The organism is Kitasatospora sp. P5_F3 (assembly GCF_054049135.1).
The window spans coordinates 57,429-110,798 of the sequence record NZ_JBFUMY010000032.1 but is presented as its reverse complement, the minus strand read 5'-3'; the positions used below and the strand labels follow the sequence as shown (position 1 = coordinate 110,798).

At 71.9% G+C, this 53,370-nt stretch carries 61 protein-coding genes and 2 pseudogenes (1 of these 63 cut by a window edge); 31 read left to right on the top strand and 32 right to left on the bottom strand.

Annotated elements, in window-relative coordinates; all coding sequences use genetic code 11:
- A protein-coding gene (locus ACXJMZ_RS20700; protein WP_457031541.1) for a multidrug effflux MFS transporter crosses the window boundary here: on the top strand, positions 1-735 show its 3' portion. It extends 528 nt beyond the left edge of the window; only the last 735 of its 1,263 coding nucleotides appear in the window; the start codon falls outside the window, past its left edge; its stop codon occupies positions 733-735.
- A 7-nt stretch (positions 736-742) separates the two neighbouring features.
- Here ACXJMZ_RS20700 and yidD read toward each other — a convergent pair whose 3' ends face one another.
- Positions 743-1,267: a membrane protein insertion efficiency factor YidD gene (gene yidD, locus ACXJMZ_RS20695; RefSeq protein WP_457031540.1), complete on the bottom strand. Its 525-nt coding sequence runs from the start codon at positions 1,265-1,267 to the stop codon at positions 743-745.
- A 463-nt stretch (positions 1,268-1,730) separates the two neighbouring features.
- Positions 1,731-2,015 carry a hypothetical protein gene (locus ACXJMZ_RS20690; RefSeq protein ID WP_457031593.1) on the bottom strand — a complete coding sequence of 95 codons (285 nt, stop codon included), beginning with the start codon at positions 2,013-2,015 and terminating at the stop codon, positions 1,731-1,733.
- Between ACXJMZ_RS20690 and ACXJMZ_RS20685 the strand changes: the two are divergent.
- Positions 1,897-2,166 (top strand): annotated as a pseudogene (locus tag ACXJMZ_RS20685) (aggregation-promoting factor C-terminal-like domain-containing protein); the annotation flags it as partial. The gene ACXJMZ_RS20690 and the pseudogene ACXJMZ_RS20685 overlap by 119 nt on opposite strands.
- Positions 2,167-2,272: 106 nt before the next feature.
- Here the strand turns inward: ACXJMZ_RS20685 and ACXJMZ_RS20680 are convergent.
- The 6 genes from ACXJMZ_RS20680 to ACXJMZ_RS20655 form a co-directional block, all read right to left on the bottom strand.
- Positions 2,273-3,190, bottom strand: coding sequence for an ABC transporter substrate-binding protein (locus ACXJMZ_RS20680; protein ID WP_457031539.1), 918 nt, complete (start codon positions 3,188-3,190; stop codon positions 2,273-2,275).
- Positions 3,191-3,245: 55 nt separating this feature from the next.
- Positions 3,246-3,920 carry an ABC transporter permease gene (locus tag ACXJMZ_RS20675; protein ID WP_457031538.1) on the bottom strand — a complete coding sequence of 225 codons (675 nt, stop codon included), beginning with the start codon at positions 3,918-3,920 and terminating at the stop codon, positions 3,246-3,248.
- Positions 3,917-4,588, bottom strand: a complete 672-nt coding sequence (locus ACXJMZ_RS20670; RefSeq protein WP_457031537.1) for an ABC transporter permease — start codon at positions 4,586-4,588, stop codon at positions 3,917-3,919. The genes ACXJMZ_RS20675 and ACXJMZ_RS20670 overlap by 4 nt, the downstream gene beginning before the upstream one ends.
- Positions 4,581-5,636: an ABC transporter ATP-binding protein gene (locus ACXJMZ_RS20665; RefSeq protein WP_457031536.1), complete on the bottom strand. Its 1,056-nt coding sequence runs from the start codon at positions 5,634-5,636 to the stop codon at positions 4,581-4,583. Before ACXJMZ_RS20665 ends, ACXJMZ_RS20670 begins: the two co-directional genes overlap by 8 nt.
- Before the next feature lie 129 nt (positions 5,637-5,765).
- On the bottom strand, positions 5,766-6,215 hold the full coding sequence (locus ACXJMZ_RS20660; RefSeq protein WP_457031535.1) for a rhodanese-like domain-containing protein: 450 nt from the start codon (positions 6,213-6,215) through the stop codon (positions 5,766-5,768).
- Positions 6,212-6,709 carry a cysteine dioxygenase gene (locus ACXJMZ_RS20655; RefSeq protein ID WP_457031534.1) on the bottom strand — a complete coding sequence of 166 codons (498 nt, stop codon included), beginning with the start codon at positions 6,707-6,709 and terminating at the stop codon, positions 6,212-6,214. Before ACXJMZ_RS20655 ends, ACXJMZ_RS20660 begins: the two co-directional genes overlap by 4 nt.
- Positions 6,710-7,080: 371 nt before the next feature.
- Here ACXJMZ_RS20655 and ACXJMZ_RS20650 point away from each other — a divergent pair, with 371 nt between their 5' ends.
- Complete coding sequence (locus ACXJMZ_RS20650) at positions 7,081-7,347, top strand: GlsB/YeaQ/YmgE family stress response membrane protein (RefSeq protein WP_457031533.1); 267 nt, start codon at positions 7,081-7,083, stop codon at positions 7,345-7,347.
- Here ACXJMZ_RS20650 and ACXJMZ_RS20645 read toward each other — a convergent pair.
- Positions 7,314-7,448: a hypothetical protein gene (locus tag ACXJMZ_RS20645; protein WP_457031532.1), complete on the bottom strand. Its 135-nt coding sequence runs from the start codon at positions 7,446-7,448 to the stop codon at positions 7,314-7,316. The two genes, ACXJMZ_RS20650 and ACXJMZ_RS20645, sit on opposite strands and share 34 nt — an antisense overlap.
- A 177-nt stretch (positions 7,449-7,625) precedes the next feature.
- Between ACXJMZ_RS20645 and ACXJMZ_RS20640 the strand changes: the two genes are divergently transcribed.
- Positions 7,626-8,825 carry an RNA-guided endonuclease InsQ/TnpB family protein gene (locus ACXJMZ_RS20640; RefSeq protein WP_457031531.1) on the top strand — a complete coding sequence of 400 codons (1,200 nt, stop codon included), beginning with the start codon at positions 7,626-7,628 and terminating at the stop codon, positions 8,823-8,825.
- A gap of 18 nt (positions 8,826-8,843) precedes the next feature.
- Entirely contained in the window at positions 8,844-9,128 is a 285-nt protein-coding gene (locus ACXJMZ_RS20635; RefSeq protein WP_457031530.1) for a GlsB/YeaQ/YmgE family stress response membrane protein, read from the top strand.
- Here ACXJMZ_RS20635 and ACXJMZ_RS20630 read toward each other — a convergent pair.
- From ACXJMZ_RS20630 to ACXJMZ_RS20620, 3 genes are all read right to left on the bottom strand, one after another.
- On the bottom strand, positions 9,095-10,006 hold the full coding sequence (locus tag ACXJMZ_RS20630; RefSeq protein ID WP_457031529.1) for an ADP-ribosylglycohydrolase family protein: 912 nt from the start codon (positions 10,004-10,006) through the stop codon (positions 9,095-9,097). The genes ACXJMZ_RS20635 and ACXJMZ_RS20630 overlap by 34 nt on opposite strands.
- A 75-nt stretch (positions 10,007-10,081) precedes the next feature.
- Complete coding sequence (locus ACXJMZ_RS20625) at positions 10,082-10,672, bottom strand: TetR family transcriptional regulator (protein WP_457031528.1); 591 nt, start codon at positions 10,670-10,672, stop codon at positions 10,082-10,084.
- Between the two features lie 41 nt (positions 10,673-10,713).
- Positions 10,714-11,721, bottom strand: coding sequence for an aldo/keto reductase (locus tag ACXJMZ_RS20620; protein ID WP_457031527.1), 1,008 nt, complete (start codon positions 11,719-11,721; stop codon positions 10,714-10,716).
- A 721-nt stretch (positions 11,722-12,442) separates the two neighbouring features.
- On the opposite strand from ACXJMZ_RS20620, the gene ACXJMZ_RS20615 reads away from it, so the two are divergent.
- A complete protein-coding gene (locus tag ACXJMZ_RS20615; protein ID WP_457031526.1) occupies positions 12,443-13,711 on the top strand; it encodes a M20 family metallopeptidase in 1,269 nt (422 codons plus the stop codon).
- 57 nt (positions 13,712-13,768) lie between these two features.
- Here ACXJMZ_RS20615 and ACXJMZ_RS20610 read toward each other — a convergent pair whose 3' ends face one another.
- Positions 13,769-14,230: a hypothetical protein gene (locus ACXJMZ_RS20610; protein WP_457031525.1), complete on the bottom strand. Its 462-nt coding sequence runs from the start codon at positions 14,228-14,230 to the stop codon at positions 13,769-13,771.
- A 315-nt stretch (positions 14,231-14,545) separates the two neighbouring features.
- On the opposite strand from ACXJMZ_RS20610, the gene paaA reads away from it, so the two are divergent.
- The 5 genes from paaA to paaE are packed head-to-tail and all read left to right on the top strand — an operon-like array spanning position 14,546 to position 18,214.
- Entirely contained in the window at positions 14,546-15,487 is a 942-nt protein-coding gene (gene paaA, locus ACXJMZ_RS20605) for a 1,2-phenylacetyl-CoA epoxidase subunit PaaA (RefSeq protein ID WP_457031524.1), read from the top strand.
- Positions 15,484-15,771 carry a 1,2-phenylacetyl-CoA epoxidase subunit PaaB gene (paaB, locus tag ACXJMZ_RS20600; RefSeq protein ID WP_057239508.1) on the top strand — a complete coding sequence of 96 codons (288 nt, stop codon included), beginning with the start codon at positions 15,484-15,486 and terminating at the stop codon, positions 15,769-15,771. Before paaA ends, paaB begins: the two co-directional genes overlap by 4 nt.
- 15 nt (positions 15,772-15,786) lie before the next feature.
- The gene (gene paaC, locus ACXJMZ_RS20595) at positions 15,787-16,668 is read left to right on the top strand and encodes a 1,2-phenylacetyl-CoA epoxidase subunit PaaC (protein WP_457031523.1); all 882 of its coding nucleotides are present in this window, start codon (positions 15,787-15,789) and stop codon (positions 16,666-16,668) included.
- Positions 16,662-17,144 (top strand): 1,2-phenylacetyl-CoA epoxidase subunit PaaD, encoded by a 483-nt coding sequence (gene paaD / locus ACXJMZ_RS20590; protein ID WP_457031522.1) that lies wholly within the window; start codon positions 16,662-16,664, stop codon positions 17,142-17,144. The genes paaC and paaD overlap by 7 nt, the downstream gene beginning before the upstream one ends.
- Positions 17,144-18,214 carry a 1,2-phenylacetyl-CoA epoxidase subunit PaaE gene (gene paaE, locus ACXJMZ_RS20585; protein ID WP_457031521.1) on the top strand — a complete coding sequence of 357 codons (1,071 nt, stop codon included), beginning with the start codon at positions 17,144-17,146 and terminating at the stop codon, positions 18,212-18,214. The genes paaD and paaE overlap by 1 nt, the downstream gene beginning before the upstream one ends.
- Here the strand turns inward: paaE and ACXJMZ_RS20580 are convergent.
- The 3 genes from ACXJMZ_RS20580 to ACXJMZ_RS20570 form a co-directional block, all read right to left on the bottom strand.
- Positions 18,211-19,281 (bottom strand): FAD-dependent oxidoreductase, encoded by a 1,071-nt coding sequence (locus tag ACXJMZ_RS20580; RefSeq protein ID WP_457031520.1) that lies wholly within the window; start codon positions 19,279-19,281, stop codon positions 18,211-18,213. The two genes, paaE and ACXJMZ_RS20580, sit on opposite strands and share 4 nt — an antisense overlap.
- A 34-nt stretch (positions 19,282-19,315) precedes the next feature.
- On the bottom strand, positions 19,316-19,687 hold the full coding sequence (locus ACXJMZ_RS20575; RefSeq protein ID WP_457031519.1) for a YbjQ family protein: 372 nt from the start codon (positions 19,685-19,687) through the stop codon (positions 19,316-19,318).
- A 108-nt stretch (positions 19,688-19,795) separates the two neighbouring features.
- Positions 19,796-20,995: an RNA-guided endonuclease InsQ/TnpB family protein gene (locus tag ACXJMZ_RS20570; RefSeq protein ID WP_457031518.1), complete on the bottom strand. Its 1,200-nt coding sequence runs from the start codon at positions 20,993-20,995 to the stop codon at positions 19,796-19,798.
- A 141-nt stretch (positions 20,996-21,136) separates the two neighbouring features.
- Here ACXJMZ_RS20570 and ACXJMZ_RS20565 point away from each other — a divergent pair, with 141 nt between their 5' ends.
- The 4 genes from ACXJMZ_RS20565 (at position 21,137) to ACXJMZ_RS20550 (ending at position 23,701) form a co-directional block, all read left to right on the top strand.
- Complete coding sequence (locus tag ACXJMZ_RS20565) at positions 21,137-22,075, top strand: hypothetical protein (RefSeq protein WP_457031517.1); 939 nt, start codon at positions 21,137-21,139, stop codon at positions 22,073-22,075.
- Between the two features lie 44 nt (positions 22,076-22,119).
- Entirely contained in the window at positions 22,120-22,860 is a 741-nt protein-coding gene (locus ACXJMZ_RS20560; RefSeq protein WP_457031516.1) for a peptidyl-tRNA hydrolase, read from the top strand.
- A gap of 177 nt (positions 22,861-23,037) precedes the next feature.
- Entirely contained in the window at positions 23,038-23,445 is a 408-nt protein-coding gene (locus tag ACXJMZ_RS20555; protein WP_457031515.1) for a hypothetical protein, read from the top strand.
- Complete coding sequence (locus ACXJMZ_RS20550) at positions 23,420-23,701, top strand: hypothetical protein (protein WP_457031514.1); 282 nt, start codon at positions 23,420-23,422, stop codon at positions 23,699-23,701. The genes ACXJMZ_RS20555 and ACXJMZ_RS20550 overlap by 26 nt, the downstream gene beginning before the upstream one ends.
- 6 nt (positions 23,702-23,707) lie before the next feature.
- Here ACXJMZ_RS20550 and ACXJMZ_RS20545 read toward each other — a convergent pair whose 3' ends face one another.
- The gene (locus ACXJMZ_RS20545; RefSeq protein WP_457031513.1) at positions 23,708-23,935 is read right to left on the bottom strand and encodes a hypothetical protein; all 228 of its coding nucleotides are present in this window, start codon (positions 23,933-23,935) and stop codon (positions 23,708-23,710) included.
- Positions 23,936-24,968: 1,033 nt separating this feature from the next.
- On the opposite strand from ACXJMZ_RS20545, the gene ACXJMZ_RS20540 reads away from it, so the two are divergent.
- Both ACXJMZ_RS20540 and ACXJMZ_RS20535 read left to right on the top strand, forming a co-directional pair.
- Entirely contained in the window at positions 24,969-25,310 is a 342-nt protein-coding gene (locus ACXJMZ_RS20540; RefSeq protein WP_457031591.1) for a MerR family transcriptional regulator, read from the top strand.
- A gap of 1,309 nt (positions 25,311-26,619) precedes the next feature.
- Positions 26,620-26,904, top strand: coding sequence for a helix-turn-helix domain-containing protein (locus ACXJMZ_RS20535; protein WP_457031590.1), 285 nt, complete (start codon positions 26,620-26,622; stop codon positions 26,902-26,904).
- Positions 26,905-27,439: 535 nt separating this feature from the next.
- Here the strand turns inward: ACXJMZ_RS20535 and ACXJMZ_RS20530 are convergent.
- The 4 genes from ACXJMZ_RS20530 to ACXJMZ_RS20515 form a co-directional block, all read right to left on the bottom strand.
- The gene (locus ACXJMZ_RS20530) at positions 27,440-27,712 is read right to left on the bottom strand and encodes a hypothetical protein (protein WP_457031512.1); all 273 of its coding nucleotides are present in this window, start codon (positions 27,710-27,712) and stop codon (positions 27,440-27,442) included.
- A gap of 295 nt (positions 27,713-28,007) precedes the next feature.
- The gene (locus ACXJMZ_RS20525) at positions 28,008-28,394 is read right to left on the bottom strand and encodes a CBS domain-containing protein (protein ID WP_457031511.1); all 387 of its coding nucleotides are present in this window, start codon (positions 28,392-28,394) and stop codon (positions 28,008-28,010) included.
- 185 nt (positions 28,395-28,579) lie between these two features.
- Entirely contained in the window at positions 28,580-30,118 is a 1,539-nt protein-coding gene (locus ACXJMZ_RS20520; RefSeq protein ID WP_457031510.1) for a DEAD/DEAH box helicase, read from the bottom strand.
- Positions 30,119-30,490: 372 nt separating this feature from the next.
- A complete protein-coding gene (locus ACXJMZ_RS20515; RefSeq protein ID WP_030918248.1) occupies positions 30,491-30,694 on the bottom strand; it encodes a cold-shock protein in 204 nt (67 codons plus the stop codon).
- Positions 30,695-31,181: 487 nt separating this feature from the next.
- On the opposite strand from ACXJMZ_RS20515, the gene ACXJMZ_RS20510 reads away from it, so the two are divergent.
- Positions 31,182-31,406: a hypothetical protein gene (locus tag ACXJMZ_RS20510; protein WP_457031509.1), complete on the top strand. Its 225-nt coding sequence runs from the start codon at positions 31,182-31,184 to the stop codon at positions 31,404-31,406.
- A 44-nt stretch (positions 31,407-31,450) separates the two neighbouring features.
- Here the strand turns inward: ACXJMZ_RS20510 and ACXJMZ_RS20505 are convergent, their stop codons facing one another.
- Positions 31,451-31,999 carry a hypothetical protein gene (locus ACXJMZ_RS20505; protein WP_457031508.1) on the bottom strand — a complete coding sequence of 183 codons (549 nt, stop codon included), beginning with the start codon at positions 31,997-31,999 and terminating at the stop codon, positions 31,451-31,453.
- A gap of 172 nt (positions 32,000-32,171) precedes the next feature.
- Between ACXJMZ_RS20505 and ACXJMZ_RS20500 the strand changes: the two genes are divergently transcribed.
- The gene (locus ACXJMZ_RS20500; protein WP_405021554.1) at positions 32,172-32,534 is read left to right on the top strand and encodes a hypothetical protein; all 363 of its coding nucleotides are present in this window, start codon (positions 32,172-32,174) and stop codon (positions 32,532-32,534) included.
- A gap of 376 nt (positions 32,535-32,910) precedes the next feature.
- Here the strand turns inward: ACXJMZ_RS20500 and ACXJMZ_RS20495 are convergent, their stop codons facing one another.
- Positions 32,911-33,063 (bottom strand): hypothetical protein, encoded by a 153-nt coding sequence (locus tag ACXJMZ_RS20495; protein WP_457031507.1) that lies wholly within the window; start codon positions 33,061-33,063, stop codon positions 32,911-32,913.
- 245 nt (positions 33,064-33,308) lie between these two features.
- On the opposite strand from ACXJMZ_RS20495, the pseudogene ACXJMZ_RS20490 reads away from it, so the two are divergent.
- A pseudogene (locus tag ACXJMZ_RS20490) lies at positions 33,309-33,837 on the top strand (PP2C family protein-serine/threonine phosphatase); the annotation flags it as partial.
- 95 nt (positions 33,838-33,932) lie between these two features.
- On the opposite strand, the gene ACXJMZ_RS20485 reads toward ACXJMZ_RS20490, so the two are convergent.
- Both ACXJMZ_RS20485 and ACXJMZ_RS20480 read right to left on the bottom strand, forming a co-directional pair.
- Positions 33,933-35,051 carry a fatty acid desaturase family protein gene (locus tag ACXJMZ_RS20485; RefSeq protein ID WP_457031506.1) on the bottom strand — a complete coding sequence of 373 codons (1,119 nt, stop codon included), beginning with the start codon at positions 35,049-35,051 and terminating at the stop codon, positions 33,933-33,935.
- A gap of 7 nt (positions 35,052-35,058) precedes the next feature.
- Complete coding sequence (locus tag ACXJMZ_RS20480; protein WP_457031505.1) at positions 35,059-36,114, bottom strand: ferredoxin reductase; 1,056 nt, start codon at positions 36,112-36,114, stop codon at positions 35,059-35,061.
- Positions 36,115-36,201: 87 nt separating this feature from the next.
- Here ACXJMZ_RS20480 and ACXJMZ_RS20475 point away from each other — a divergent pair, with 87 nt between their 5' ends.
- Positions 36,202-37,341, top strand: a complete 1,140-nt coding sequence (locus ACXJMZ_RS20475; protein WP_457031504.1) for a PucR family transcriptional regulator — start codon at positions 36,202-36,204, stop codon at positions 37,339-37,341.
- 21 nt (positions 37,342-37,362) lie between these two features.
- Here ACXJMZ_RS20475 and ACXJMZ_RS20470 read toward each other — a convergent pair whose 3' ends face one another.
- On the bottom strand, positions 37,363-38,100 hold the full coding sequence (locus tag ACXJMZ_RS20470) for an ABC transporter permease (RefSeq protein ID WP_457031503.1): 738 nt from the start codon (positions 38,098-38,100) through the stop codon (positions 37,363-37,365).
- Entirely contained in the window at positions 38,097-39,005 is a 909-nt protein-coding gene (locus ACXJMZ_RS20465) for an ABC transporter ATP-binding protein (protein ID WP_457031502.1), read from the bottom strand. The genes ACXJMZ_RS20470 and ACXJMZ_RS20465 overlap by 4 nt, the downstream gene beginning before the upstream one ends.
- A 134-nt stretch (positions 39,006-39,139) precedes the next feature.
- Here ACXJMZ_RS20465 and ACXJMZ_RS20460 point away from each other — a divergent pair, with 134 nt between their 5' ends.
- The 3 genes from ACXJMZ_RS20460 to ACXJMZ_RS20450 all read left to right on the top strand — a co-directional run bounded on the left by ACXJMZ_RS20460 (position 39,140) and on the right by ACXJMZ_RS20450 (position 42,120).
- Positions 39,140-40,348 (top strand): histidine kinase, encoded by a 1,209-nt coding sequence (locus tag ACXJMZ_RS20460; protein WP_457031501.1) that lies wholly within the window; start codon positions 39,140-39,142, stop codon positions 40,346-40,348.
- A complete protein-coding gene (locus tag ACXJMZ_RS20455) occupies positions 40,345-40,989 on the top strand; it encodes a response regulator (protein WP_457031500.1) in 645 nt (214 codons plus the stop codon). Before ACXJMZ_RS20460 ends, ACXJMZ_RS20455 begins: the two co-directional genes overlap by 4 nt.
- A gap of 81 nt (positions 40,990-41,070) precedes the next feature.
- Entirely contained in the window at positions 41,071-42,120 is a 1,050-nt protein-coding gene (locus ACXJMZ_RS20450; RefSeq protein WP_457031499.1) for a hypothetical protein, read from the top strand.
- A gap of 17 nt (positions 42,121-42,137) precedes the next feature.
- Here the strand turns inward: ACXJMZ_RS20450 and ACXJMZ_RS20445 are convergent, their stop codons facing one another.
- Genes ACXJMZ_RS20445 through modA form a run of 3 tightly spaced genes read right to left on the bottom strand, consistent with a single transcriptional unit; the run spans position 42,138 to position 44,816 of the window.
- Positions 42,138-43,196, bottom strand: coding sequence for an ABC transporter ATP-binding protein (locus tag ACXJMZ_RS20445; protein WP_457031498.1), 1,059 nt, complete (start codon positions 43,194-43,196; stop codon positions 42,138-42,140).
- A 25-nt stretch (positions 43,197-43,221) separates the two neighbouring features.
- Positions 43,222-44,022, bottom strand: coding sequence for an ABC transporter permease (locus tag ACXJMZ_RS20440; RefSeq protein WP_457031497.1), 801 nt, complete (start codon positions 44,020-44,022; stop codon positions 43,222-43,224).
- Complete coding sequence (gene modA / locus ACXJMZ_RS20435; protein ID WP_457031496.1) at positions 44,019-44,816, bottom strand: molybdate ABC transporter substrate-binding protein; 798 nt, start codon at positions 44,814-44,816, stop codon at positions 44,019-44,021. The genes ACXJMZ_RS20440 and modA overlap by 4 nt, the downstream gene beginning before the upstream one ends.
- Before the next feature lie 211 nt (positions 44,817-45,027).
- Between modA and ACXJMZ_RS20430 the strand changes: the two genes are divergently transcribed.
- The 7 genes from ACXJMZ_RS20430 (at position 45,028) to ACXJMZ_RS20400 (ending at position 52,384) form a co-directional block, all read left to right on the top strand.
- Positions 45,028-46,383, top strand: a complete 1,356-nt coding sequence (locus tag ACXJMZ_RS20430) for a cytochrome P450 (RefSeq protein ID WP_457031495.1) — start codon at positions 45,028-45,030, stop codon at positions 46,381-46,383.
- 295 nt (positions 46,384-46,678) lie between these two features.
- Entirely contained in the window at positions 46,679-47,461 is a 783-nt protein-coding gene (locus ACXJMZ_RS20425) for an MHYT domain-containing protein (RefSeq protein WP_457031589.1), read from the top strand.
- A gap of 45 nt (positions 47,462-47,506) precedes the next feature.
- On the top strand, positions 47,507-49,906 hold the full coding sequence (locus ACXJMZ_RS20420) for a sensor histidine kinase (RefSeq protein WP_457031494.1): 2,400 nt from the start codon (positions 47,507-47,509) through the stop codon (positions 49,904-49,906).
- On the top strand, positions 49,903-50,313 hold the full coding sequence (locus ACXJMZ_RS20415) for a roadblock/LC7 domain-containing protein (protein WP_457031493.1): 411 nt from the start codon (positions 49,903-49,905) through the stop codon (positions 50,311-50,313). The genes ACXJMZ_RS20420 and ACXJMZ_RS20415 overlap by 4 nt, the downstream gene beginning before the upstream one ends.
- A gap of 5 nt (positions 50,314-50,318) precedes the next feature.
- On the top strand, positions 50,319-50,747 hold the full coding sequence (locus ACXJMZ_RS20410) for a DUF742 domain-containing protein (protein WP_457031492.1): 429 nt from the start codon (positions 50,319-50,321) through the stop codon (positions 50,745-50,747).
- Positions 50,728-51,360: a GTP-binding protein gene (locus ACXJMZ_RS20405; RefSeq protein ID WP_457031491.1), complete on the top strand. Its 633-nt coding sequence runs from the start codon at positions 50,728-50,730 to the stop codon at positions 51,358-51,360. Before ACXJMZ_RS20410 ends, ACXJMZ_RS20405 begins: the two co-directional genes overlap by 20 nt.
- A gap of 67 nt (positions 51,361-51,427) precedes the next feature.
- Positions 51,428-52,384: a hypothetical protein gene (locus ACXJMZ_RS20400; protein WP_457031490.1), complete on the top strand. Its 957-nt coding sequence runs from the start codon at positions 51,428-51,430 to the stop codon at positions 52,382-52,384.
- Between the two features lie 51 nt (positions 52,385-52,435).
- On the opposite strand, the gene ACXJMZ_RS20395 is transcribed toward ACXJMZ_RS20400, so the two are convergent.
- Positions 52,436-52,786 carry a hypothetical protein gene (locus tag ACXJMZ_RS20395; RefSeq protein ID WP_457031489.1) on the bottom strand — a complete coding sequence of 117 codons (351 nt, stop codon included), beginning with the start codon at positions 52,784-52,786 and terminating at the stop codon, positions 52,436-52,438.
- Positions 52,783-53,250, bottom strand: a complete 468-nt coding sequence (locus ACXJMZ_RS20390) for a hypothetical protein (protein WP_457031488.1) — start codon at positions 53,248-53,250, stop codon at positions 52,783-52,785. Before ACXJMZ_RS20390 ends, ACXJMZ_RS20395 begins: the two co-directional genes overlap by 4 nt.
- Positions 53,251-53,370 lie beyond the last annotated feature (120 nt).

The following is a 53,370-nucleotide window of genomic DNA, read 5'->3' as shown; positions in this document are numbered from 1 at the left end:
CAGCTGCTCCGGTTCACCGACTGGCGGGGCTCGTTCCTGGCCCTGGTGCTGTTCGGTGCGGTGCTGACCGCCTGGGTCCTGCTGGCCCTGGACGAGTCGCTGCCACCGGAGCGGCGGCACAGCGGCGGCCTGGGCACCACGCTGCGGGCGATCGGCGGGCTGATCCGGGACCGGCGTTTCACCGGGTACGTGCTGACCAGCGCGTTCAGCTTCGGGGCGCTGTTCGCGTACGTGGGCGGGTCCTCGGTGGTGCTGCAGAGCGAGTACCAGATCTCGCCGCAGACCTACAGCCTGATCTTCGCGGTCAACTCCGTGGCCGTGGTGGGCTTCAGCCAGCTGAACGGCCGGGTGCTGGTGCAGCGGCTGCCGATGAACCGGCTGATGCCGATCGGCCTGGTCGCGCCGCTGCTGTCCGGTCTGGCGCTGGTGCTCTTCACCACCGTCTGGGATCTCGGGCTGGCCGGGGTGTGGCCCGCGCTCTTCCTACTGATGGCGGGCATGGGCATGGTGCTGCCCAACTCCTCGGCCCAGGCCCTCACCATGGCTCCGCACGCGGCCGGTTCGGCCTCGGCGCTGATCGGCGTCTCCACCTTCACCTGCGGCGCACTGGTGGCCCCGCTCAGCAGTCTCGGCGAACGCCCCTCGGTCGCGCTGCTCGGCGTCGTGGTGGCCGGCTGCGGGGCGGTCGCGCTGACCGCCTTCGTCGTACTCTGCCGCCCCTGGGCGAAGAACTGACGCCTGGTCAGCGCCCCGGCACCGGATCCTGGCCACCCCGGGTGCCCGGCCGGCAGCGCAGCAGCCGACCCGCGGTGAGCCGGGCGCCGCGTACCGCACCGTGGCGGTGCAGCGCCTGCACGGCATAGGTCGAGCAGGTCGGGGTGTACGGGCAGCAGGCCCGCCGGGTCGGGCTGATCCGGGTGCGGTAGTGGTGCACGGCGCCGTACAGCGCGGCTGCCGCCACCCCGTCCGGGACCGGCGCGGCCGGGTCCGCCCCGGCGCCGGCCCGCGGTCCGCGGACGGCGAAGCGGACGGCCGAGGTCAGCACCAGCGGGATCAGCGCGATCAGACAGGGGTCGCCGCAGCCGTCGCCCACGCAGTCGCAGCCGTCGCAGTTGTCGCTCTGCTTCTGCTGCCGGGCCTTCCAGCGCTGGTACGCCCGGCGGCGTTCGGCCCTGGCCCGCCGCTCGTGCTCGGGCAGCCACCACCACGCGCGGCGCCGCTCGCGCGGCGGTGGCGGGTCCACGGGACTGCCGAGGTGCGGGTGCATCGTCTGTCTCCCCCCGAAGGCAACCGGCCAGGACGCCGGCAGCGGTAGCGTACGCGCCTGCCCGGGACGCTGTCTGCGGAGGTTCGTTCCGGTGGTGGCCCGGTGGCGGAGCGTGCTGCGGGGGGTGAGCCCGGCCACAGTGGATTCGAAGGTGCGGGGTGGCCGTGTGGGAGGGTTCGTCGGTATTCGGGCGGCCGAGCTTCGAAGGCGAAGGCATGGCTACGACGCGGCGTCGTAGCGGGCGACCTTGTCGGCCGGTAGGGAACGCGTTAACACTGGTGGAGTCGCAAGGCGCTCCCGCCTGTCGCACCGGCCACCACTCGGTCGGACCGGTCCGGGGGAGCGCGCCGCCAGGCGCCCGAGGCAGAACGGGGCGCTCACGGCCGGTGGTGCGGCTGCCCCTGGTCACGGCCCTCGGCCGACCGGGCAGCGGTGCGCCCCGAGCCGGTCCACACGATTGAGGTCATCCTCTCGCCTGTGCCGCCTCGGCGGTGGCGGTCGCACTGCCCGGGGAGAACGCCGTCGCCGCCCCGGTCGCGGTCGCCGCGAGCAACCCGGCCCCGGCCTCGGCCCCGGCGGTCGAGCAGCCGCAGACCGCCGTGCAGCCTGTCGTGCAGCCGGCGCCCGCCGTGCAGTCGCAGCCTGTCGAGCAGCCGAAGAAGCAGGAGAACCCGGCCGTCGCCTCCCGCTCCGAGCAGCGCTCCGAGCTGTCCGCCGCCACCGTCGGGACCAGCCCGAGTGCGGTCAAGGAGCTGGCTCGGAGCATCGTCCCGGCCGCTCAGTACGCCGCGTTCAGCAACATCATCAGCCACGAGAGCGGCTGGAACATCAAGGCCACCAACGCCTCCTCCGGCGCGTACGGGCTGGCCCAGGCGCTGCCGGGCAGCAAGATGGCCTCGGTCGGCTCCGACTGGCGCACCAACCCGGCCACCCAGATCAAGTGGGCGCTCGGCTACATGCCCCCCCCCCCCCCCCCCCCGGCCCGTGCTGTGGGTGGACGGTGCGTCAGATCAGGCTGTTGGCCTTCAGCCAGTCCTTGGCGACGGCCGACGGGTCGGCCTTGTCGACCGCCACGCGCTTCATCAGCTCGGCCAGGCCGGCCGTGTCCAGCTTGGCGGAGACCTTGTTCAGAACGGCGGTTGCGTTGGCGTCCACGCCCGCCTTGTTCACCAGCGGGGTGATGTTCTGGGTGCTGAAGGCGTTCTTCGGGTCGGCCAGCGAGACCAGCTTGAGCGTGACGATCTTCGGGTCGGTGGTGAAGACGTTGCCGACCTGGATGCTGCCGTCCTTGATCGCGTTGGCGGTGGTCTCGCCGGTCGGCTTCCACTCCTTGAAGGTGAGGCCGTAGGTGTCCTTCAGCAGCGGCTCGCTGCGGTTCTTGAACTCCGGCGGGCCGCCGATCACGAACTCGGAGGACTTGCCGGCCAGGTCGGCGATGCTCTTCAGGTTGTACTTGGCGGCGGTCTCCGCGGAGACCGTCAGCGAGTCGTTGTCCTGGGCGGCCGAGGAGTCCAGCAGCGCCAGCTCGGCCGGCAGCTTGAGGACGAGCGCGGCGTTGACGGCCTCGGTGCCGCCGGTCAGCGCCGGGTTCTTGGCGTCCAGGTAGGTCAGCAGCGCGCCGTTGTACTCCGGCAGCACGGTCAGGCCGCCGCTCTTGAGCTGCCCGTAGAGCACCTCGCGGCTGCCGATGTTGAACTTCTCCTCGACCTTGACGCCCTTGGCCTTGAGGGCCTGCGAGTAGATCGAGGCGAGCAGCTCGTTCTCGGGGAAGTTGGCCGAACCGATCACCACGGTCTTGCCCGCGCCGCCGGCGGACGAGGCGGTCGGGGCGGCCAGCGGGTCGCCGCCGGAGGAGGAGCTGCACGCCGCGGCACCGAGCAGGAGGGCGGCGGCCGTGGCAGTTCTGATCAGACGGGCGGTCATGAAAGTTCCTTCGCAGTCGGAATGAGCAGTCGTAACGAGCAGGGGCCGGACGTGGTCAGACGGTCCGGCCGGGCCGGATGCCGGGTGGCAGCGCGTACCGGATCAGCCCCGCGAACAGCAGTTGGGTGAGCAGGGCGAGCACCACCACCAGCAGCGCCCCGCCGGCCACGGCAGGGAAGTCGCGCAGGGCCAGGCCGTCGATCACGTAGCGGCCGAGGCCGCCGAGACCGACGTACGCGGCCACCGTGGCGGTGGCGATCACCTGGATGGTGGCGCTGCGCAGCCCGGCCAGCAGGGTGGGCAGGGCAGCGGGCAGACAGACCTGGAACAGCACCTGAGGATGGGTCAGGCCGATCCCCCGGGCGGCGTCCCGCAGATCGGGGTCGGTGCCCCGGACCCCTTCCACCGCACCCACCAGCAGCGGCGGGATGGCCAGCACCACCAGCGGGATCAGCACGGCGCCGTCGCCGACGCCCGCCAGCAGGACGACCAGGGTGACCAGCCCGAGTGTGGGCAGGGCCCGCGCGGTGCCGGTCAGTACGGTGACCAGCGCGGCGCCCCGGCCGGTGTAGCCGAGCAGCAGCCCGGCCGGCACGGCCAGCAGGCCCGCGTACAGCAGGGCCTCGCCGGTGAAGGCCAGGTGCTCGGCGAGGCGGTGCACGACCGAGTCCGGACCGCTCTGCCGGGCGGGGGCGGTGAAGAAGGTGTGCAGCCAGTCGATCCAGTTCACCGCGCGGCCCCCTGCTCCCGGATCGCCCACGGTGCGAGGAGCCGTCTGGCCAGCACCAGCGTCAGGTCGACCGCCAGGGCCAGCGCCACGATCAGCACGATCCCGACCAGGATCGGGGTGGTGAAGACGAGTTGGAACCCGTTGACGAACAGGTAGCCCAGCCCGCCCCGGCCGATCAGTGCGCCGACTGCAGCCATCGAAATGCTGGAGACCGCGGCGACCCGCAGTCCGCCCACCAAGTAGGGGACGGACGACGGGAGTTCGACGGCGACCAGCCGCCGCCAGGGGCCGTAGCCGAGGGCGACGGCGGCCAGCCGGACGGCCTCCGGGGTGGACCGGATTCCCTCCACGGTGGTGGGCAGCAGCAGAGCCAGCGCGTAGAAGGTCAGCGGGATCATCACAGTGGGCAGGTTGGCCAGCCCGGTGTACGGGATCAGCAGCATGAACAGCGCCACCGCGGGCAGCGCGTACAGCGTGTTGAAGACCACCGCGAACGGCTGGTAGAGCCGGGGGAAGCGGGCACAGACCAGTCCGAGCGGGACCGCCAGCAGCAGGCCGATCAGCACCGGGACCAGTGACATCACCGCGTGGTCCACGGTGAGCCCGCCCAGGTAGCCGAGGCGGTCGCCGATCCAGTCCCAGCGGACCAGTGGTTCGTCGTCAGGCACGGCCGGCCACCTGCTGCTCGGAGTCCGGGGCGGCCAGGGCCGCCAGGACGGCGGCCCGGTCGGCGGTGCCGGTGGCCAGGCCCTGGGCATCCAGCACCACGGCGGCGCCCGCCGGGGAGAGCACGGCGGCGTCCAGTGCGGTCCGCAGGGTGTCCGCCTCCGGCCTGAACCCCGGTGCGGGGCAGGAGGGTTGGTCCGGGTGCCGCCACTCGACCGGGCGGCCCGCCGGGTCCACGGCCAGCTGCCAGCCGCCGTGCTCGGTGCCGTCCGCGAGCTGGCGGACCGCGATGCCGGTGGCGGGTCGCAGGCCCAGGCCGCGCAGGCCGCGGTCCCGGCCCAGGAAGGCGGCCACGCCTTCGTCGACCGGGGCGGTCAACAGGGTGTGCGGGTCGGCCTGTTGGGCGATCCGGCCGTGCTCGCGGAGCACCACCACCTGGTCGCCGAGCCGGACCGCCTCCTCGATGTCGTGCGTGACGAAGAGCACCGTCTTGTTCAACTCGCCCTGCAGCCTGAGCAGTTCCTCCTGCAGACCGGCCCGGACCACCGGGTCGACCGCGCTGAACGGCTCGTCCATCAGCAGCACCGGCGGGTCGGCCGCGAGCGCCCTGGCCACCCCGACCCGCTGCTGCTGGCCGCCGGACAGCTGGAACGGGTAACGCTTGGCGGTCTCCGGCGCGAGGCCGACCAGCTCGAGCAGCTCGGAAGCCCTGGCCCGGGCCCGCTTCTTGTCCCAGCCGAGCAGGTACGGCACGGTGGCGATGTTGTCGATCACCCGGCGGTGCGGGAACAGACCGGCCTGCTGGATCACGTAGCCGATGCCCCGGCGGAGCTTGGCCGCGTCCAGTTCGGCGACGTCGGTGCCATCCAGCAGCACCCGGCCGCCGGTCGGCTCGACCATCCGGTTGACCATCCGCAGCAGGGTGGTCTTACCGCACCCGGACGGGCCGACCAGCACGGTTATCTGGCCGGCGGGCACATCCAGGTCCAGCCCTTCGACGGCAACCGTGCCGTCGGGGTGGCGCTTGGCTGCGCCGTCGAATCTGATCACGTCAGGGTCCTCGGTCGGGTCGTCCGGCCCCSGGGCGCCGGTGGCGTCCGGTGCCGCTGGGTCAGACAGGTCGGTCGGTACGGATCTTGAAGACGTTATGGCCTGCCCGGGTCAGGATGGCGGCAAACCTCACCGGTCGGTCGGATCTTCACCAATCCCGTCACTTCGGGTCAGCTGCACCTCGTCGTAGGACGGTTGGCCACCCGGCCGGGTCGGCAGACCGGCGGCCGCCCAGGCCACGAAGCCGCCGTCCAGGTCGGTGGCCCGGAGCAGTCCGATCTCCCGCAGGGCGGCCGCCGCCAGGCTGGAGGCGTAGCCGCCGGAGCAGAGCACGATCACTGCCAGGTCCGGTCCGGTGGCCTGCGGGATGCGGTGACTGCCCGTCGGGTCCAGCCGCCACTCCAGCACGTTCCGCTCGATCAGCAGCGCGCCGGGGATCTCGCCCTCCCTGGCCCGCTGCCCGACCGGCCGGATGTCCACCAACAGCGCGCCTTCCGCCGCCGCCCGGTACGCCTCCGCCGGGCCCGGCCGGTGCACGCCCTCGCGGGAACGCTCCACCAGTTCGTCGATGCCGCTCATGTCCACTGCTCCGCTCGCTCCGAGGCGGTCTGGATCAGACCGCCGGCCCGCAGTTCGTACCTGGCCATCTCGCTCAGGGGCGGCGAGTACGCGTGGATGGTGACGGCGGGTCCGGTCGTGGTGTTCCGTACGTCGTGCAGGTACTCGGGGCCGAAGGATCGCACCGAGCCCGGTGCCAACCTCCGTACCAGCAGGCCCTGTTCGGGCCCGCCGAGGGAGAGCTCCTCCAGCTCGCCGAGTGCCACCGTGAAGGCGCCCCGGGAGCCCCCGTGGTCGTGGAAGCCGGTCGACTGGCCGGGCAGCCAGCTGATCAGCCAGACCTCGTGGTCCTCGGTCAGGCTCAGCCGCTCGTACCAGCGTTCCTCGGCGGAGAGCCGGACCCGAGGCAGCCAGTCGCCCGGGTGGTCGGCCGCCGCCTGGACGATCTCCCGCAGCGCGGCGGGGGAGAGAGCGGCAGGCGCGGTGCTCGAAGGGGTGGCGAGGTCAAGGCTCATGACGGGTCCTCGGGTGGCCGAAGCGGACCGGCAGACGTGCGGCAGCACGTGACGGCCGAGCGAAAGGGATGGCGGTGGAGCGGAGCCGACGCTGCGGCTCAGGCCCTGGCAGTGGTCACAGGGAACGAGGTGGAACCGTCAGCAGGCACACATGTCGCTCGCCTGGCGTCGCAGATCGACGTGCAGGCGGCAGACGAGAGTGGTGCCGGTGTCCATGGGGTGATCCTGACGGTGCGGGGCGGTCGCGTCAAGCGTGTCCCAACACGTGATCGCCCACCCGGCGCAGTGCAACCGGGTGGGCGACGACCTGCGTCCTGCTCTCCGAGACCGCACACGCATGGGCGGCGGAGGGGAAGGGCAGGAACACCATCATGGGTATCGTCAGCTGGATCATCCTCGGCCTGGTCGCCGGGGGCATCGCCAAGTTCATCCTCCCGGGCCGGGACCCGGGCGGACTGATCGTCACCACCCTGATCGGGATAGCGGGCTCGTTCGTCGGAGGCTGGCTCTCCTCGGCGGTGCTCGACCGCCCGGTTTCCACCAGCTTCTATGATCCCGCCACCTGGATCGCCGCCGTCGCGGGCGCCTTCGTCCTGCTGGTCGGTTACCGGATCGTGTTCGGCAACTCCCGGGACTGACCCGGCAGTTCCTCCACCGCTCCCCACCCGTCGGCCGGGACCTGGCCGAGCCCGGTCCTGGCCGCCACCACGCCGGCGGCGATCGCGCAGGTGCTGTCCACCCCTTGATCTTCGCGGGGATCCCGGCGTTCAGGCCGGGCGGGACTGCGATCCTCAGCCCGCAGGCGCGGAGCGCCCGGAGCCTCGGTCGGCTTTGTCAGTGACGCCAGCTATGTTGCTGGCCTCGACTGAGAGGGGTGGGCCGGGTGACTTCGCGGATACGCGCGTACAAGTTCCTCATGCGACCCACCGCAGGCCAGGTGCAGGCTCTCGGGGAGATGTTGCTCGATCACTGCTCGCTGTACAACGGGGCGTTGCAGGAACGCCGTGACGCCTACCGGCACGTCTCGAAGACGAGCGTGAAGTACGGGATGCAGTCCGCGCAGCTCAAGGACATCCGGGCGTTCGATCCCGAGCATCAGGGCCGCTGGTCGTTCTCCTCGCAGCAGGCGACTCTGCGGCGGCTGGACAAGGCGATGCAGGCGTTCTTCCGACGGGTCAAGGCCGGTCGAACTCCCGGCTACCCGCGCTTTCGCGGGGCGAGCCGGTTCGACACGGTGGAGTTCCCGAAGGACGGGGATGGCTGCCGGTGGGACTCCACCCCGCACAACCCGGCCACCCGCGTCCGTCTCCAGGGCGTTGGGCACGTCAAGGTTAACCGGCACCGTCCCGTGGTCGGAAAGGTCAAGACGGTCTCGGTCAAGCGCGAGGGCAAGCGCTGGTATGTCGTCCTGACTGCCGAGCAGGTCAAGCCGGAGCCACTCCCGCCGACCGGTTCCGTCGTTGGCATCGACGTTGGGATCGCCAACTTCCTCGCCGACTCGAACGGCGAGTTCGTCCCCAACCCGAGGTTCGGGAGGAACAACGCCGACGCCCTCGCGGACGCTCAGCGTGCCCTCGCTGCCTTCCCTCGCGTTCGCAAGGACCGGCGCACCCGCAGGCACCGCACGGCCGTTGAGAAGGTCGCCCGGCTGCACGGCAAGGTCCGCCGTCAACGCCTCGACCACGCCCACAAGACCGCCCTTCGCCTGGTGCGCCGCCACGACGTCATCGCGCACGAGAAGCTGTCGATCTCTAACATGGTCCGCAGTCCCAATTCGAAGCCCGACCCCGGGCGGCCGGGCGCCTTCCTCCCCAACGGGGCCGCCGCAAAGGCCGGGCTGAACAAGAGCATCCACGACGCGGGTTGGGGGGTATTCCTCGCGATCCTCACCGGCAAGGCTGAAAGCGCCGGCCGGACGATGATTTCCGTGGATCCCCGCAACACCTCCCGCACCTGCCCCCTCCCCGAGTGCGGGCACGTGTCGGCGGAAAACCGCATTATCCAGGCAAAGTTCCACTGCGTACGCTGCGGCCACATGGACCATGCCGACACAGTGGGAGCCGTCAACGTTCTTCAACGGGCCGGGCTGGCCCGTCGCGACGCTAACCCGGCGTAACGAGAAGCCCCGCCATTTTTGTGGTGGGGAGGAGTCACGGGAATTCTCAGCTGGATCATCCTCGGCCTGGTTGCCGGGGGCATCGCCAAGTTCATCCTGCCCGGCCGCGACCCGGGCGGACTGATCGTCACCACTCTGATCGGGATAGCGGGCTCGTTCGTCGGGGGCTGGCTCTCCTCGTCCCTGCTGGACCGCCCGGTGACCACGAGCTTCTACGACCCGGCCACCTGGATCGCCGCCGTTGCGGGCGCCTTCGTGCTGCTGGTCGGCTACCGGATCGTGTTCGGCAACTCCCGGGACTGACCCGGTAGTTGCTCCACCGCCTGCCACCACTCGGCCGGGACCTGGGTCAGCCCGGTCCTGGCCGCCACCACGCCGGCGGCGATCGCGCAGGTGGTGTCCATGTCGCCCCACCCGCCGAGCGTCCGCCAGATCGCCTCCGGCAGGTCGTCCAATTCCCCTGCGGCGCACCAGAGGGCGAACGGCACGGTGTCCGGCGCCGAGATCTGCAGCCCCGACCCGAGCACCACGGCGGCATGCCGCACCGAGGTCGTGGCCGGGAACCGGGGCGCGATCCGCAGCCCGGACCGGACGTCGCTCTCCGGCAGCCATCCGGCGACCTCGGCGAGGAAGTCCGCCCGCTCCGGCGCCGACCCGCCCCGGCTGCGGACGGCCAGCGCGGCCGCCACCGCGACGGCGACCGCACCGGCCACCGCCTCCGGGTTGAAGTGCGTGACCAGCGCTGACAGTCGGGCCTGCCCGACCACCCGGTCGAGGTCGTCCGCGAACCAGGCCCCGAGCGGCGCCACCCGCATCGCGGCCCCGTTCCCGTACGAGCCCTGCCCGCCGAACATCTCCGACGTGACCGTGCGCCAGTCGGCGCCGGCGTCGATCTGCCGCAGTACCTGGTGCATCGAGGGACCGTATTTGCGGCCCGGGTTCACCGTGTACTCGAGCGCGAACTCACCTGCCAGCAGGTCGGGTTGCACCGCACCGTGCGCCCCCAGGTGCCGGAACAGCACCAGCGCCATCGCGGTGTCGTCGGTCCAGTGCCACGGCGCGGGCCGGAGTTGACGGCCGGTCAGCTCGACGTCCGCCTCGCCCGGGGCGACCTGGAACCAGCGGTCGCCGAAGGCGTCGCCGAGGGCGAGGCCGTGCAGGCTGTCGTGGGCGGCGCGCATGGTCGTCTCCTCGGGCTCGGTAGGAGGCGCCATCCTCGCCGGTGGGCCCGCCCGGGCGCGACCGGGTTTTCCGGCTCAGCCGGTGGCGCTGAGGCCGCTGAGCAGGAGAGTCCAGACGGCCTCGAAGTCGGTCTCGCTGCGCGGGTCGGACCACTCGGTGGCGTGGACCGGGTCGTGGAAGTGGGCGGTGGCCTGGAAGACCGCGCGGGCGGTGGTGGCGGGGTCGGTGGGGCGGAACTCGCCCTGGCGGATGCCGTCGTCGAGGATGGCGGCGATCTGGGTGACCAGGGTGTCGATGTGCGCCTCGACGGTGCTGGAGAGTTCGCCGACCAGGGTGAGGTAGGTGGCGAACATCTCGGGGTCGTCCAGGGCCTTGCGGCGCTTGGCTGCGAACAGCGTGGCCAGCCAGCGGTGCAGCCGCTCGGCGGCCGGGCCCGGCTGGGTGCTGATGGTGGCCAGGTCTTGGTGCGCCTGGTCCAGCCAGCGCTGGGTGACGGCCTCGCGGAGCGCCGCCTTGCTGGGGAAGTGCCGGTAGACGCTGCCGTGGCTGACGCCGAGGGCGCGGGCGATGTCCACCACCGTGGCCTTGCCAGGACCGAACCGCCGCAGCACGTCCTCGGCGGCGCTGAGGATCTGCTCGGAGGTCAGGGCACTGTCGCTGGTCACGGTCTTCCTCTGGTTCGGGCTGACGTCAGGTCGACGGCGGGTCAGTGCTCGCTGTCGAGGTGGGCCATCTGTGCCGCAGCGTACCTGTCCCCAGCGGCGGACCCGGCCGGGACGGCCGCCTCGATGGCCGCCAGCTCGCCCTCGGTGAGCTGCACGTCCAGCGAACCGAGGGCCTCGGCCAGCCGGTCCCGGCGGCGGGCGCCGACCAGCGGCACGATGTCCGAGCCGCGCGAGGCGACCCAGGCGATGGCGACCTGGGCGACACTGGCGCCCTTGGCCCCGGCGATCGCCCGCAGGGCCTCGACCAGGGTCAGGTTGTGGGTCAGGTTCTCGCCCTGGAAGCGCGGGCTGAAGCCGCGGAAGTCGGTGGCCGCGATCTCCCGGTCGCTCTGCCAGTGGCCGCTCAGCAGGCCGCGCGAGAGCACCCCGTACGCGGTCACGCCGATGCCCAACTCGCGCGCGGTGGGCAGGATTTCGGCCTCGATGCCACGGGAGAGCAGCGAGTACTCGATCTGCAGGTCGCTGATCGGGTGCACGGCGGCGGCCCGGCGCAGCGTGTCGGCGCCGACCTCGGAGAGGCCGATGTGCCGGACGTACCCGGCCTTGACCAAGTCGGCGATCGCGCCGACGGTCTCCTCGACCGGCACGCTCGGGTCGAGCCGGGCCGGGCGGTAGACGTCGATGTAGTCGGTGCGCAGGCGGCGCAGCGTGTACGCGAGGGCGGTCTTGGTGGCCGCCGGGCTCGCGTCGTAGCCGAGCCAGCCGCGGTCCGGGCCGCGCTGGGCGCCGAACTTGACGCTGATCTGCACCGCCTCGCGGTCGCGGCCGCGCAGGGCGTCGTGCAGCAGCAGCTCGTTGTGGCCCATGCCGTAGAAGTCGCCGGTGTCCATCAGGGTCACGCCGGCGTCCAGCGCCGCGTGGACGGTGGCGATCGACTCGGCCTCGTCGGCCGGGCCGTACAGGTCGGACATGCCCATCAGGCCGAGGCCGAGCGCGGAGGTCTCCGGGCCGGTGCTGCCGAGGCGGGTGCGGGCGGGGGCGGTGTTCATGAGGAACTCCTGGGGAGGCGTGAGCGGATGCCTCAACTATGGCATGAGCGATGACAGATTTCAATATCTGTCATTCAGCCCGCGAGCACCCCGTCGAGAGTGGCCTCGGACCTGCCCTCGGCCTCGACGTCCCTGACCCTGACCGTTCCTGACATTGCCGATCCGTTGGCTCCGGACAAACCTGGACGAACTCACCGTGCGTCGCCCGCTCCGGTCGAGGTGGCGTCAGCTGCCCGACTGGTACCAAAGGCTGACCTGCCATCACCCATCAGGCGTGCTTCCGGGCCCCGGCGCGCGATTCGGAGCGCACGGAAGCGTTCCGAGGTCCATCGTTGGTGGTGAGCGCGGCCCGGGAGACCCGAGCCGGGAGCGCCCAGAGCGGCGGCTGCCTCCCGCCGGTCACCGATGCGTAGATCACCGGGCCACCTCGCAGGGGAACGAACGAATCTTCTAGGCTCACCTCGCGGCTTCCCCCGTCCCGGTGCCCGTCCGCACCGGCGCGCGGGAGCCGCCGTCCCAGGTGCCCCGGGCCGAGCCGGGGTCACCGGACCGAGCGAGGAGGACGCATGTTGCCCAGCCCGAGGTCGCTCCACCAGCCGTTGCCCGACGGGGTAGGCCGCCGTCGCGCCGAGTCCGCCGTACCGCCGCACTTGCCGGGTGGATCGCTCGCCCCGCTCGCGCAGACTGCGCTGAGTACAGGCAGCGGTCGGGGAGGCGCCCGATGAGCCCCCAACCGGCCGCCGCGCCCGCCGGTCATACCGAGGCCGTCGGCCGCACCACTCCTCGCCCGCCCACCGTCGGGGTCGCGTTCGCGGACACCGACGCGCTGCCCGGCCTGCCGTCCACCCTGCGCTCCAGAGCCCGCAGTCTGGGCAGCGTCGTCGGCAGCCGCTGCGCCGACCTGGCCCGGATAGAGTCGCCGACCGGTGACAGTGCTCGACTCAACGCGCTGGCCGAGGAGTTGGGCGCGGGCTACGCCGCCACCGGCGCCCGGGTCCGCCGGGTGCCGAACGAGGCCGGGGACCATCTGGTGATGGACTGGCCCGGGCGGGAGGAGAGCCTGGCACCCCTGCTGGTGGTCGGTCACCACGACACGGTCTGGCCGGTCGGCACCCTGGCGGACTGGCCGGTGGAGGAGCGCGACGGTGCGCTGACCGGTCCCGGCGTCCTGGACATGAAGGCCGGTCTCGCGCTGGTGGAGGGGGCGTTCGCGCTGCTCGCCGACCTGGGGCAGCGGCCGCACCGGCCGGTCCGTCTGGTGGTGGTCGCGGACGAGGAGCTGGGCAGCCCCGACGGCCGCAAGCTGGTGGAGCGTCAGCTGGCCGGGGCGGCCGCCGTCCTGGGCCTGGAGCCGCCGCACCCCGACGGCAGCCTGAAGACCGCCCGCCGGGGCAGCAGTCGGGTCCGGCTCACCGTCACCGGCCGGGAGGCCCACGCGGGCAACGACGCCGCGCTGGGCATCTCGGCGGTGGACGAACTGGTCGACCAACTGGTCCTGGTACGCGGCCTGGTGAACCAGCCGGGCACCGAGCTGAACGCCGGCCGGATCACCGGTGGCACCCGGGCCAACGTGGTCGCGGGCCGGGCCGAGGCCGAGCTCGGTCTCCGGTTCGCGACCCCCGAGGCGCAGCGCCGCACCCTCGACAACCTGGCGCACCTGACCCCCCTGCGGCCCGGCGCCAAGGTCCGCGCCGAGGTGCTCTCAAGCCGCCCCACCTGGCCGGTCCGCCCCGCCAACCCGCTGCTCCGGCACGTCCGTTCACTGGCCGCAGCCCTCGGACAGAACCTCGACGGTGCCCCGGCCGGCGGCGCGGGCGACACCAACATCGCCGGCGCCCGGGGCCTCCCCACCCTCGACGGCCTCGGCGCAGTCGGAGCCGGCCCGCACGCCCGCCACGAACACATCCGCACCGACCAGCTCGCCCCCCGGATAGCGCTGCTGGCCGCCCTCCTGGCCGTCCCCCTGCCCCGCCTCCGCGAACGCCAGTAGACCCCAAGGGCCGGCGCCGGTGACCCCACCGGCTCCGGCCCTGGTCAGGTGTGCTGCTCAGGAGTTCGCGGCGCAGGTTCGGTCGCCGACGTGTCCGAGCAGAAAAGCGGCCTCCGACGTCGTCCCGTCGTGGCGTACGGACAGAGTCATGCTGCCCTGCGTGTAGTCGGGGAACCATACGGCGTACAGCGTCCGGGGCCCGCTCGTGACAGTGCCGACCCTGGTGACCTTGAGGGGCTCTCCGCCGCAGGTCGCGGAGGTCAATTCCGCGTGGTCGACGCCGAGCATACGTACCCACCCGTCGGTGAACAGGGCGTGGAGCGAGTGGACGCTGCCGGGGGAAGTGGCCGGTGGCTTGCCGCAGGCCCGCTCCCGGATCGCGATCCTGCCTGCCGTCGCCGTGCACAGCCGCTGATCGTTGGTCTCCCAGGCGAAGGCGGCGCCGGTCGACCAGGCCTCGACCAGCATCAGGCCCTGGGGGCCGGGGGCGTAGGCGCCCGCAGCGTCCTTCGTCAGCACGGTGGTACGGGCCGCGTTGATGACCTCGGTCAGATCCGGCGGTGAGGGAGTCGGTGCAGCGGCCGAGGCGGGCGCGCGGGAGGCGGACGGTGGCGCGGAGCTCCCGCCCCCACTCGTACAACCCGTTGTAGCTGTGATCAGCAGTGCCGCCGCCCCGAAGGCAGCGCGAAGTCCGTGTCGCATGAGCGTCCCCCGTCCGCGCCCGGGATCAGGACGCGACCAGAGGATTGCACACCTGCGGGTCCGCTCTTGTCAGGGGTGAGGTCCCGGCTACACAATGGTACCGACCGAACGGTCAGTCGGGAGGCGAGTGCGGTGACGGTGTCCGAAACGGTGGAGGCCCTGGAGGGTCGGTTCGACGCGGTGGTGGCGGCCGAGCAGCGGGTGGAGCCGCGGGACTGGATGCCCGAGGCGTACCGGGCCACGCTGGTGCGGCAGATCGCGCAGCACGCGCACTCCGAGATCATCGGCATGCAGCCGGAGGGTGCCTGGCTGACCAGGGCGCCTTCGCTGCGGCGGAAGGCGATCCTGCTGGCCAAGGCGCAGGACGAGGCGGGCCACGGGCTCTACCTCTACGCGGCGGCCGAGACGCTCGGGGTGGACCGGGCCGAGCTGACCGAGAAGCTGATCTCGGGGCGGCAGAAGTACTCCTCGATCTTCAACTACCCGACGCTGAGCTTCGCCGACGTCGGCGTGATCGGCTGGCTGGTGGACGGTGCGGCGATCTGCAACCAGGTGCCGCTCTGCCGCTGCTCGTACGGGCCCTACGCCCGGGCGATGGTGCGGGTCTGCAAGGAGGAGTCGTTCCACCAGCGGCAGGGTTTCGAGCTGCTGATGACGATGATGCGCGGCACCGAGGGCCAGCGCGCGATGGTGCAGGACGCGGTGGACCGCTGGTGGTGGCCGTCGCTGATGATGTTCGGCCCGCCGGACGGCGACTCGCCGAACACGGCGCAGTCGATGGCCTGGCGGATCAAGCGGCACACCAACGACGAGCTGCGGCAGCGATTTGTCGACATGACGGTCCCGCAGGCGCAGCACCTCGGCGTCACGCTCCCCGACCCGGAGCTGAGCTGGGACGAGGAGCGCGGCAGCTGGACGTTCGGCGAGCCGGACTGGTCCGAGCTCAAGCAGGTGATCAAGGGTCAGGGCCCGTGCAACGCGGAGCGGATCGAGCGCCGCCGGGCCGCCCACGAGGACGGTGCCTGGGTGCGCGAAGCCGCACTGGCCCACGCGGAGAAGGAGCGCAACCGATGAGCAAGGCCGACTGGCCCCTGTACGAGGTCTTCGTCCGCCCCCGGCGCGGGCTGAACCACGTGCACGTGGGCTCGCTGCACGCCGCCGACGACCGGATGGCGCTGCTCGCCGCCCGCGACCTCTACACCCGGCGGAACGAAGGCGTCAGCCTCTGGGTGGTCCCGTCCACCGCGATCACCGCCTCCACCCCCGACGAGCAGGACCCGTTCTTCGCCCCCAGCGGGGACAAGGTCTACCGGCACCCGACCTTCTACGACATCCCCGAGGATGTCCCGCACATCTGACGGGGAGCACCTGCCATGAGTGACGACCACGTGTATCTGAGCCTCGCCGAGGCCGACCACGGCCCGGAAGGCGAGGCCCGCTGGGCGTACGGCACCGGCTTCGCCGACCCGCTGCTCGGCGTGGACCGGGCGGCCCCGGCGGGGGTGGACGCGGCCGACCTGGCGGCGTACTGCCTGATGCTCGGCGACGACACGCTGATCCTGTCCCAGCGGCTGATCGAGTGGTGCACCCGGGCGCCCGAGCTGGAGGAGGAGGTGGCGCTCGCCAACCTCGGCCTCGACCTGCTCGGCCAGGCCCGGCAGCTGCTCACCCGCTCCGGCCAGCTGGACGGCACCGAGCGGACCGAGGACGACCTGGCGTACTGGCGCGAGGCGCACGAGTTCCGCAACGTCCGCCTGGCGGAGGTACCGAACGGCGACTTCGGGCACACCGTGGCCCGGCTGCTGCTGTTCGCCACCGCCCGGCACGCGCTGTACGAGCGGCTGAGCACGCACGTCGACCCGGTGCTCGCGGCGGTCGCGGCCCGGGGCGTCAAGGAGCTGGCCTACCACCGCGAGTACGCCGCCGCCTGGACGCTGCGGCTCGGTGACGGTACGGCGTACTCCACCGAGCGGATGCAGGCCGGGCTCGAGGCGGTCTGGCCGCTGCTGGACGAGCTGTTCACGGCCGATCAGGTCGAGCTGCGGCTCGGCGTCGACCCGGCCGGGCTGCGCGAGCCGGTGCTGGCCGAGCTGGCCGAGGTGATCACCGGGGCCGGTCTGGCCGTGCCGGCGGCGGCCCCGATGGCCCGGGTCGGGGGCCGGGCGGGCCGGGACGGCGTGCACACCGAGGCGCTCGGCCTGCTGCTGGCCGAGCTCCAGGTGGTGGCCCGGGCACACCCGGGGGCGTCATGGTGACCATCGCGCCCTCGGCCTGGGAGGTGGCAGCCGCCGTCCCCGACCCCGAGCTGCCGATGCTCACCCTGGCCGAACTCGGCGTGCTGGCCGAGGTGTCGGAGGAGGGCCCGGCGGTGACCGCCTGGCTCACCCCGACCTACTCCGGCTGCCCGGCCGTCGCCGAGATGGCCGCCGACGTGGCGGGCCGGCTGCGGGCGGCGGGCTGGGCCCAGGTGGAGATCCGGCTCCGGCTGGACCCGCCGTGGAGCACCGACCTGATCACCGAGGCCGGTAAGCGCAAGCTGGCCGAGGCGGGCATCGCCCCGCCGGTGCACACCGACCTGCTGCAACTGGGCCGGACCAGGCTCGCGGTGCCCTGCCCGCAGTGCGGCAGCCAGGACACCGAGGAACTGTCCAGGTTCGGCTCCACCTCCTGCAAGGCGCTCTGGCGCTGCCGCGAGTGCCGGGAGCCCTTCGAACGGATCAAGGAGATCTAGTGACCACCACGACCTCCCGTCGGCTCACCTTCCAGGAGCTGCGGATCGCGGCGCTGGAGCCGCTCTGCGAGGACGCCGTCGCGGTCACCTTCGAGGTGCCGGCCGAGCAGGCCGAGGCGTACGCCTTCCGGCCCGGCCAGACCCTGACGCTGCGTCGGATCGTGGACGGCGTGGACGAGCGGCGCTCGTACTCGATCTGCGCGCCGGTGGGCGGGGCGCTGCGGATCGCGGTCCGGGAGGTGCCGGGCGGGCTGTTCTCCCGCTGGCTGGTCCGGGAGGCCCGGGTCGGCGACAGCATGGAGGTGATGCCGCCGATCGGCCTGTTCACCCCGGACCTGTCGGTGCCCGGTACGCACGTGCTGCTGGCCGCCGGTTCCGGGGTCACGCCGATGCTCTCGATCGCCGCCTCGGTGCTGGCCGACGGCGAGTCCGAGGTGGTGCTGGTGTACGGGAACCGGAGCAGCGACACGGTGATGTTCGCCGACGAGCTGGCCGATCTGAAGGACACTCACCTCGGCCGGTTCCAGCTGCTGCACGTGCTCTCCCGGGAGACCAGGGACGCCGAGCTGCTCAGCGGCCGGCTGGACGCGGACCGGGTGCGGGCGCTGTTCGGCGCGTTGCTGGACGTGCCCGAGGTGGACCACTGGTGGCTGTGCGGCCCGTACGGCATGGTGCTCGGGGCCAAGGAGCTGCTGGCCGAGCTGGGGGTGCCCGCCGACCGGGTGCACCAGGAGCTGTTCCACGCCGAGGACGAGCCGGTCGCCGCGCGCGCGCCCGAGCAGCCGGACGGCGAGCGCTCCGAGGTGACGGTGGTGCTGGACGGCCGCTCCGGCACCCTGGCGCTGCCGCGCGACCGGTCGATCCTGGACGGCGCCCAGCGCTCCCGCCCCGACCTGCCGTTCGCCTGCAAGGGCGGCGTCTGCGGCACCTGCCGGGCGCTGGTCACCGAGGGCGAGGTGAGCATGCGGCGGAACTTCGCGCTGGAGGAGAAGGAGCTCGCGGCCGGGTACGTGCTGACCTGTCAGGCGCGGCCGGTGTCGGACAAGGTCACCGTCGACTACGACCGTTAGACGAGAACCGGGGCGCCGAGCAGTTTGACGATCTCGTTGACGGCCGCCCGGCCGGCCCGGTTGGCGCCGATGGTGGAGGCGGACGGGCCGTAGCCGACCAGGTGGACGCGCGGGTCGTCGACGGCCCGGGTGCCGTCGATCCGGATGCCGCCGCCGTTGGAGCGCAGGCCGAGCGGCGCCAGGTGGCCGACCTCGGGGCGGAAGCCGGTGGCCCAGACGATCGCGTCCACCGCCAACTCCTGGTCGCCCCAGGCGACGCCACGCTCCGTCAGGCGGTCGAACATCGGGCGGCGGTGCAGCGCGCCGAGCTCCTCGGCGCGGCGGTAGGCGACCGAGGGGCCGAGCCCGGTGACGCTCACCACACTGCGTACCGGCAGCCCCTGCCGGACCCGCTGCTCGACCAGGGCGACCGCCGCCCGGCCGGACTCCTCGGTGAACGGGCCGTCCCGGTAGACGGGTTCACGCCGGGTCACCCAGACCGTCTCGGCGACTTCGGCGACCTCGGAGAGCACCTGGATCGCCGAGGCCCCGCCGCCGACCACCAGGACCCGCTGCCCGGCGAACTCCGCCGGGCCCCGGTAGTCGGCGTAGTGCAGCTGACGGCCGGTGAACCGGCCCGGGTAGTAGGGCAGGAACGGCCGGCTCCAGGTGCCGGTCGCGTTGATCAGCGCCCGGGCCGTCCAGTCGCCCGCGTCGGTGGCGATCAGCAGCCGCCCGTCCGGGCGGGAACTGACGGACCGTACCCGGACCGGCCGGACCACCGGCAGCGCGTGCTTCGCCTCGTACGCGGCGAAGTAGCCGGGCACCACCTCGCGGGCCGGGGCGGCCGGGTCGGGCGGCGGGAGTTCGAAGTCGGGCAGGTCGTGGAAGCCGTGCACGGTGGCCATCCGGAGCGAGGGCGAGCGGTGCGCCCACGCCCCGCCCGGGGCGTCGTCGGCGTCCAGCACCACGAAGTCCGCGTACGGCGCGAGACCGCGCCGCCGCAGGTGATAGGCGGCGGACAAGCCCGCCTGCCCGGCGCCGATCACCACGACATCCACGTCGGTCGTTGCATCGTAAACAGTCACGCCCATGAAACATCGGCCTTGACGGCCGTGTTCCCTACTGCACGGGCGAGATCACCACGGCCGTGCCGTACGCGCAGATCTCGGTGCCCAGATCCGCCGCCTCGGTCACGTCGAAGCGCATCATCAGCACCGCGTTCCCGCCGCGCGCCCTGGCCTGCTCGACCAGCCGCTCCATCGCCTGGTTCCGCGATTCGACCAGCGTCTTGGTGAGCCCCTTGAGCTCGCCGCCCAGCATCGACTTGAACGAGGCGCCGATCTGGGTACCGATGTGACGGCTGCGCACGGTAAGGCCGAAGACCTCGCCGATCACCCGGTCCACCCGGTACCCGGGCACGTCGTTGGTTGTGACCACCAACACATCGGCGCTCGGGCCCTGCCCGCCGCCGTACTCGTCAAGGTTGCTCATGCGGTCATCCTGCCGTTCGAAGCGGTGCCAAGCCGGTGGACTCGCTCGCGAACTGTCTGTAAACCTTGTCCCGTGACTACTCCCCCTCGTGAACGAGGGGGCTTCTCGCTAACCCTTCCGGGCGTCGCGGCGGGCCAGCCCGGCCCGCAGGACGTTGAGAGCCCCTACTGTGTCGGCGTGCGCGCGGTGGCCGCAGYTGACGCAGTGGAACYTYTCYTGKGTGGGCCGGTTCTCCGCCGAGACGTGCCCGCATCCGGGGCAGGTCCGGGAAGTGTTGCGGGGGTCCACGGCGATGACTTCCCGTCCGGCGCTCTCAGCCTTGGCGTGCAGGATCGTCAGGAACACCCCCCATCCGGCGTCGGCAATCGAGCGGTTGAGCCCGGCTTTCGCGGCGGCCCCGTTGGGCAGGAATACGCCGGGCTGATCGGGGTCTGGTTTCGGCGCGGGCGACCGGGTCATGTTGCGGATCCTGAGGTCTTCGTGCGCTATCAGGTCGTGCGCGCGGACCAGGGCGAGGGCGTTCTTATGGGCGTGGTCGAGGCGCTGGCGTCGTACCTTGCGATGCAGGGCGGCGACCTTGGCCACGGCCTTGCGGCGCCGGTTGCTGCGGTGCTTGCACCGACTGAGCGCCTGTTGCGCGGTTTCGAGCTTCGCCGCGGCCTTGCGACCGTGACGCGGGTTGGGCACGAAGGCGCCGTTCGAGTCGGCGAGGAAGTTCGCTATGCCCAGGTCGATGCCGACCGCGCTGCCGGTCGCGGGCAGTGGTTCGGGCTGCTCCTGCTCGGCGGTCAGCACCACGTACCAGCGCTTGCCCTCGCGTTTTACCGAGACGGTCTTGACTTCGCCGATCACGGGCCGGTGCTGCTTGACCTTGACGTGGCCGATGCCTTGGACGCGCACGCGGGTGGTCGGGTCGTGCGGCGTGGAGTCCCAGCGGCAGCCGTCCCCGTCCTTGGGGAACTCCACCGTGTCGAACCAGTTCACCCCGCGAAAACGCGGATACCCGGGCGTATCACCGGACTTGACCCGGCGGAAGAACGCCGCGAACGCCCTGTCAAGACGGCGCAAGGTGGCCTGCTGCGAGCTGAACGACCAGCGTCCCTGCCGCTCCGGGTCGAACGCCCGGATCTCCTTGAGCTGCGCGGACTGCTGCCCGTACCCGATGCTCGTCTTCGATACGTGCCGATAGGCGTCGCGGCGCTCCTGCAACGCCCCGTTGTAGAGGGAGCAGTGATCCCGCAGCATCTCGGACAGTGCCTGTGCCTGGCCAACGGTGGGCCGCATGAGGAACTTGTACGCACGGATCACCCGGCCCGCCCCCCTCCGGTCAATGCGATCAAGCTAGTACACGCCACTGACAACGCAGCGGCCTACGGCGCTCCGCGCCGCCGGGCCAAGGATGCGTTTCCCTCCCGGGCTGAAGCCGGGGAAACCCACGCAAGGAGAGAGATGGGCGAGCGAAGCGATCATCAGGGGCCGGGTGCGGCGGCGGATTCCGGTGACTCCGGCGCGCAGGAGATCGAGGCGACAGTGGTGCTCGGTATCCGGATCACGGACTGGGACGCGTTGCGGGCAGCCGCGCGCGCTGCCGTGGCGGAGTTGGACTTCACCGGGGTGGACCCGGCCGGGCAGCGTGAGGCGCTGCTGCGAGAAGTGTCCGAGGACCCGAACGCGGCACTCGGCGCGCTGCTGCACCCGGACCGGCTGGTGGCCGCGATTCCCGGGGTGGAGGCACTGGGCGGCACGCTGGAGATCGCGCTGACCGACGACTTCGCGCCGGACTTCGCCGAGCTGTTCCCGCTCGACCTGGACGAGGAGGAGGGCGGCGGCACCGGGGACTGGACCCTGACGCCACGGACCGCGTGTCTGCTGCACACCCAGCTGATCACGCTGGCCGACGCCGCGTACGACGACCTGGACGAGCACGAGGGCGACCCGGTCACCGACGAGGAGGAGGCGGACTGGGCCGTGCTGGCCCGGCTGCCCCGCCGGACCTGGAACCTGCACCGGGGCTGGCGCCGTTCGATCGCCCGCACCTTCGACGACCTGGCCGACGACCTGGCGCTCGGCGAGTGGCCGCTGCCGCGCTGCCTGGCCGAGGAACTGGCGCTCCGGCTGGCCCTGGTGGACGCCCGGGAGTTGCTCGGCGCCCAGCCCCAGGCGGTCGCCGACATGATGGGCGACCTGCCGGTCGACCTGTACGACTACGACTGGGACGGCTGCGCCGACGAGCTGTTCGGGGTGTACGGCCCCGAGGAGCAGGGCGACCCCGACCTGGACGCGGCCGACCGGACCGACCAACTGCTGGCCGCCACCCACCCGGAGGGCTGGTTCCTCACCTACGAGGACGCCGAGGAGCGCGAGTCGGGCCGGGGCTACCGGCGCTGATCTGGGCAGCTGTCAGGGCACGGCCGGGCTGCTGGCATCCTGGTGTGGTGACCACGTCTCCTTTCACCGCTCCCAGCACCCCGGCCGCCTCCGACCCGCGCGACGAGCAGCCGCAGTACGTGCTGCCGCTGCTGGTCCGGCTGGAGAAGGCCGAACCCCCGGCCCGTACCGACGCGTTGGAGACCTCGGCGCGGGCGGTGCTCACGCTGCTCGCCGACCCCCGGGTGACCGAGCCCGAGGGGGAGTGGGCGGAGCGGGTGGCCGCCTGGGAGGACGCCCGGATCCGCAAGGTGGTCCGGCGGGCCCGGGGTGGTGAGTGGCGCAAGGCCAACGAGCTGCCCGGGATCACGGTCACCGGGGCGTCCGCCGAGGTCCGGGTCTTCCCGCCGGTCCCGCTGGACGGTTGGCCGAAGGAGCTGGCCAAGCTCCAGGTCTCCGGTACCGACCTGGACGACCCCGCAGAGCCTGGCCCGGTCGAGCCGGGGGTGCCGGTGCTCTGGCTGAACCCGGAGCTGGAGATGAGCGCGGGCAAGACCATGGCGCAGACCGGCCACGCCGCCCAGCTCGCCTGGTGGCGGCTGGACGACGCGCAGCGCAAGGAGTGGGCCGAGACGGGCTTCCGGCTCGCGGTCCGGACCGCCGCCAAGGAGGACTGGGCCGAACTGACGGCGGGTCACCTGCCGGTGGTCCGCGACGCGGGCTTCACCGAGATCGCCCCCGGGCTAACTGTTGCACTCGAAGGCGGCACGCGCTACTGCCCCACCCCACGCCTACGACGCCCGTGAACGCAGCCCTCTGACCCCAACACGGCAACGTAGCAGGTGAGGTGTGCGCGCGTTCCGGCAGTCGCGTGCCTCAGACAGGTAGGTGGGGACGGCGCTCCCTCTACCGGGCAGGGCGGGAGGGCGCCCCGGGAGAGCGCCCGGGACGCCGGGGCGACATGGGCAGACCTCGCCCAGCCGATGGGGGTCGCCAGCCGGCAGGCCGCCGAGACCCGCTACCAGCGCCTGCGACCCACCCCCGCCGACACCCGCCGGACGCCGGCCACCGGCGTCGAGCGGGTGAAGGCCGTCCGCGACCGCCGCGCGGCCGAGCGCACCGTCACCGCCTGGGCCCGCGACAACGCTGCCGACCTGCGCATCCTCGCTGCTCAGATCGCCGCCCTCACCGACCTGGCCCCCGCCGCCCGCCCCGGCCTGGCCGCCCTGCGCACCGCGCTCGCCTCGACCGATCCCGCCGAACTCATCGGCCCCCTGGCCCCCATGCGCTCCTACATCGAGGCCGGCCACCCTCATCTCGGCACCCAACTCGACACGCTCAACCAGCACACGGACCAGCTCCGCGATGACAGCAACCACCGCCGCACCTGACACCACGACGCCGGGTACCGTCGTGCCGGACGAGGGTGCCCGGGAGCGATGGGAGCGATGGGAGCGGCTGCAGGGTCAGCTCGTGCAGGTCGGGCTGCGGATGCGGCGTGAATCGGGTGCGGCGATCGCCGCGCTGGACGCCCGCCTCGCCCGGCTGGACGGCCTTCGCCAGGAGCTCGCCTGCCTCGCCGACCTGATCAGGAGCGAGCCCCTTCCTCGTGAAGGCGCCGGGAGTCCTGGCCGAGGGGCTTGCTGACGGCGGCTACGGGGACACGGACCGCTCCCCGAAGCGGACGTGGGGCTGGAGTGCTCGGCGCAGGGCGGGGAGGTCGGTGAGGGTGGCCTGTTCGGCGAAGCGGGCCAGGAGCCGGCGCAGGGCGCGCTCGTCTCGGTCGTGGACGGCCTCCGCGAGGGCGGTCAGCAGGGATGCCTGCGTGTGGGGGACGGGTGTGCGAGCCGTCGCCACGTTCTGCGCGTCTTCCATGGTCACCCGTCTGCTCGTTGTCCCTGGTCGGCCGGGGCGTGGGTTGCTTCTATGTGCGGGCCGCAGGCTACCTCCCCTTCGAACACCGAAAAATCTATGCCGAGCAGAGTAGACATTGCTGCGGGGTGTGGTTAGTGTTTCTCTCGTAGCAAGCAGTCGGAATGGCCCGCCAGGCACGAACTGGCGGGAGCAGTAAGAAAGTTCGCAAGTCTCGGTGCGGTTGTGGAGTCCTGAAGCCAGGGTTGGTGCAGTACGGCGACAGGGCTGGCGGCCGGGCCGGGTGGCCCGCAGTGATCAGGGGCCACCACCAGGCGGTACCGCAGCAAGTACAGATGCAGGACGCGCCGAGCAGGTGGGCGCGAGGCGGTGACGCAAAAGAGCGGTGCGGCAGCAGAGCCTCGAAGCCAACGCAGATGCAGTACGGCGACGGGACTGGCGGCCGGGCCGGGTGGCCCGCAGTGATCAGGGGCCACCACCAGGCGGTACCGCAGTAGTTGCAGTACAGCAGTTGAAGTTGGGTCGCAGTCACCGGTGGTTGAGGTGTGCGAGGTCTGAGCAAAGGCGCCGGCTGCGGGCGCGCGTGCTGGACGGTCCGGGCAGTGGGGTTCTAAGCCAAGCAGGTTGAGCAGGGCAGGCGACGGGGCTGGCTGCCGGACAGGTGGTGGGCCTTCACGGACACCGCAGCGGTACCAATGCAGTTCGCGGTACCAAGCAGTACAGGTGTGAATCACGTAGTACCCGCAGGTGCAGTGCCAGCAGTTCGCAAGATGTTCAGTGCTGTAGAGGAAGAGACGGAGGGCGCTAGCGCCATCAGGATCGCCCGGTTGTTGTTGTCCGGGCGGACACCGCAGACCCCTCAAGGTACGAAGGTTGGTGGTTTCCGGTCACGCATTTGCGAGCCCCGCGATCCTCCTCCCCCGAGGAGTTGCGGACACAAGGACCGGCCCAGGGCCGGTAGCCCCCGCCCCCCCCCCCCCCCCTCCCGCGTCCCGGCCCCCATATGAACCCGAATCTCATATGAAGAGGTGCAGTGACCACCATCCACCGCACTACCGGACCTCACGGCCCGGTCGGCCGCTTCGACGATGACGACTACGCCGCCTACACCACGGGCTGCGCCGCCGAGATGACCGGCACCACCCCCGGCTTCCTGCGCGCCCTCGGCGAGCACGGCCTGATCACCCCTGTGCGCTCCGGCGGCGGCCATCGCCGATTCTCCCGTCGCCAGTTGCGGATCGCGATACGCGCCCGCGACCTCGTCGACCAGGGAACTGCCGTCGGCGCCGCCTGCCGCATCATCATCCTCGAAGACCAGCTCGACAGCGCCCGGCGTACCAACGAACAGCTGGGCCGCCCCCGTAGGCAGGCAAGCGGCGGGTGAACCCGCCGGCCATCGCCGTGGCGAAAGCGGCGGCGACCGCTCCGCCCGCGCAACGCCGAGGCCCGCCCGGGCGCGAGCTGCTCCGCTGCGGCCGGGTCTCCGCCGGACCGCACTGGCTCAGACCGGAGAGGCGCGGGCCGCGCCGTATCCCATGCCTGTGCCGAGCGGCGGAACGCCTTCAGTGCCCGGGTGCGCCTGAGCGGCGGAATCGGCCAGGACAGCGTCCCGGCCCTGGAGGGCTCAGTCGGTCAGGTCGGCGACGCGGGCCGGCAGGCGGCGTAGGGCGTGTTCGTCCTGCTCGTGGACGGCTTCGGCCGGGGCGGCCGGCGGGGAAGCCTGGGCGCAGGGGAAGCGTGCGTGCGAGCGGCCGCCGTGCCGGGGGCCTCCTGCGATTTCACCCGTCTGCTCGTTCTTGCCTGGTCCGGGAGGTGGCGCAACTCCTGCATGCGGTCCGCAAGGGTAGCTGCCCTTCGAACAAGGCAAAATCTGTGCTGCCCGGAGTAGACATTGGCGCGGGGTGTGGTTAGTGTTTCTCTCGTAGCAAGCAGTCAGCAGGGCCCGCCAGACACGAACTGGCGGTAGAGGTGAAGAAGTCTCGGTGCGGGCGCGGAGTTCCGGAGCCAGGTTTGGTGCAGTACGGCGACGGCACTGGCAACCGCACCCGGGTGGCCCGCAGTGATCAGGGGCAACCAGCAGGCGTACCGCGTAGGAAGCAGTTGCGGTACGAGCAGGTGAAGTGGGACCGCAGTCACCAGTTTTCGGGGTGCGTGGGATCTCGGTAAAGGCGCCGTGCTGCGGGCGCGCGTACCGGGAGGTCCGGCAGTGGGGTTCCAAGCCACGAAGGTTGAGCAGGGCAGGCGACGGGGCTGACTGTCGGCAGGTGGGCCGGTTCGGACACCACAGCAGTACGCAGTACCGATGTGAATCGCAGTACCAGCAGTTGTCAGTGATGTTGAGGATGAAACGGAGGGCGCAAGCGCCATCAGGATTGCCCGGCCCGTGAGATGAGCAGTTCTCGTCCGGGCGGACACCGCAGACCCCACGTGATGAAGGTTGGTGGTTTCCGGTCACGCATACGCGATCCCCGCACGCTCCATCCGATGGGGCAGTGCGGACCCAAGGACCGGCCCAGGGCCGGTAGATGGTGTGTTGTTCCCCTTCGGGGCCCCGGAGCCGCAATGGCGCCGGGGCCCCTCCACGCGTCCCCGGAAACCGGATTCGAAGAGGTGCAGTGACCACGACCATCAACCGACCCACCACCCCCGACGCCGTCAGCTCGTTCGATGACGACGACTACCCCGCCTACACCATGGGCCGCGCCGCCGAGATGACCGGCACCACCGCCGGCTTCCTGCGCACCCTGGGCGAGCACGGCCTGATCACCCCGCTGCGCTCAGAGGGCGGCCACCGCCGTTTCTCCCGCTACCAGCTGCGGATCGCGATGCGCGCCCGCGATCTCGTCGACGAGGGCACCGCCGTCGACGCCGCCTGCCGCATCATCATCCTCGAAGACCAGCTCGAAGAAGCCCTGCGCATCAACGAACAGCTCCGCGAAGGCCGCCCGGCCGGGCAGTCTCCCGACGCCGACACCTGACCCTGCGGCTCGCCCGGCCGTGAGCGGTCCGCGGTGAGCAGCAGGCACTCACCGCCAGGCACACCGGCCGCAGGCCCGCCGCGGTCCACCGTCACCGCCGCTCACCAGCGCGCCCGCGGTCACGAGGACCGCTGCGGGGCCGCCTGCGGCAGCCCGGCCTGCCGACCCCTGGGGTTCACACCGGGGGCCGTCCTTCCGCTACGGTTCTGCCCGGGTACATGACGCGTGCCCCCCCCCCCCCCCCCCCCGCGCGCCCACCGGCGGGCCGCCGTCCCATGAGGGCCGGATCGCTCGGGCTCCCGCCGAGCGCCCAACGGTGCCAATCTGCCCGACCCTCTGTACCTGACCGCCCGATCCAGCTGTCGGTATCACGAGGAGCTCAGTGCACGGCGCTGACAGCCCACGGCCGCCTTCCCTTGACCCGAGCGCCTGCGCTGGCATGAAGACGGGGTCAGACCCGGGGCGCTGAGACGGCCCGGGCGCCGGGCACCAGCGGCAGGGTTCGTTACTGCCAGGCCCCAGCCGCCACCTTGGTCTACCGGGCGAGGAAGACGGTTACCGTCTTTCCGCCGAACAGCCGGGGGGTCACCGTGGTGGTGCAGGCGAGGCTGTTGACCATGGGCCAGCCGAAGCCGCCGGCGCTGCCGTTCAGGTCGGGTGTGCGCATGCGCGGCGCCTGCGGGCTGGGGTCGTGGACGGCTACCTCGATGCTGTCTGTCCGGGTTGGCTTCGCACTGGTGCTCTCGCGTGCTCCCGCGACGCAGGCGGTGGAGCGGGCGGTGGCGACGTTGACGCTCATCGTGTCCATCAGGTTCACCCTGGTTTCTGGATCGTCGTGGCCCGGTCTACCCGGCTGATGTGCCCAGCCCTGCGCCCCTCAACCCAGGCACGGCTGTTTGACCGCCAAGAGGCGGAAACCATGTCGGCTGAGACAGATCCCGGGCAGCCGGCGGGTACGAGGCAGCGAGCGGAGTACACGCGGTCGCACTGCGCAGGCCGGTCAGACAGTGGCGGGGCCCGACGACGGATGCCTCTCTGGTGACGGGCCGCTTCGGCGGGAGCACCGGGGGCGTGCTGCCCCCGGGTCCGAGGGCGGTGTGTTCCTATGCGGTGAGCAGGCCGATGGCGTGGCCGTCGTGGTCGATGACCGGCCATGCGTCGAGGCCGCGGGCGCGCATGGCGGCGACGGCGGTTGCTGCGGGCATGTCGGCGGTGGCAAACGGGGCGCGGTCGTGGAGGATGTCGCGGACCGGGGTGCGTTCGGTGTACCAGGAGCGGGCCTGGAACGGGGCGAGGTGCAGGCGGGTCAGCAGGCCGGCGCAGCGGCCGTCCTCGTCGCGGACCAGGAGGTGGTTCGCGCCGGAGCTGAGCAGGATGTCCATGGCCGTGTCGGCCGTGGCGTCATCGCTGATCTGCAGCTCGGTGTGGTTCATGAGGTCGCCGACCGTGGCTGTGGCGGTGGTGGTCGGGCGTTCGAGGGTGATGCTCACAGGCGGGTTCCTTCGTGTCGGTCCCGCCGGTGACGGCGGCGTCCCGGGCCGCGGGTGGCGGCCCGGGACATCAGGCAGGGGAGTGCGGCAGTGCCAGGGCGTGGGTACGGTCGCCCAGGTGGTGGCGCTTTCCTCGGAGATGTGGGTGTGCCCCGCTCCGCGTGGAGCGGGGCACACCCGTCCGACTATGCGGCGAGGGCGACGGGTGCTGCCTGACGGCTGGTCACGGTCTGCGGGTGGCGGCCGGTGGAGGGGCGGCGACGGTTGCGGTTGCGGCTCGTGGACGCGCTGCGGCTCGCCCGCTCGACGACGGGGACAACGATCACTGTCGGGATGCCGGTGGGCACCCGGGCACCGGTGATGCGCGCCAGTTCCTCGTCGGTGGAGTGCACCCGGGTGGATTCGGGGGTGATGGCGGCCGTGGTCATCATGCGGGCCATCTCGCGGCGCTGGTTGGGCAGCACCAGGGTGACGACGGTGCCGGACTCGCCCGCGCGGGCGGTGCGGCCGGCCCGGTGCAGGTAGTCCTTGTGGTCGCTCGGCGGAGCCAGGTTGACGACCAGGTCGAGCCCGTCGACGTGGATGCCGCGGGCGGCGACGTTGGTGGCGATCAGCGCGGTCACCGCTCCGTTGCGGAACTGCTCCAGGGTGCGGGTGCGCTCCGGTTGGGACTTGCCGCCGTGCAGGGCGGCGGCCTTCACCCCGTTCGCGAGCAGGTCCTGCACCAGGCGGTCCGCGCCGTGCTTGGTGTCGATGAACATGATCACCCCGCCGTCGCGGGAGGCGATGTGGGCGATCGTGGCGTTCTTGTCGCTGTTCTGCACGTGCAGCAGGTGGTGCTCCATCGTGCTGACCGCGCCTGCCGACGGGTCCACCGAGTGCGTGACCGGGTCCTTGAGGAAGGTGCGCACCAGCCGGTCGACGTTGCGGTCCAGGGTGGCGGAGAACAGCATGGTCTGGCAGCCCTCGGCGACCTGCTGGAGGAGCTCGGTTACCTGCGGCAGGAAGCCCATGTCGGCCATCTGGTCGGCCTCGTCCAGGACGGTCACGGCGACGCCGTCCAGTTGGCAGTCGCCGCGCTGGATCAGGTCCTTGAGCCGGCCGGGGGTGGCGACGATGATCTCCGCGCCGCGGTTGAGTGCCTGGGCCTGGCGGCCGATCGACATCCCGCCGACCAGGGTTGCCATCCGCAGGCGCACGGCGTGGGCGTAGGGGGTGAGGGCGTCGGTGACCTGCTGCGCGAGCTCCCGGGTGGGGACCAGGATCAGAGCCAGCGGGCGGCGGGGTTCGGCCTTCTGCCCGGCGGTGCGGGCCAGTACGGCGAGGCCGAAGGCGATGGTCTTGCCGGAGCCGGTGCGGCCCCGGCCGAGGACATCGCGGCCGGCCAGCGAGTTGGGCAGCGTCGCGGCCTGGATCGGGAACGGCGTGGTGACGCCCTGCCGGGTCAGCACCGACAGCAGCGCCGCCGGCATGTCCAGCTCCTCGAAGGACTCGACGGGCGGCAGCGCCGGGGTGGTGCTCACCGGCATCGCGAACTCGCCCTGCGGGCCTGAGCCCTGACGACTGCTCCGGCCGCCGGACGGCCGGTCGCCGTAGAAGGAACTGCCGCCGGAACGGGAGGAGCCGGAGGAGCGCGACCCCGAGCCGGTGCCGCCACCGGAGCGGGTGGACGAGGCGGAGCGGGAGTTGGCGTTCTGGTACGAGGAGCGACTGGAGCGGTTCATGCGGGAGACCTTCCTCAGGGCGGCACGTCACGAGGAAGGCTCCGCAGCGCGAGGCGCCGGCGGAGCCCGCGGGGAGACGGGCCGAAAAGTATGACGGGGTGGGGCGTGGACGGTAGAACCGTGCGGCACGTCACCTGCGGTCGGCGCTCACCGCAAAGGGGCGGGAGCGCAGAACCTCGAACCGTGAGATGTCACGGCAGGGCGCCGATCCGGACGCGGCGCTGTGCGACTCGCGTGGGGGACGGCTGCCGGTGGCGGAGCCAAGGGGGCCTCAACGGCCAGGGTGGAGCGTGGAGCAATGCCGAGAGGCCCGCACCGGGCATGTACGCGGTGCGGGCCCCTTGCTGCTAGGCGGGTGCCGTGGCAGAAAAACTACAGCGGACGAATGTTCTCGGCCTGCGGGCCCTTCTGGCCCTGCGTGACGTCGAACTCGACCTTCTGGCCCTCGAGCAGCTCACGGAAGCCGTTGGCGTTGATGTTCGAGTAGTGGGCGAACACGTCAGGACCGCCACCCTCCTGCTCGATGAAGCCGAAGCCCTTTTCCGCGTTGAACCACTTCACAGTGCCATTAGCCATAAAGAAATCTCCTTCAAGGGGCTGTCCGGAACCCGCACAGTGCGAGCTCCGAGTCGCCGCGATGAGCACCCACCCGGGAAAAGAGCCGGGAAACAAAAAATGCGCCTGCGATACATCAGCAGGCGCACACAAAGTTCATGGGAACCACTACTGCAACTGAGGAGACAGTAGCAGGGCGCGGCTCCCAGTGGTGGGAAATTTTGCCCCGGAGACACTTGAGCCCTGCCCCGAGGGCAGGGCACTCGTTGCCCGCAAAGCGCGAAGTAGTAATCCTGGCAAGGTAGTTGATGCTTCTGATGTCCACTCCGACTGTCGGGGTCGAGGGGGAGAGGCGCGGTGCGAGCGGCGCAGCCTCAGCGTCGCCCTGCGCACGCGCAGACCGTCGGCCCCGAGCCGGAAAGGGTAAAGACGCTCGCCATCTCGGGGCTGGCGGAATTCAGGCTTCCTCGCGGGGTCAATTTGTGCTTTTCGCTGCATACTGAAGGGGATGACGAAATCAGTAGTCCGGCGCCACCTGCCCACCAGTCCCTTCAAAGTCCGTGCCGAAGCACCGCGCAAGCGGTTCGCGGTAGGGGACCGGGTCTCGCACGACCGGTACGGCCTCGGCCGGGCCATCAGTGTCGAGGCAGACAGTGACATCGCGGTCCTCGTCGACTTCGGGTCACAGCAGAGGCGGATCACGCAGCCGTATGCCGCACTGTTCAAGCTCTGACGAGACCGCCCTCTGAGCCCCACGGTCTCGTTCTCGACGGGTGCTCAGCGCTGCTGCCACCGACGATGAAGATCGGCGATCTCGCCCTCCAGGTGAGCCAGGAGAGCCTGAGTATCCGCAGGCACGTCCCGGCCAAGCCTCTGTGCCACCTCGCGGTGCAGTTGCAGCGAATCGCCCTGCCCGTCGGCGACAAGCACGGACAGGAGCGGCTCGCCGGCCGCCGTCGGCTGGTCCACCAAGGCCAGGACCTGGATCTTCTGCAGATGGCTGAGGGTGGGCAGCAGCTTGTGCCCGGTCCGCTCGTGCAGGGCGCCCCACGAGGTGGTCCGCTGCTCGCGAGCGCTCTTCTTGAGCGCGCCCCGGACGGCGTTGGCCACGCCCGCCAAGGGGCTGCTCTTCGCGGCGTTCCACCACGCCTGGTCGGCGGGGCCAGCCCCCCGGGCCGACTGCGGCGAGGCCGGCAGGGGGTCGCAGGCGAGGCTTTCGTCCGTGAGGGGAGGGGCTTTCGGTCCGATGGGAACCTCCGGGCACACGGTGGCGCTGTCCGAACCGGTGCTGCCCTGAGCGCCGACCTCGATGAGCTGCTTGTCCATCCTTGCCCTCTTCGTGCTGTACTACCGCTGACCGGGATCATTGTGCACGCCGGCCGCCGGTCCGTTCCTCGCGCACCGTTCCGCCTTGGAACGGGGCGTCCGGCCGGGACGCCGAGTGCGGGGTGCGGGGTGGGTGTCGCGTCCGCGACGGCTGTGTCCTAACCTGTCCGTCATGTCGAACCCTGACGGGCTGCTCGTCGACATCGCCGCGATGGTGGAGTCCGAGCACAGCAACCAGATGTCCTTGACCGTGGTGGTCCCCGGAGCGGTGATCACCGGCAGGCTCGCGCCGGTGGCCCTGTGGCTGGAGCGAGTGGCGGAAGTCCTCGAAGCCTCGGACCACTTGAAGCCGTTCGCCGCCCTCTTCACCCGACCCACCGAGGGCGCGCCCGCGCGGCCCACCCATCTACACCTGCACCGGGCGCAGATCCTGCAGGGGGACTTCGGGCTGCCCCACACCGGTGGCATGTACCGCATCGCCATCGAGGACATCAGCAGCTGGACGATCGGAGACCTGAGCTACTCCGCAACCTGACACAGACCCTGCGGTCGCCAACGGAACCCAGGCGGTCAGCGTCACCTGCCGACGCATGACGATGGCCAAGCCGCAGTAGCTTGCTGCGGGTTGGCCACACCTGTGCGCAGATGTACACGGCTGTTGGCTCGGTATGGGCTGGCGCAATCCGGGGCCCTATGTCTGCGCGGTACCTTCGGCACCCTGGTGTCGGCTGCGGACTCCTGACCAGCCGTACCCCAGCCAGGACCAGCCATTCCGGTCGGCGCCCGTCGCGATTCACGTGCGGCCGGTCAATTCCACCCACGCCGCCCCGGCCGGTTCGCCGGAGGCGTCCGACTCAGCGAGCAGGCGGGCCGCCGCCGGTGCCTCGGTAGACGACCCGCCTGCCTACTACTCATACGGTGACGCTGGTCAGAGCCTGGCGTGCGCGCCGGGTGGTGCGTTCGGCACGGCTCTTGAGCCGCAGTGCGCGCGCGAGGCGATGCCTTTCGGCTTCCCGCAGACGGTTGTCGATGGTTGCCCGCGCGGTCTCAAAGTGGAAGGTCATGTCATCCCCAGTCGAAGGGCGACCCGCCGGCATCACCGCGACACCAGCCCCTCGAGTCACCCACTGTGCTTCAGATTCTACCCATGGGGGCGATGCCATTCCTTGCATTTTACGATCTGTTCAAGAAGTTGCCTTCCGATCGAAGGTAGAGGGTGTCGGTTGAGTGATGCGCTGAGCGACGTCCTCTGAGTGCTCGATGCTGGGGAGGCCGGTAACTTCGGGTCCATGAAGGCTGACGTGGCGCCAACGCCTCCCGCGGCGCACGCCGCGCCGGAGAAGACCTCGCCGAACAGGCCCGCCAGACCCACCAGGCCCTCCTCGACCACGGCCGCCAGACCCTCGCCACCGGCCAGCTCCTGCGCATCGCCCTCGACGGCAGTGGCGCCCAGCTCGTCAACGCCGGCCACCCCCGGCCGTTACGCCTGCGCGACGGAGTGGTGGAGAACTCCGCCCCCCGCGAACCTGCCCTTCGGCGTTCACGGCCAGGGCCCCTACCGCGTCCAGGATCTTGACCTGCGCCCCGGCGACCGCCTCCTGCTGCACACCGACGGCATGCAGGAACGCCAAGTGGAAAGGGTCGACCTGTCTCGGCTCATCCTCGACACCTCCACCAACCACCCCCGCGAGGTCGTCAGCGCCCTGGTCGACGCCGTCACCATCGCCTGCGGAGGCAACGTCAGAGACGACGCCACCGTCCTGTGCCTGGACTGGCACGGCCCCCAAGCCGATACCACCCGGCCAGGACCTGACGACACACGACGTCCCCGCTCGTGAGGTCCTTGATCTTTTGTGCGACCGGCTCGGCCTGGAGATCGCGACCGGTGCGGTTGGGGTGCAGGGCCCCGGGACAGGGAGATCGCCCCCGGGAGTCAGGCCGCGACGAGCTCGTTCTCGCGGGCCGGTGTCTTGACCTTGGGCTTCTTGTTCGGCAGCGAGAGCCGGAAGACCTTGTGCCACGCGGAGAACACCTGCTTGGGCAGCGGCCCGGTGACGTACTCCAGCTCGTACTTCTCGAACAGCGCACGCACCTTCACCGCGACTTCGGCGTACCGGTTGCTCGGCAGGTCCGGGAACAGGTGATGCTCGATCTGGTGGGACAGGTTGCCCGTCATGAAGTGCATGGCCCTGCTGCCGCTGATGTTCGCCGAGCCCATCATCTGGCGCAGGTACCACTGGCCGCGCGTCTCGCCCTTGACCGACTGGCGTTCGAAGACCTGTACGCCCTCGGGGAAGTGCCCGCACATGATCACCGAGTGGGTCCAGATGTTGCGGACCAGGTTCGCGGTGAACGTGGCGGCGAGCGTGGTGAGGAACGACGGGCCCGACAGCAGCGGGTGGATCACGTAGTCCTTGAGCACCTGCTTGCGGATCTTGCGGCCCACGGCCTTGGCCCGCGCGCGGAACTCCGGGTTCCTGCGGCGGCGCTTCTGCAGGTTCTTGGCAAGCTCCAGGTCGTACGCTGCGATGCCGTACTCGAAGAAGCAGGCGTTGATGAAGTTCCACAGCGGCTGGCCGAGGTGGAACGGGTGCCACTTCTGGTCCTCGTCGACGCGCATGATGCCGTAGCCGAGGTCGTTGTCCTTGCCGATCACGTTGGTGTACGTGTGGTGCAGCTCGTTGTGCGAGTGCTTCCACTGCTCGGCCGGCGAGACGTGATCCCACTCCCAGGTGGTGGAGTGGATCTTCGGGTCCCGCATCCAGTCCCACTGGCCGTGCAGGACGTTGTGGCCGATCTCCATGTTGTCCATGATCTTCGCCACGGACAGGCCGGCGGTGCCGAGCAGCCACGCGGGCGGGAAGATCGAGAACAGCAGCACGCCCCTGCTGGCCAGCTCGAGCTTGCGCTGCGCCGAGATGACCTTGCGGATGTAGGCGGCGTCCTTCTCGCCGCGGTCGGCGATCACCTCGTCGCGGATCGCGTCCAGCTCGCGGCCGAGCTCCTCGATCTGCTCCGCAGTCAGGTGGGCGGTGGGGTCGATGGCGGTCAAGGCGCTCCTACCGTTCGATGTCGCAGGGGCCCGCCGCGGCGGACACGCAGGTCTGGATGAGGACGCCCGGCTCGGCCTCGGTGATCTCGCCGGTGCGCAGGTCGCGGACGGCGCCCGCCTTGAGCGGCGTGACGCAGCCGAAGCAGATGCCCATGCGGCATCCGGAGGGCATGAGCACGCCGGCCTCCTCGCCGATGTCCAGCAACGGCGTGGCGCCGTCCGCGTCGACGGTCTTGCCGGTGGCGCTGAACGTGACCTCGCCGCCGTCGCCGGCGACGACGATGCGGGGGCGGAAGCGTTCGGTGTGCAGACGCTCCTGGACGCCGTGCTCGGTCCAGTGCTCCTCTGCGGCGTCGAGCAGGCCGCCGGGCCCGCAGGCCCAGGTCTCGCGCTCGGCCCAGTCGGGCACGAGTTCGCCGAGACGGGCGATGTCGAGCCTGCCGTCCGAGTCGGTGTGCACCTCGGTGAGGCGCAGCTTCTTGTCCGCGACCAGGCCGTGCAGTTCGTTGCGGAAGATCACGTCTTGCGGCTGCGGCGCGCAGTGGACCATGACGACGTCGTCGAACTCGATGTCGCGCAGCATGCCCATCACGGGCGTGATGCCGCTGCCGGCCGTCAGGTAGAGCACCTTGGCGGGCTTGGCATGCGGCAGCACGAAGTCACCGGTCGGCTGGTCGAGCTGGATCAGCGCGCCCGGTGTCGCCCGGTGGACGAGATGATTGCTGACCTTGCCGTCCGGGATCGCCTTCACGGTGATCGTGATGCGGCCGTCCTGACGGTCTGTCGGTGAGGTGATGGAGTAGGCACGCCACAGGCGCCTCCCGTCGACGTCGACCCCGATCCGCACGTACTGACCGGCCGTGTGGCCGCGCCAGCCCCGTCCCGGCCTGATCACGACGGTCGCGGCGTCACCCGTCTCGGGATGCACGGCCTCGATGCGCCCACGCAGGTCGGCGCCCGCACGCAGCGGGCTGACCAGGTCGAGGTAGTCCGACGGCAGCAGCGGCGTCGTGACCATCTCCAGCAGTTTCCACGCCCTGCTGCGGAGGGCTGCACTCGTCATGACTCCAGCTTGCTGCGCCTCAGGGCGTAAAGTCCTGACCGTAGGACGTAAATCTGATCGGCAGAATTGTTCGCAGGGAACAAGAACGTGAGCCATGCAATCCGGAGGGCCGGCGAGCTGGTCCTGGACGAGACGACGGTCACCGTGCTTCGGGCCGCGCTGACGGCCACCGCCGACGAGGTCGTCGAGGCGGTCATCGCCGAGGTCCCTCCCTACGCCAACGCCCTTTCGGGCCGCATGGGCGGCACCATCCGCCAAGCTGTCCGCACCGCCCTGGGGCACTACCTGGACCTCGCGAGCGGGAACGCCACGGGTGGCGACGCCGGTGACGCAGCCTACGAGCTGGGCCGCGGCGAGGTGCGCGACGGCCGTTCGATGGACGCCCTGCTCAGCGCCTACCGCGTCGGCGCCCGCGTGGCCTGGCGATGCCTGGCAGCGGGTGCCGTACCAGCAGGTCTGCCCGCCGCCGGGGTCGCCAAGTTCGCCGAGCTGACCTTCGCCTACATCGACGAGCTCTCCGCCGCGAGCGCCGCGGGCCACGCCGACGAACTGGCCGCCCGGGGCAGGGCTCACGAGCGCCACCTGGAACACCTGGCCCGCGACCTCCTCGCCGGCGCGAGCCCGGACGTGCTGCTGGCCTCGGTGCAACGGGCCGGGTGGCAGCCCCCGGTTTCGCTGACCGCGGTCCTGCTGCCCGCCGCCCAGGCCCGGCCTGCCTACCGCGCGCTCGACCCGGGCACCCTCGTCCTCGACGATCTGCCGGACGCCACCGGTGTGCTGCTCGTCCCCGATGCCGACCGGCCACGCCTCCTGCGGCAGCTGACCGACCGCACCGCCGTGGTCGGCCCGGCCCGGCCATGGACTCGTGCGTCCGCCTCGTACGCACGAGCCGTCCGCGCGCGCTCCCTCTCCGCCGAGATTCGCGACACCGAGGACCACCTGCCCGAGCTGGTGCTGAGCGCCGACATGGACGCGTTCGCAGACCTGCGTACCCGAGCCCTCGCGCCGTTGCGGACCGTGCCTGCGGCGACCGCACGGCGGCTGGAGGAGACGTTGCGGGAGTGGCTGCTGCACCAGGGCAGGCGGGACGAGGTGGCGGCGGCGTTGTTCGTCCATCCTCAGACCGTCCGGTACCGGATGTCGCAGCTGCGGGAGCTGTTTCCGGATCTCGCCTCGCCACACCGGGTCCTTGAACTGACCCTGGCGGTGGGTCTTCGGGGCAGCTGACGCGCACTTCGACCGTCCCCGTCAGACGTCCTTGCGGCTGAGGGACCGCCAGCCGCCGTACAGGGCCAGGGCGGCCCAGGCCGCCATGATCAGCAGGCCGGTCCAGTGGCCGAACCAGACGTCCGGGTCGGCTTCCAGCCGGAAGGCGTACTGGCCGGCCCGGTCCGGCAGGAACTGGGCGACGGCGCGCACTCCCGGGATGGCGGCCAGCATGACGGTGCCGAGGAAGACCATCGGGGCGAGCAGACCCATTGCGGCGGTGAGGTTGCGCAGCATCGCGGTGACGCCGAGGCAGAACAGCACCAGCAGTGGGCAGTACAGCACTCCGACGACGATGCTGCGGACCATGCCGGGGGCACCGAAGTCGACACCGATCACGTCGTCCACCGCGAGCAGGCTCCCGGCCGTGCCGACCAGGCCGACCAGCAGACCGACGCCGGTCCCGAGCAGGAGTTTGCCGCCGTACAGCAGGCCCCGCCGGGGGACGGCGGTGAGCGAGCTGCGGACGGTGCCGGAGTTGTACTCCTGGCCGAGCAGCAGGACGCCGAAGCAGGCGAGCGGCACCTGACCGAAGTTGAAGCCGTAGTAGATCCCGATGGTCGGGTCCTCGGTCAGCGACGGGTCGATGTCCCCGTAGGCCAGGTGGACGGCCAGCGTGAGGCCGACGCTGAGCAGTACGGACAGCAGCGGGGTGAACCACTGCGAGCGCAGGGTGGTGAACTTGGTCCACTCGGAGCGGAGCACGGTCACGGTGGTCATGCCGCCACCGCCCGGTACTCCACGCTGTCCGCCGTCATCCGCATGAAAGCCTCCTCCAGAGAGTCCTGTTGAGCCGCGATCTCGTACAGCACCACCCGGTGCTCCGCGGCGAGCCGGGCGAACTCCTCGCCGGTCACGCCGGTGACCTCCCAGGCGCCGCCGTCCACCGGTTCGGCGGTCAGCTCCGAACCGGTCAGCAGTCGGCTGAGCTTGTCCGGGTCCACCGCCCTGACCCGCAGGCGCGGGCGGCCGTGCTCGGCGATGAAGTCCGCCGTACTCGCGTCCGCCAGCAGCCGGCCCCGGCCGATCACCACCAGGTGATCCGCCGTCAGGGCCATCTCGGACATCAGGTGCGAGGAGACCAGCACCGCCCGCCCCTCGGCGGCCAGGCCGCGCAGCAGGGTCCTGATCCACCGGATGCCCTCGGGGTCGAGGCCGTTCACCGGCTCGTCGAGCAGCAGCACCGGCGGGTCGCCGAGCAGCGCCGCCGCCACCCCGAGCCGCTGGCGCATCCCGAGCGAGAAGCCCTTCACCCGCCTGCGGGCCACCTCGGCCAGGCCGACCTGGGCCAGCACCTCCGCCACCCGGCGGTCCGGGATGCCGTTGCTGCGAGCCAGGCAGAGCAGGTGGCCCCGGGCGGTCCGGCCGCCGTGCACGGCGTGGGCGTCCAGCAGCGCGCCCACCTGCCGCAGCGGGTCGGCCAGTTCGGCGTACGGCGTGCCGTTGACCAGGGCCTGGCCGGCGGTCGGCCGGTCCAGTCCGAGGATCATCCGCATGGTGGTGGTCTTGCCCGCCCCGTTCGGGCCGAGGAAGCCGGTGACGGTGCCTGGGCGTACCTCGAAGCTGAGCCCGTCCACCGCCCGGGTCTCCCCGTAGCTCTTGCTGAGGTCCTGTACTCGGATCACGGCTTCCTCCCGGTGTGCTTGCTGACGTGATCCATTCCAGCCGGGCCGGGCGTCCGGGGGATCCCGCCCGGGAGTGGACGGGCTCCCTCCTGAGAGGGAGTCGGTGGTCGGCGGTGAGCTGGCACGATGGCGGGATGTCCAAGATCTTTGCGCCACTGTTCGCCGCGGCCACCTACGCCAGGTGGCTGCACCTGCTGATCGGCGTGGTCTTCGTCGGGGTGGTGCTGCTGGTCTACCCGGGCACCGAGGGTGTCGGCCTGCGGCGGATCCTGACGGCCAGTGTGCTGCTGGACTCCGCACTGCTGACGCTCTTCGCCCTGGTGCCCGCCACCCGCAGGGCCGAGGGTGTGCAGGCCCGGCTGCTGCTGATGCCCGACCGGGAGGAGCTGATCGGGGTCACCGCCTCGACCGGCTGGGCCGACCGGCGGCGGACGGCGGGCTGGCTGATCGGCCGGGTCGCGCTCGGCACGGTGGTCGGCTTCACCACCGTGCACACCCTGACCGCTCTCTGGTCGCTGGGTGTCGAGCCGTTCCACGGTCGGGCTCCCGTGCTGTTCGGGTGGCAACTTCCCTCCGGGGGGCCGCTGCTGGCCTACCCGCTGGTCCTCCCCGTACTGGCGTTCGTGCTGGGCTGGTTCGGCGTGCTGGCCGGTCGGCTGCAACTGGCCATGGCGGTACGGCTGTTGGGTGCCTCGCCGAGTGAGCGGCTGGCCGAGGCGGAGCTGCGGGCCGAACGCCTACTGGAACGCAACCGGCTGGCCAGGGAGCTGCACGACTCGATCGGCCACGCGCTGACGGTCACCGTGCTGCAGGCCGGGGCGGCCCGGGAGGTGGCCGATCCGGCCTTCGTGGCCAAGGCGTTGGAGGTGATCGAGGAGACCGGCCGGCGGGCGATGGACGATCTGGAACGGACCCTGGTGCTGCTCCGGGACACCCCCGAGGCGACCGCCGTGGAGCAGCCGGGTGTGGAGCAGCTGCCGGGCCTGTTCGAGACCGCCCGGGCGGCGGGCCACGCCGTCGAGGCCACGGTGGAGATCCCGGTCGGCTCGCTGCCCGGGGTGCTGTCCCGGGAGACGTACCGGATCGTCCAGGAGGCGGTGACCAACGCGCTCAAGCACGCGCCCGGCGCTCCCCTCGTGGCCCGGATCGCCGTCCGGGACGGTCAGTTGGAGCTCTGCTGCGCCAACGGGAGTGCTGACGGGGGTGGTTCGCGTCGGGGCGGTGGCAAGGGCGTGCGCGGCATCCGGGAGCGGGCCGCGCTGCTGGGCGGCGAGGCGACCGCTGGTTGGCAGGGAGAGGACTGGGTGCTCACCGTCCGGCTGCCACTACGGTTGGGCTCATGATCGACATCCTGCTGGTGGACGACGAGGAGCTGGTCCGGGCCGGGCTGCGGGCCGTGCTGGAGGCGCAGGGCGACCTGCGGGTGGTGGGCGAGGCGGCGGACGGTGCGGAGGCGATGACGCTGGCCCGTACGCTGCGGCCGGACGTGGTGCTGATGGACGTCAGGATGCCCGAGGTGGACGGCCTGACCGCGACCAAGGCGATCCTGGCGGCCAGCGCCGACCCGCCGAAGATCCTGGTGGTCACCACCTTCGAGAACGACGACTACGTCTACGAGGCACTGCGGGCGGGCGCCGACGGCTTCCTGCTCAAGCGCTCCCGCCCGGCCGAGATCGCGCACGCGGTGCGGCTGGTCGCGGCGGGGGAGTCGCTGCTGTTCCCGGCCGCGATCCGGCGGCTGGCCGCCGAGCGGGCGAACCGGCCCGCCGAGCAGGCGATGGCCAGGGCCGGGCTGACGGAGCGTGAGGCGGAGGTGCTGCGGCTGGTGGCCCAGGGGCTTTCCAACGGCGAGATCGCCGAGCAGCTCTTCCTCGGCGTCCAGACGGTGAAGACCCACGTCAGCAGCGTGCTCGGGAAGCTCGGCGCGCGGGACCGGACCCAGGCGGTGATCGCGGCGTACGAGTCAGGGTTCGTACCTCGTTGACGCGCGCGGGCTGCCGGGTTTTCCGCTGATCAGCTGTTACTTCTTGTCCGTATGAGACGCCATACCGTAGTGCTGAGCTGTTTGGCCGTGCTGTCGGCCGGTCTCGGTTCGCTCGCGCTGACCGGGCCGCCGGCCGTGGTCGCGCCGGACGCGCTGGCCAGCTCGCAGCTGGTGCAGCTGCGGAACCAGTCGGTGCCCGCGATCGGTCTCGACGCCTTCTCCGGGACGTACGGGGAGGCCGACAGCACCGCGATCGGCGACACCGACAGCGGTGACTTCAGCGACCCGGACGGGGTGCTGAACCTGGTCACCATCGCGACCCAGGTGGTGCGGACCGACGCGGCGGACTCCAAGTACTACGGGCAGGCCCAGCTCACCGATCTGGTGGTGCACTTCCGGACCAAGCAGCTGGTCGAGCTCCGGTCGACCGGTGGCAGTGGGGTGGCGGCGCTCGACTCGTACGCGGAGTGCGTGCCGCCGCCGATCGGTCCGTTCGCGCTGGCGTACAACCGGACCAACGGTGGCCAGATCACCGTGCTCGGCCAGGTGGTGCCGGTCGGCACCACGACGCTGGCGATCACCGGGGCCGACCTGGACGTGCCGACCATCGGCGCCAGCACGCTCACCGTGGTGGTGACACCACATCAGGACCCGGTGGCCCAGACCCAGCAGGCGACGGCGGAGGCGTGGCTCGACATCCAGGTCTCCGGCACGCTCAACGACACCGGGGGCAGTCAGGTCTACCAGGGCGAGATCTCGGCGCTGCGGCTGGGCGAGGTGCATGCGCGTTGCGACGCCGCTACGCCTACGCCTACGCCCACGCCAACTCCGACGCCGACCCCCACCCCGACGCCAACTCCGACGCCGACCCCCACCCCGACGCCGACTCCGACGCCGACTCCTACGCCGAGCCCGAGCCCGAGCGTGACCCCGACGGAGAGCGTGGCGCCGAGTCCGTCCCCGAGCGGCACGTCGCCCGCCCCGGTCCCGCCGCCGGACGGCGGTAGCGGTGGCGGTGGTGGTGGCCTGCCCGAGACCGGCGGACCGGGTTGGGGCGGGCCGCTGGCAGCGGTCCTGCTCGCCGGTACGGGCGTCGTGCTGGTACTGGCCGGTCGCCGCCTGCGGCGCTGACGCTGGGTCAGGTCAGGTCAGGTCAGGTCGACGGCGGCCCAGACCAGGCTGCCCGGTGCGAGGTCGAGTTCGGCGGCGGCGGCCGGGGTCAGGTCGGCGGCCATCGGCAGCGGACCGGTCAGGTCGACCCGGACCTGGTCGCCGTGCAGGTCGAGTCCGGCCACCTCCAGCTGCCAGACGTTGCGGGCGCTGGAGTCGGGCCGGGTGCGGTGCAACGTGACGGCGGCGGGCGGGAAGGCCACGAAGGCGGGGCCGGTCAGGTCCTCGGTGGTGGTGAGCGCCGGGCCGCCGTCCGGGAGGGTGACGGTGTGTCCGGTGGCGGTGCCCTGGTAGAGGTTGAGGCCGACCAGCCGGGCGATGTAGTCGGTGCGCGGGTGCCGGGCGATCTCGGCCGGGGTGCCGGACTGGACCTCGCGGCCGTCCTCGATCACCACCAGCCGGTCGGCGAGCACCATGGCGTCCAGCGGGTCGTGCGTGACCAGCACCGCGACCGCCTCGAACTCGCGGAGGTGGCGCCGGAGTTGGGATCGGACGTCCAGTCGGGTGCGGGCGTCCAGCGCGGCGAGCGGCTCGTCCAGCAGCAGCAGCCGGGGGTGCACGGCGAGCGCGCGGGCCAGCGCGACCCGCTGGGCCTGGCCGCCGGAGAGCGCGCCGGGCCGGGCCTGGGCGTGCTCGGCCAGGCCCATCCGCTTCAGCCAGGGCAGCGCGGCCTCCCGCGAGGCGCGCCGGCCCAGGCCCCGGCAGCGCGGCCCGAAAGCGACGTTGTCCAGGGCGGACAGGTGCGGGAAGAGCAGGTAGTCCTGGAACACCACGCCGACCGGCCGTCCCTCGGCGGGCGTGTGCACGCCCGTACCGGGGTCCTCGAGGGTGACGCCGTCGAGCCGGAGGTGACCGTCTGTCAGCGGGAGCAGCCCGGCCAGCGCCCGGAGGGCGGTGGACTTGCCCGCGCCGTTCGGGCCGAGCAGGGCGATCACCTCGCCGGGTGCGGCCCGCAGTTCGAGGTCGAGCCGGAAGCCCGAGCGGGTGGCGTGGCCGGTACGTTCGACCACCAGGCGGGCATCGAGCGAGCTGCTCATCGGGGCGCTCCGGGTGTGTGCGTGATCACGGGCCGGACATCCACCGGCCGCGCAGGCCGGCCAGCACGGTGATGGAGACCGCGAGCAGCACCAGGCTGAGCGCGATCGCCGCCTCCGGATCGGACTCCATCGCCAGGTAGACCGCCAGCGGCATGGTCTGGGTCTGGCCAGGGAAGTTGCCCGCGAAGGTGATGGTGGCGCCGAACTCGCCCAGTGCGCGGGCCCAGGCGAGTACCGAGCCGGCCGCGATGCCCGGGGCGATCAGCGGCAGGGTGACCCGGCGGAACGCGGTCAGCCGGGAGGCGCCGAGGGTGGCGGCTGCCTCCTCGTACCGGGGATCGGCGGCCCGCAGGGCGCCCTCGACGCTGATCACCAGGAACGGCATCGCGACGAACGCCTCGGCCAGCACCACCCCCGAGGTGTGGAACGGCAGGGTGATCCCGAAGGCCGAGTCCAGCCACCGCCCGGCGATGCCGTTGCGGCCGAGCATCAGCAGCAGGGCCACTCCGCCGACCACCGGCGGCAGCACCAGCGGCAGGGTGACCAGTGCCCGGACCAGCCGGCGCCCGGGGAACTCCGTTCTGGCCAGCAGCCAGGCCAGCGGCACCCCGAGCACCAGCGACAGCGCGGTGGCCGCCGTCGCGCAGACCAGCGAGAGCCGCAGCGCCTCCCAGACCTCGGGGCTGGTGAGCTGCGCGGGCAGATCACTCCACGGGGCCCGGATCAGCAGCCCGACCAGCGGCAGCACCAGGAAGGCGAGGCCGAGCAGGGCGGGCAGCAGGAGCGCGAACGGCGCCCGCCGGTGCGCGGGCCGTGCGGGTGTCACGGCGTCTGGAAGCCCGCCGCGGTGAGCACCCGGCGGGCGTCGGCGGACTGGATGTAGGCGGCGAAGGCGGCGGCACCGTCTGCGTTGGGAGCCTTGGTCAGCGCGGCGATCGGGTAGTCGTTGACGGCCTTGGCGGCCTCGGGGAAGTCCACGCCGTCGATCTTCGCAGCATCGGCGATCACATCGGTCTTGTACACGAGCGAGGCGTCCACCTCGCCGAGCTCGACCTTGGTCAGCGCGCCCTTGACGTCCTGCTCCAGGGTGACCGGGGTGAGGTTGACCTCGCCCGCCTTGAGCGCGGTGACGGCGGCGGCGCCGCACGGCACCTCCTTGGCGCAGAGCGCGACCTTGAGCCCGGCGCCCGCCAGGTCCTTGAGTGCGGCGATGTGCTTGGGGTTGCCCTTGGGCACCGCGATGGTGAGGGAGTTGCGGACGAAGACCTTGGAGTCGGCCGCCGCCTTGGCGTCGGTGACGGTCTTCATGGTCGCCGGACTGGCCGCCGCGAACACGTCGGCAGGGGCGCCCGAGACGATGCTCTGGGCCAGTGCGGAGCTGCCGCCGAAGTTGAACTTCACGGTGACGCCCGGGTAGGCGGTCTCGAACTTCTTGCCCAGCTCGGTGAAGCTCTCCTTCAGCGAGGCGGCGGCGAAGACGGTGACCGTGCCGGAGAGCTTGGGGGCACCGGAGACCGAGGGGGACGCGGAGGGGGAGTCGGAGCTGCTGCACGCGGTCAGCCCGGCGGCCAGCGCGAGTGCGGTGGCGGCGAGGGCGGTGCGGCGGACGGTGATGGACATGCGGGTGGTCCCCTCTTACTTCCGGTGAGGCGATCATAGTGCCGCACGTACGGGCAGAAAATCCCCTGTCTCATCGCACGGGCCAGGGTGAAGGCTGGAACAGGCCAGCATGTGCGAAGCGACCAACGGGACATTCCGGCCCTTCTGTGCTGACGAGGGGTCAGCTAGCTTGGTGGGACACGTACGAGTCTTCAGTGACCAGGGGGTTCTCTTGCCGACCACTCAGATACCGGGCCCGGCCGGTGTGCCGCTGCTGGGCTCGATGCTCGACCTGAAGCGCGACCCGCTGGGCACCTACCTGAGTGCCCAGCGGGAGTACGGCGACGTGGTGCGGTTCACCGCCGGGCCGCCCGGGCTGCGGGTGGAGCTCTTCGGCATCTACTCGCCGGAGGGGGCGCAGCAGGTGCTGGCCACCCAGGCGGCCAACTTCCGCAAGGAGAACACCTTCTACGAGGAGATCCGGCAGAGCTTCGGCAACGGCCTGCTGACCTCCCAGGACGCCGACTACCAGCGCCAGCGCCGGCTGATCCAGCCGCTCTTCACCCGCCGTCGGGTGGACGGCTACGCCGAGGCGATCGCGGCCGAGACCGAGCTGATGGTCGAGCGCTGGGCTGCCGAGCCGAGCGGCACGGTGGACGCGGTGGACGAGATGTCCCGGTACGCGCTGCGCGCGGTGGCCCGGATCCTGTTCGGCGCCGACCTGGAGGCCGCGCTGGACTCGGTCCGGCTGCACTTCCCGGTGATCAACCACTACGTCACCGCCCGTGGCTTCCAGCCCAAGCGCATCCCGCGCAGCTGGCCGACGCCGACCAACAAGCAGGCGGCCGCCGCCGAGCAGGCCCTGTTCGCGGTCTGCGACACCATCATCGCGTCGCGCGGCACGGCCGCTGCCCAGGCCGAGGACCTGCTCGGCCTGCTGGCCGCCGCCCGGGACGAGGACGGCGCGCAGCTGGACCCGACCGAGCTGCGCGAGCAGGTGCTGATCTTCCTGCTGGCCGGCCACGAGACCACCGCCACCTCGCTGACCTTCGCCCTGCACCTGCTCGGCCACCACCCCGAGGTGCAGCGCCGGGTCCGCGAGGAGCTGGACGCGGTGTTCGCCGACGGGCACCGGCCGACCGCCGCCGACTACAACGAGCTGCCGTACCTGACCATGGTGCTCAAGGAGGCGATGCGGCTCTACCCGGCCGCGCCGGTGATCGGCCGCCTCGCGGTCGCGGAGAGCGTGATCGGCGACACCGTGATCCCGGCCGGGGCCAACGTGATGGTCGCCCCGTACGTGGTGCACCGGCACGCCGCGCACTGGAAGGACCCGGAGAGCTTCGACCCCGAGCGCTTCGCCCCGGAGGCGGAGGCCGCCCGGCACCGGTACGCCTGGTTCCCGTTCGGCGGTGGGCCGCGGGCCTGCATCGGTCAGCACTTCTCGATGCTGGAGTCGGTGCTCGGCCTGGCCGGTGTGCTGCGGGCCTTCGAGGTGGAGGCGCTGGACGCCCGCGAGGTGCCGCTGACCCACGGCATCACGCTGGAGGCGGCCGGTCCGGTCCGGATCAGGCTGACCCGCCGTTAGCCGCTGAACGGGGTGGCCCCACTCCGGGGGGGTGCGGCTTCACGGTGCAGGACGACCCGGTCGGGGTGACTCGGCCGGGCTGTCCGCATGTGGTCATGAGGGGCGGTCAGTCGTGCGCCGGGCGCACAACACCCGCTCCAGTGCAGCACATTCGAGCCCCGGCGTGGGCTGCTTTTCACATCTTCGCGTAACTGCCAGTGATCACTCGGTAGCGTCCGGCGCATCCGAAATCCGAAATCGCACAGGCGACTGGCATATGTCCGAGTGGCAGCTGTCCGAGTCGTTCGGAGGCCCGATGGGACACCTGGACCACTTCAGCTTCGGCTGGCCGACCCCGGCCATCTCGTACGTGATGGCCTGCGTCGGCGCCGCGCTCGGTCTGCGCTGCACCCTACGCGCGCTCTCCGCCACCGGCCCGTCCCGGCGGAACTGGCTGATCACCGCCGCCGCCGCGATCGGTTCGGGCATCTGGACCATGCACTTCGTCGCGATGTTCGGCTTCACCGTGGACGGCACCGAGCTGCGCTACAACGTGCCGCTCACCATCCTGAGCCTGCTGGTCGCCGTCCTGGTGGTCGGGCTCGGCGTGTTCGCCGTGGCGTACGGGCGGCACCGGGGGCGCTCGCTGCTGCTCGGCGGCCTGATCACCGGGGTCGGGGTGGCTGCCATGCACTACCTCGGCATGGCGGCCGTCCGCCTGCACGGCGTGATCGCCTACGACTTCGGCACGGTGGCGCTCTCGGTGCTGATCGCGGTCGGCGCGGCGACGGCCGCGCTCTGGGCCGCCGTCACCATCCGCAACCTGTACGCCGCCGCGGCCGCCTCGCTGGTGATGGGTGTCGCGGTGAGCTGTATGCACTACACCGGGATGGCCGCCGTCCAGGTCGAGCTGCACCCGTCCCGGGTGGAGTTGGGCGGGGCGACGCCGATGCAGTTCATCTTCCCGCTGGCGGTCGGGCTGGGCTCCTTCCTGTTCCTGACCTCCGCCTTCGTCGCGCTGTCGCCGACCGCCCAGGAGCGCGCCGCGTACCGCGAGGCGGGCCAGCTGGCGATCGAGGAGCTCGACCGGGCGGCCTGACCGCGGCCACCGTCCACCACACTCCACCGAAAGGGCCCTGACCACATGGGAACCCACGCGGGCCCGCCCGCCCGGGAGGCCGCCACTCACGAGGCCACCGCCCGGGAGGCCACCGCCGCCCAACGACCCGCCGCGCACGCGCTGCTGCGGCGGCTGCGCCCCCGCACCGTCCGCGCCAGGATCGTCGCTCTGCTGATGGTCCCGGTGGTCTCCGTGATGGCCCTCTGGTCCTTCGCCACCGTTACCACCGCGCAGCAGATCTGGGACCTGCTGCGGCTCCAGGAGGTGCACAGCGAGCTGCTCGACCCGGTGGCCGCCACCGTGACCGGCCTGCAGGCCGAACGGGTCGCCGCAGGACAGCAGTTGGCCGCACCGGGGGTCGGCCGGGAGGCGGTGCTCCGGGAGGCCGCCGAGGCCACCGACCGGGCGGTCGCACCGCTCGGGATCGGGACCGGCTACAACCGGGCCGACGCCCGGGGGCTCGGCGCCGAGGCGGCCGACCGGGTGGACGCGCTGGGGGCGGCCGTCAGCGGTCTGGCCGAGCTGCGCCACCGGGTGACGGAACGTTCCGTCAGCTGGGCCGAGACCTATGCCGCCTACACCGCCGCGATCGACCGCGCCCTCGAGGTGACCGGCGCGACCACCGGGCTGCAGGACCACCGGGTCGCCTCGGACGGCCGGGTGCTGCTCGAGTTCGCCCGCTCCCGCGAACTGCTGGCCAGGGAGGACGCGTTGCTGCGCACCGGGCAGCGCGCGGGGACGCTGCTGGACGGCCAGCGCGCCGAGTTCGCCGCCGTCGTCTACGCCCGCCGGCTGTTCGAGCAGACCGCGGCGCCCGACCTGCGCCCGGTGGACCGCACCGCGCTGCTCGCGGTGGTCAACGGCACCGACCACCGCGCGCTGCTCCGGTACGAGGACGCCGTCCGCTCCGCCGCGGACGGCCGGGGCGCGGTGGACGCGGTGAGCGCCGAGCAGTGGTCGGTGGCCGCCGACAACGTCGCCCGCACCCTGCGCACGGTGGAGACCAACGCCGGTACGGCCGCCGCCGCGCAGGCCCGCCCGTACGCGCTCGGGCTGTTCAGCAGCTCCGGCGCCGCCGTGCTGCTCGGCCTGCTCGCGGTGGTCGCCTCGCTGCTGATCTCGGTGCAGATCGGCCGGGGCCTGGTCACCGAACTGATCGCGCTGCGGAACGCCGCGCTGGAGCTGGCCGGGCGCAAACTCCCGGGCACCATGCGGCGGTTGCGCGCGGGTGAGGAGATCGACGTGGAGACCGAGGCGCCGCTGCGCCCGCACGGCGAGGACGAGATCGGGCAGGTGCACGGCGCGCTCGGCTCGGTCCAGCGGGCGGCCGTGACGGCGGCGGTCGAGCGGGCCGAGGTGCTCTCCGGCGTCTCCGGGGTCTTCGTCAACCTGGCCCGGCGCAGCCAGGTCCTGGTGCACCGTCAGCTCACCCTGCTGGACACCATGGAGCGGCGTACCGAGGACCCCGAGGAGCTGGAGGACCTGTTCCGGCTGGACCACCTGACGACGCGCATGCGGCGGCACGCCGAGGGCCTGATCATCCTCTCCGGGGCGGCCCCGGGCCGGGGTTGGCGCAACCCGGTGCCGCTGATGGACGTGGTGCGGGCCGCGGTCTCCGAGGTCGAGGAGTACGCCCGGGTCGAGGTGCACCGGCTGCCGTTCGCCGCCGTGGCCGGGCAGGCGGTCGCCGACCTGACCCACCTGGTGGCCGAACTGGTGGAGAACGCCACCGGGTTCTCGCCCCCGCACACCAAGGTGCACATCCGGGGCGAGCAGGTCGGCAACGGCTACGCGCTGGAGATCGAGGACCGGGGCCTGGGGATGGGCCAGGAGGCGCTGGCCGACGCGAACCGGCGGATCGAGGCAGCCCAGCAGGTCGACCTGTTCGACAGCGACCGGCTCGGCCTGTTCGTGGTGAGCCGACTGGCCCGCCGGCAGGACGTCCGGGTCTCGTTGCGGACCTCCGCGTACGGCGGCACCACGGCGGTCGTGCTGCTGCCCAACGCGCTGTTGGAGACCCCTCGTTCGGGGCGTGAGGCGCCCGAGGCCGAGCGGACCGAGCCGGCCCCGCCGCCGGTCCCGGAGGTGTTCGGCTCCGGACTGTTGCGGCCGACCCCGTTCCCGGCACCCCGGCTGGCGGTCGCCCCGACTGCTCCGACTCCCGTACCGCCGCCGCCCCGGATGCCGCCGTCGCTCGGTCCGGAGTCGGACGACGACCTGCCGCGCCGGGTCCGGCAGGCCAGCCTTGCACCGCAGCTGCGCGAGGCCCCGGAGCGCCCGCAGACCCGGGCCCGCCCGGACGCTCCGCCCCGGTTCGGCCGCAACCCGGAGGAGGCCCGCGCCGCGATGTCCGCATACCAGCGCGGCTGGGCCCGGGGCAAGGACCAACGGACCGTCAACACCACCGAGGGAGAGCCCCGATGATCAGCCCCGCACCGCGCTCGGGAGAGTTCAACTGGCTGCTCGACGAGCTGGTCTCCCGGGTCGCCCAGCTCAGATTCGCCGTGATGCTCTCCGTCGACGGTCTGGCGATCGGCACCTCGGCCGGCATCGGCCGGGAGGACGGCGAGCACCTGGCGGCCGTCGCCTCCGGCTTCCACAGTCTGGCGAAGGGGGCGGGGCGGCACTTCGAGGCGGGTGAAGTCCGGCAGACCATGGTCGAGTTGGAGCACGGCTTCCTGTTCGTCGCGGCGGCCGGGGAGGGCACCTGCCTGGCCGTGTTCGCGAACTCCGACGCCGACCTCGGGCTGATCGCCTACGAGATGGCCCGGCTGGTCCGCCGGGTCGGCGAGCACCTGTACACGCCACCGCGCAGCGCGGTCGGTAGGTGAACTCGATGCCCTACCCGCAACGCCGCCACCTGCCCGAGTCCCCGTTCGGTTTCCCGGCCCCGGCCGAGCAGCACACCCGCTGGTACGACGGTGCGGCCGGGCCGATGGTCCGCCCGTACACGCTCACCAAGGGCCGGACCAGGCCCACCGGGCGGGAGTTCGACCTGATCGCCCTGGTGGTCAGCGACGTCCCGGACAGCCCGGACCTGCCGATCGGCCCCGAGCACGGCGCGATCCTCGACCTGTGCCGGGACAACGCGCTCTCGGTGGCCGAGATCGCCGCCGAGACCGACCTGCCGCTCGGGGTGGTCCGGGTGCTGCTCGGTGACCTGCTGGACGCCGAGTTCATCCGGGTCAGCCGCCCCGTACCGCCCGCCCTGCTCCCCGACGAGCACATCCTCCGTGAGGTCATCAATGGACTCCGCGCGCTCTGAACGCCCCGGACGCCCTGAACGCTCCGAACACCCCGACGACAGCCAGGTGCTGACCCTGAAGATCCTGGTCGCCGGGGGCTTCGGGGTCGGCAAGACCACCATGGTCGGCTCGGTCAGCGAGATCCGGCCGCTGCGCACCGAGGAGCAGCTCTCGCTGGCCGGGGCCGGGGTGGACGACCTCGGCGGGGTGGAGCAGAAGACCACCACCACGGTGGCGATGGACTTCGGCCGGATCACCATCCGGGAGGGGCTCTCGCTCTACCTGTTCGGTACCCCGGGGCAGGACCGGTTCTGGTTCCTCTGGGACGAGCTGGCCACCGGCGCGCTGGGCGCGGTGGTGCTGGCCGACACCCGGCGGCTGACCGACTGCTTCCCGGCCGTCGACTTCTTCGAGCACCGGGGCATCCCGTTCGTGGTCGCGGTGAACCGCTTCGCGGGCACCCGGGAGTTCCGCCCCGAGGAGGTGTCCAGGGCCCTCGACCTGGACACCGACACCCCCGTGGTGATCTGCGACGCCCGGCGGAAGGAGTCCGGCAAGGAGGTGCTGATCAGCCTGGTCGAGCACGCCGGCCGGGTGCACGCGGCCCGGCTGCTCGCCGAGGTCGGTGGCTGAGCGCGCCGACCGAGACCTCGCTCGTGGCGTTCCGCTGACGGAGCGTCACGGGTCGTACGCTGAAAATGTGATCACCTACGAGTGCCGCACGCTGCGCACCCTGGCCGACGAGGAACGCTGGCCCGAGCTGCTCGGGCTCTACCGCGAGTCCCGGGCGGTCGGTGCCGCGCTGCGCGGCGAGGCCCGGGGCGCGGCCGAGACCGGACCGCTCGGCCACCTGATCGCGTACGGGGCGCCGCCGGAGCTGGCCGCCCGGCTGTTCGACCCGGACGGCGGGCCCGGCGCTGCCGCGACGGTGGCCGACCACGACGCCGGGCCGCTCTGGGAGGTGCTGGCGACCCGTCACTCCTGGCGACGGCTGGCCCCGTTGCTGGGGCCCGCCCGGGTCCGGCGGCTGGTCCAGCACACCCGGGTGCTGCTCGGCGAGGAGCTCGACCACGGTGCCGAACCGGACCGGGACGGCGTCCCGCTCGCCCTGGAGTCGTGGGAGCTGGCGGGCTGGGAGCCGGGCGCCCGGGTCCGCGAGTACCTGCGCACCGGCGGGGCCCGGCGCGCCCTGCTCACCCTCCCGGCCGGCCGGGAGGGCCTCGGTCCGGTGGAACTGCCGGAGCCCGGCACCGTGGTCCGCGAGCTGGCGGCGACCAGACTGCTGGCCGCCGCCGTCCCCTGGGCGACCGCACGCTGCGTACGCGGCTCCGGCCCGGCCGCCGCCGCCCAACTGGCCACGGGCCGTCAGGTCACCGGCGGCTACCTCCCGTTCGGAGCGGTCTACCCCGCCCTGCTCCAGGCCGCCTCGGACGGCCCGGCCCGGGGCAGCGCCCAGGGCCGGATCGCGGTCTGGCGCCTGCTCGCCGCGATGACCGGCGAACCCGGCCCGTCCGAGGTGAACACCCTGGTGTCCCGCCTCCGCTGCTTCACCTGGCACGAGCCGGCCGACGAACTCCGCTTCGTCCACCTGGCCCTCGAGGACCCGGCCACGGGCCTGTCCTGGTCCCTGAGCGGGGCGGTCTACGACGGGGCCTGACGGGAGGTCGTACGAGGGGGCGCGGCCTGTCGGCGCTGCCGAGCGAGCTCCTCAGCGGTGGCCGCGGGTCTCGGTCTGTTTCGGATGGCCGGTGCCTGCACGAGTGATCCACAACGTCCGCTGCTCGTCGTCGATGGCGTACCAGATGCGGCCGCCGCCGGTCACCTCGTACTGCCACTGCTCCAACAGTGCTCCGGCGACCTTTACGATCCCGAGCGTTCCCTTCAGCGGATGCTGCCGCTGATCGACCTGTCGCGGCTCACCGGTGATGGCGACCCAGGCACGGTCCAGGTTCTCCGGTACCTGCTTCAGCAGCAGCTGCCAGCCCGCGTAGGCCTGGCGGTCAGCGGCTCGAACACACCACGGCTGTGGCCGGGGCAGCTCCTCCCCGCGCCCTGTCACGCAGCGTCCCCCGCTGCCGGGCGTGCGAGCTCGGGGCCCTCGCCCGGGAACGGCCCCTGGAGTTCACGGGCCAGCTGAGGGTCCGACCACACCTCGGCCGTGGCGCGCCACGACGCGAGGTTGCGGGCGAAGGGCAGCAGGAGGCCGGTATCCGCCCCGGCGACCAGGTCGGCGAGCAGCTCCCGCACGCAGGCGCCGCGCTCGTTCTCCGGAAGCCAGTGCAGCCAGGGCAGTTCCTCGGCGAGAAGTTCCTCGGCCAGGTCCGGCGCACGGCGCGCCAGGATCGCCAGGGAGCGTGCCGCGAACCGTAGGCCCGACGCTGTCGCTTCGAAGCGCTCGGCCCGCATCAGGACGAGGTTCTCCTCGTCGCGGCGCTCGAGTATCACGTCCGCGTCGTCGAGGGAGGGCAGCACCTGGGAGGGGCCGCGCAGGAAGGCACTGTAAGGAAAGGTCTGGACAGCCATGGAAACAGCCTATCTGAACTACTTCAGATATGTCGGAGGACCTGCTTCGAGCCTGACCTGATGCGAGGTGGTCGCGGGTGAGGACCGGCGGGGCGGCGGAGACGGAGCAGGCCCCCGCTC

Coding starts and splice junctions, on each gene's coding strand:
- paaD (WP_457031522.1), top strand. CDS start 16,662: ATGGTGACCATCGCGCCCTCGGCCTGGGAGGTGGCAGCCGCCGTCCCC.
- paaB (WP_057239508.1), top strand. CDS start 15,484: ATGAGCAAGGCCGACTGGCCCCTGTACGAGGTCTTCGTCCGCCCCCGG.
- ACXJMZ_RS20495 (WP_457031507.1), bottom strand. CDS start 33,063: ATGACCTTCCACTTTGAGACCGCGCGGGCAACCATCGACAACCGTCTG.
- ACXJMZ_RS20515 (WP_030918248.1), bottom strand. CDS start 30,694: ATGGCTAATGGCACTGTGAAGTGGTTCAACGCGGAAAAGGGCTTCGGC.
- ACXJMZ_RS20415 (WP_457031493.1), top strand. CDS start 49,903: ATGATCAGCCCCGCACCGCGCTCGGGAGAGTTCAACTGGCTGCTCGAC.
- paaC (WP_457031523.1), top strand. CDS start 15,787: ATGAGTGACGACCACGTGTATCTGAGCCTCGCCGAGGCCGACCACGGC.
- ACXJMZ_RS20615 (WP_457031526.1), top strand. CDS start 12,443: ATGAGCCCCCAACCGGCCGCCGCGCCCGCCGGTCATACCGAGGCCGTC.
- ACXJMZ_RS20655 (WP_457031534.1), bottom strand. CDS start 6,709: ATGAGCCTTGACCTCGCCACCCCTTCGAGCACCGCGCCTGCCGCTCTC.
- ACXJMZ_RS20550 (WP_457031514.1), top strand. CDS start 23,420: ATGACAGCAACCACCGCCGCACCTGACACCACGACGCCGGGTACCGTC.
- ACXJMZ_RS20510 (WP_457031509.1), top strand. CDS start 31,182: ATGACGAAATCAGTAGTCCGGCGCCACCTGCCCACCAGTCCCTTCAAA.
- ACXJMZ_RS20445 (WP_457031498.1), bottom strand. CDS start 43,196: ATGAGCAGCTCGCTCGATGCCCGCCTGGTGGTCGAACGTACCGGCCAC.
- ACXJMZ_RS20650 (WP_457031533.1), top strand. CDS start 7,081: ATGGGTATCGTCAGCTGGATCATCCTCGGCCTGGTCGCCGGGGGCATC.
- ACXJMZ_RS20505 (WP_457031508.1), bottom strand. CDS start 31,999: ATGGACAAGCAGCTCATCGAGGTCGGCGCTCAGGGCAGCACCGGTTCG.
- ACXJMZ_RS20410 (WP_457031492.1), top strand. CDS start 50,319: ATGCCCTACCCGCAACGCCGCCACCTGCCCGAGTCCCCGTTCGGTTTC.
- ACXJMZ_RS20575 (WP_457031519.1), bottom strand. CDS start 19,687: ATGAGCAACCTTGACGAGTACGGCGGCGGGCAGGGCCCGAGCGCCGAT.
- ACXJMZ_RS20620 (WP_457031527.1), bottom strand. CDS start 11,721: ATGAACACCGCCCCCGCCCGCACCCGCCTCGGCAGCACCGGCCCGGAG.
- ACXJMZ_RS20680 (WP_457031539.1), bottom strand. CDS start 3,190: ATGACCGCCCGTCTGATCAGAACTGCCACGGCCGCCGCCCTCCTGCTC.
- ACXJMZ_RS20535 (WP_457031590.1), top strand. CDS start 26,620: ATGGGCCGCGCCGCCGAGATGACCGGCACCACCGCCGGCTTCCTGCGC.
- ACXJMZ_RS20520 (WP_457031510.1), bottom strand. CDS start 30,118: ATGAACCGCTCCAGTCGCTCCTCGTACCAGAACGCCAACTCCCGCTCC.
- ACXJMZ_RS20555 (WP_457031515.1), top strand. CDS start 23,038: ATGGGGGTCGCCAGCCGGCAGGCCGCCGAGACCCGCTACCAGCGCCTG.
- ACXJMZ_RS20640 (WP_457031531.1), top strand. CDS start 7,626: ATGCGACCCACCGCAGGCCAGGTGCAGGCTCTCGGGGAGATGTTGCTC.
- yidD (WP_457031540.1), bottom strand. CDS start 1,267: ATGCACCCGCACCTCGGCAGTCCCGTGGACCCGCCACCGCCGCGCGAG.
- ACXJMZ_RS20470 (WP_457031503.1), bottom strand. CDS start 38,100: ATGACCACCGTGACCGTGCTCCGCTCCGAGTGGACCAAGTTCACCACC.
- ACXJMZ_RS20630 (WP_457031529.1), bottom strand. CDS start 10,006: ATGCGCGCCGCCCACGACAGCCTGCACGGCCTCGCCCTCGGCGACGCC.
- ACXJMZ_RS20480 (WP_457031505.1), bottom strand. CDS start 36,114: ATGACGAGTGCAGCCCTCCGCAGCAGGGCGTGGAAACTGCTGGAGATG.
- ACXJMZ_RS20565 (WP_457031517.1), top strand. CDS start 21,137: ATGGGCGAGCGAAGCGATCATCAGGGGCCGGGTGCGGCGGCGGATTCC.
- ACXJMZ_RS20500 (WP_405021554.1), top strand. CDS start 32,172: ATGTCGAACCCTGACGGGCTGCTCGTCGACATCGCCGCGATGGTGGAG.
- modA (WP_457031496.1), bottom strand. CDS start 44,816: ATGTCCATCACCGTCCGCCGCACCGCCCTCGCCGCCACCGCACTCGCG.
- ACXJMZ_RS20405 (WP_457031491.1), top strand. CDS start 50,728: ATGGACTCCGCGCGCTCTGAACGCCCCGGACGCCCTGAACGCTCCGAA.
- ACXJMZ_RS20425 (WP_457031589.1), top strand. CDS start 46,679: ATGGGACACCTGGACCACTTCAGCTTCGGCTGGCCGACCCCGGCCATC.
- ACXJMZ_RS20455 (WP_457031500.1), top strand. CDS start 40,345: ATGATCGACATCCTGCTGGTGGACGACGAGGAGCTGGTCCGGGCCGGG.
- ACXJMZ_RS20460 (WP_457031501.1), top strand. CDS start 39,140: ATGTCCAAGATCTTTGCGCCACTGTTCGCCGCGGCCACCTACGCCAGG.
- ACXJMZ_RS20420 (WP_457031494.1), top strand. CDS start 47,507: ATGGGAACCCACGCGGGCCCGCCCGCCCGGGAGGCCGCCACTCACGAG.
- ACXJMZ_RS20390 (WP_457031488.1), bottom strand. CDS start 53,250: ATGGCTGTCCAGACCTTTCCTTACAGTGCCTTCCTGCGCGGCCCCTCC.
- ACXJMZ_RS20530 (WP_457031512.1), bottom strand. CDS start 27,712: ATGGACACGATGAGCGTCAACGTCGCCACCGCCCGCTCCACCGCCTGC.
- ACXJMZ_RS20660 (WP_457031535.1), bottom strand. CDS start 6,215: ATGAGCGGCATCGACGAACTGGTGGAGCGTTCCCGCGAGGGCGTGCAC.